Genomic DNA, 55,316 nt, shown 5'->3' on the forward strand with positions numbered 1-55,316 from the left:
GACGCCAAACGACTGGGCGGTGGTTCGTCATTTGGCAAGCAGTCGTCCAACGTGACCAAGCGTGAGGCGGCGCCTGGTGGCGCCAATCCCGCCAAACCGGCGGCCCCTGCGGCAACGCCGGCGCCTGTTGCGCCCAAAAAGCCCTGGGGCGCCATGCTGGGCGGCCTGGCCGCAGGTCTGGGCCTGGCCTGGCTGGCTTCATCGCTGGGCCTGGGCGGCGCCTTCGGCCAGATCATCATGTTTGCCTTGCTGGCGCTGGTGGTCATGCTGGTGATCGGCTTCATCATGCGCAAATTCAAGGGCGGAGCGGCTGGTGCGCAAGGCTCTGCGGCCGGGCAGGCGCCTTTTGCCTTCCAGGGTGCGGGCAACGCCACCACCCCCAAGAACTACAGCCCTGAGAACGTCGGCAACGATGCATCCGCGCGCCCCTGGGAACGCAGCAGCATGGCTTTTGATGCCAACAAATACGATGCGGCAGCGCCCGCAGGCGGTTCCATGATCGGCTCGGCCTTGCTGGGTGCGCAGTCCTGGGGCGTTCCGGCCGGTTTTGACGCCGAAGGCTTCCTCAAGGCCAGCAAGGCCAACTTCGTCACGCTGCAGGATGCCTGGGATCGCTCCGACATCCAGAACCTGCGCGCCATGATGACGGACGACATGCTCGAGCAGATCAAGACCCAGCTCGCCGACCGCGAGTCACACACCGGCGGTGTGGTCAACAAGACCGAGGTCGTGATGCTGGATGCGCAATTGCTGGGCATCGAGGAACTGAGCGATGTCTACATGGCCAGCGTGGAGTTTTCCGGCATGATCCGCGAAGACGCCTCCGCAGGCGCCAGCCCCTTCCGCGAAGTCTGGAACATGACCAAGCCACGCAGCGGCGGTAGCGGCTGGCTGGTCGCCGGCGTGCAGGCTCTCCAATAACCCCCGTCCAGGCTCACTTCTTGTAGCCTGTTCCCCCCTTTCAGGGGGCGGCGCCTGCGGCCCGGCAAAGCCGGTTCCGCGGCCCCCGCTGGTGAAATACCTCCAGTGGTAGTGCCCAAAGAATTCTTCAAGCCAGCATGAGCCGCGGGACTGACTTCACCGGACCGCAGGCGGGCGGCCCCCTCGGGGGGCAGGGAGCTACACGAAGTGAGCGACCGTGGGGGCCACATTGCTGTCAAAATCGGGAACGTATGAATACCACGACGTCCCCATTTTCTTTTCTGGAATCCATTGCCACCCGCTTTCAGCCGCCCGCCTGGGTGGTGGATGAGGGGCAGCAACGGCTGGTGCTCTTCCTGAACCATGTCCTGATGCAGGAAAAGCAGGCGCAGGACCGTCTGCTGCGGCAAAAGGGGCGCGTGGTGCATCTGCGCTGGGGCCTGTTTGCGATTGACCTGGTGGTGACACCCGCGGGCCTGGTGGACCGGGCCCAGCCCGCTGCCAAGCCGGACCTGTTGCTGGCTGTGGCTACTGAATCGCCGCTGACCGTGATGCAGTCTGTGCTGGCCGGCAAGCCGCCGCCGGTGAAAATTGAGGGTGATGTGCAGCTGGCCGCCGAACTGGGCTGGCTGGCTGAAAACCTGCGCTGGGATGCCGAAGAGGACCTTTCCCGGCTGATCGGTGATGCTCCTGCGCATGCAGTGGCCGATGCCGGGCGGCGAATCTTTGCCGGGCTCAAGCAATTTTTGGCAAGTACACCTCTTGCGTCGGTTCCTCCTTCGTCCGCGGCAGCAACCTCCGGCGCCCAACCTTCTGAAACGGCGCCCAAGGCGGGTCCTTCTGCGGCAGGCGGCGATGCCGAGCCAGTGAAAGCACCTGCTGCATGAGTCGCCTCTTCAGAGGTGTTTTTATTGTCTGGACCGTGCTCCGGTTTGGCCTGGATGAGCTGGTGCTCTCCAGTTTCGAACGTCCCTGGATCCGTTTGCTGACCCGCATCGTCTCGCTGGGCCGCAACCTGAAGGCGCCGCGTGGCGAGCGCCTGCGCGAAGCGCTTGAAAGCCTGGGCCCCATCTTTGTCAAGTTCGGCCAGGTCATGTCTACCCGGCGCGACCTGCTTCCGCCCGACATCGCCGACGAGCTTGCGCGCCTGCAGGACCGGGTGCCGCCTTTTGAGTCCGCCGTCGCCGTCGCCATCATCGAAAAAGCCTTTGGCCGGCCGCTGGACCGCATCTTTGCCAGCTTCGAACAAATTCCCGTAGCCAGCGCCTCGATTGCCCAGGTGCATTTCGCCACCTTGCCAAATGGCCGCGAAGTGGCCGTCAAGGTGCTGCGGCCCAACATGCTGCCTGCCATTGAGAAAGACCTGGCGCTGATGCACATGATGGCCGGCTGGGTGGAAGGCGCGTCTGCTGATGGTAAACGCCTCAAGCCCCGCGAGGTGGTGGCCGAGTTCGATAAATACCTGCACGACGAGCTGGACCTGCTGCGTGAGGCGGCCAATGCGGCCCAGCTGCGCCGCAACATGCAAAACCTCGACCTGGTGATGATCCCTGAAATGGTCTGGGACTTCTGCATGCCCGACGTCATGGTGATGGAGCGCATGAAAGGCGTTCCGATCAGCCAGGCCCAGCGCCTGCGCGATGCCGGTGTCGACATGAAAAAACTGGCGCGCGACGGCGTCACCATTTTTTTCACCCAGGTGTTCCGCGACGGCTTCTTCCATGCCGACATGCACCCCGGCAATATCCAGGTCAGCCTGGCGCCGGAAACATTCGGTCGCTACATCTCGCTGGATTTCGGCATCGTGGGCACCCTGACCGAGGTCGACAAGGAATACCTCGCACAGAATTTCAGCGCGTTTTTCCAGCGCGACTACAAACGGGTGGCCGAGTTGCACCTGGAATCCGGCTGGGTTCCGCCCGAGACTCGGGTGGACGAGCTGGAAGCCGCCATCCGCGCGTGCTGCGAACCCTACTTCGACCGGCCGCTCAGGGAAATTTCGCTGGGCCTGGTGCTGATGCGGCTGTTTCAGACTTCGCGCCGTTTCCATGTCGAAATCCAGCCCCAGCTGGTGCTGCTGCAAAAGACCCTGTTGAACATCGAGGGCCTGGGCCGCGAGCTGGATCCTGACCTGGACCTTTGGAGCACCGCCAAGCCCTTTCTCGAAAAATGGATGCTCGAACAGGTGGGTCCGGAAAAATTGCTGGCGCAGCTCAAGGCGGAGGCGCCTGCTTATGCCAAGCTGCTCCCCGGTTTGCCGCGCCTGCTGTCCCAGTACCTGAAATCGCCCCCCGGAATCAACCGACGAGAGCTTGAGGAACTGCTGTATGAGCAAAAGCGTACCAACAAGCTGCTGCAAAGCCTGATTTATGGCGGTTTGGGCTTTGTGTTGGGGCTGATTGCCATGCAGGTTGTCCTGCGGGTACGGGTGTTTTAGGGCCGGCCGGGGAAGGTCTCAACGGCCTATAATTGAGGGCTTTGCATCTGGGAGCCTTTTCCAGGCAAATTCCCCGGGATATTCCCGGGAATACCCCGGGGACAGCCCCTCAAAGCCTTAAGCACTATGCCAATCTACGCCTATAAATGCGAGTCCTGTGGGCATGCCAAGGACGTTCTGCAAAAAATCTCCGATGCGCCCCTCTCGGTGTGTCCGCAATGCGGCGAACCCGCGTTCAAAAAGCAGGTCACGGCGGCGGGTTTCCAGCTCAAGGGCTCGGGCTGGTACGTGACGGACTTCCGCGGCGGCAACAGCACGGGTGTGCTAGCACCCAAGACCGACGGCGGCGAAGCCGGCACTGCCAGCGGCAACGGTTCGGACAGCAAGCCGGCCGATTCCGGTGCAGCCGCGCCGGCAAGCACCGCAGCAGCCCCCGCTCCCGCGCCGGCCGCGCCCGCCAAGACTTCGGCCAGCGACTCCTCTTCCAAGACTTCCTCGTGATGGCTTCGATCCGCCGATGGCTTCTGGCCGGACTGTTGGTGCTGGTGCCCCTGGCCATCACGCTGTGGGTGCTCGACTGGATCGTCGGCACGCTGGACCAGACGCTGCTGATTCTTCCCGGCGCCTGGCATCCCGACAAGCTGCTGGGTTTCCATATCCCCGGTTTCGGCGTGTTGCTGACGCTGCTGATCGTGCTGCTGATGGGCGCGGTTGCCAGCAATTTCTTCGGCAAGAAACTGGTCCGCTGGGGCAACTCGTTCCTGAGCCGCATTCCCATCGTCCGATCCATCTATTCCAGCGTAAAGCAGGTCTCCGATACGGTGTTTTCGGAAAACGGCAATGCCTTTCGCAAGGCCTTGCTGGTTCAGTGGCCGCGTGAAGGTGTCTGGACCATCGGCTTTCTGACGGGACTGCCCGGCGGCGATGTGGTCAATCACCTGCAGGGCGATTACCTGAGTGTTTATGTACCCACCACGCCCAATCCCACCGGTGGCTATTTTGTGATGCTGAAAAGAAGCGACTGCATTGAGCTCCAGATGAGCGTCGATGAGGCTTTGACCTACGTGATTTCCATGGGCGTCGTGGTGCCCTCCAAACCTGTACCGCGGCCGCTGACTCCTCCCCTGTAAACCGCGAAAATTGCAACATTGCGCGCGAGGCGCTGAAAGTCCGAGATTTTTTATGGCTATCGTTTCCCAAATGCGTTCGAACTATTGCGGTCTGGTGACCGAGGCCTTGCTGGGCCAAACCGTGAGCCTGTGCGGCTGGGTCAATCGCCGCCGCGACCATGGCGGGGTGATTTTCATCGACCTGCGCGACCGCGAAGGCTATGTCCAGGTGGTCTGCGACCCGGACCGCGCCGACATGTTTAAAACTGCTGAAGGCGTGCGCAACGAATTCTGCGTGCAGGTCAAAGGCGTGGTGCGGGCCCGCCCTGAAGGCACGACCAACGACAACCTCAAAAGCGGCAAGGTCGAGGTGCTGTGCCACGAACTGATCGTGCTGAACCCGAGCGTGACGCCGCCGTTCCAGCTTGACGACGACAACCTGTCGGAGACGACGCGCCTCACGCACCGTGTGCTGGATTTGCGCCGCCCCTACATGCAGAACAACCTGATGCTGCGCTACCGCGTGGCCATGGAAACGCGCAAGTTCCTTGATGCCAACGGCTTCATCGACATCGAAACCCCGATGCTGACCAAGAGCACGCCTGAAGGCGCGCGCGATTACCTGGTGCCCAGCCGTGTCAACGAAGGCATGTTCTTCGCGCTGCCGCAAAGCCCGCAGCTGTTCAAGCAGCTGCTCATGGTGGCGGGCTTTGACCGCTACTACCAGATCACCAAGTGCTTCCGTGACGAAGACCTGCGTGCCGACCGCCAGCCCGAATTCACGCAGATCGATATCGAGACGTCCTTCATGGGCGAGCAGGACATCCGTGACCTGTTTCAGGGCATGATCAGCAACATTTTCAAGACCGTGCTCAACACCGACTTGGGCGAATTCCCGGTGATGGCCTACAGCGAAGCCATGCACCGCTTCGGTTCCGACAAACCTGATTTGCGCGTGAACCTGGAGTTCACGGAACTCACCGAAGTCATGGCGACGGTGGACTTCAAGGTTTTCAGCACGCCTGCCACCACTGCCGGCGGCCGTGTGGTTGCCCTGCGCGTTCCCGGCGGGTCCGAAATGAGCCGCGGCGAGATCGACGGCTACACCGAGTTCGTCAAGATCTACGGTGCCAAGGGCCTGGCCTGGATCAAGGTCAATGACATCACCAAGGGCCGTGACGGCCTGCAAAGCCCCATCGTCAAGAACATCCATGACGCGGCGATTGCGGAAATTCTCAAGCGCACCGGGGCCCAGAATGGCGACATCCTTTTCTTCGGCGCCGACAAGGCCAAAGTCGTCAACGACAGCATTGGCGCGTTGCGCCTCAAAGTCGGTCACAGTGAGTTCGGCAAGAAAACCGGCCTCTTCACCAAAGGCTGGAAGCCGCTGTGGGTGGTTGATTTTCCGATGTTCGAATTTGACGAGGAAGGCCAGCGCTGGAGCGCGGTGCACCACCCGTTCACCGCACCCAAGGACGGACACGAAGACTGGATGGATACCGACCCGGGCCGCTGTATTGCCAAAGCGTATGACATGGTGCTCAATGGCTGGGAGTTGGGCGGCGGTTCGGTCCGTATCCACCAGGCGGACGTGCAGAGCAAGGTGTTCAATGCCCTGAAGATCGGCCCGGAGGAAGCGCAGCAGAAGTTCGGCTTCCTGCTGGACGCATTGCAGTACGGCGCACCGCCCCACGGCGGCCTGGCCTTCGGCCTGGATCGCATCGTCACCATGATGACGGGCGCCGACTCGATCCGCGACGTGATCGCATTTCCCAAAACCCAGCGCGCGCAGGATCTGCTCACGCACGCGCCCAGCCCCGTCGACGAGAAACAACTGCGCGAACTGCATATTCGCCTGCGCAACCCACAGCCAGTTTAATGTGGCCCCCACGGTCGCTCGCTGCGCGTAGCTTCCTGCCCCCCGAGGGGGCGCTCTTTTCCTTGGGGCGGCCCGGCGGAAAAGCCTGTCGCTCACAAGCAAGCGCACGCATCTGAGTGACGAGGGGATACCTTGAAAGCCTTCAAGATCCCCGAATCCGTGCTGGTCGTCATTCACACACCGCAGCTGGACGTGCTGCTGATCGAGCGCGCCGACAACCCGGGCTTCTGGCAGAGCATCACAGGCGCCAAAGATATGGCGGGCGAGCCCTTGCTGCAGACCGCGGTGCGCGAGGTGCTGGAAGAGACCGGCATCGCAGCCGCGCCCGGCCAGTTTCGCGACTGGGGCCTGTCCAACGTCTACGAGATTTATCCAGTCTGGCGCGCCAGGTATGCGCCCGGCATCACCCACAACACCGAACATGTCTTCAGCCTGTGCTTGCCCCAGGCCTGCGATGTAAGGCTCAGCCCCAGGGAGCACACTGCCTGGCAATGGCTGCCGCACTACGCCGCTGCCGACCTGTGTTTTTCCCCTTCGAATGCGGAAGCGGTGCTCCTCCTGCCGAAATTCATGGCTTGAGCCGCGCAGCGCGCAGGCGCAACACTTTGTGAGTTTGGCGTTTCACTGGATTGGCAAACATCGGCCAGTCGGTTCAAATGGAATGGACCTTCCCGCCAACTCTCCACACTTCCAGGGAAAAAGCCGCTGGCCATGTTTCCACTCCACAAGTCCGGTGCGTTGCAGTTGTTGCAGGGCGGCCGGGATTTTTTCCCCGCACTCGTCAAGGCCCTGGACGCGGCGCAGACCTGGATCCAGCTGGAAACCTATATTTTTGATTTCAACGGTGCTGGTGCGGATGTCGCCGAAGCACTGGTTCGCGCGGCCCGGCGCGGCGTAACGGTGCAGGTGCTGGTCGACGGCATAGGCACCGGCCCCCTTCCGGCCGAGTGGCGCGAAAAATTCGCGGCGTCGAAAGTCGACTGGTGCGTGTACTCGCCCCTGGGGACGGGCCTGAGCCGCCTGGGTCTGCTCCTGCCGGAGCGCTGGCGCCGGCTGCACCGCAAGCTCTGCGTGGTCGACCAGCACACGGTGTTTTGCGGCGGCATCAATGTGCTCGATGATTTCTACGATCCCAACCACGGGGAGCTCCAGACTCCGCGCGTCGATTTCGCGGTGGCTGCCACCGGGCCGCTGGCAGAGGAGGCCGCTGATGCCATGGCGCTGCTGTGGTGGCGTGTGCAGGCTGGCTACAGTGCGCGGCAGCGTCACATGGCCGCCGCATGGGAGAACTTCAGGGCAGCGGGCTATGGCGGGCGTACCGGCACCACATCGCTCGCGGCGGGTAACGGGTCTGGCGTTGCCGGCCCCAAGGCAGCGCTGATCCTGCGCGACAACCTGCGTAATCGCAGCAGCATCGAGCGCGCCTACCGCAGGGCCATCGGCAAGGCGCACCGGGAGATCATCATTGCCAACGCCTATTTTCTGCCGGGCGGCAAGCTGCGGCGCGCCCTCATCGGGGCGGCCAAACGCGGCGTGCGTGTCACCTTGCTGCTGCAGGGGCGCTACGAGTACTTCATGCAATACCATGCGGCCCGGCCCGTCTACGGTGCCCTGCTGGAAGCCGGCGTGGAAATCCATGAATACGAGGCCGGTTTCCTGCATGCCAAGGTGGCCGTGGTGGACGGGCATTGGGCCACCGTGGGTTCGTCCAACCTGGATCCCCTGAGCCTGCTGCTGGCCCGCGAGGCCAATGTGGTGGTCGAGGACAAGGCCTTTGCCGAAAGCCTGGCGGGTATTGTGCGCGAGGCCATGGCGAAACAGGGGCGGCGCATGGAGCCGGCCGACCACAGCCATCGCCCCTTTGGCCAGCGGCTGCGAGGCTGGATAGCCTATGCCCTGGTGCGGCTGGCGCTGCTGGTGGCAGGCCAGCGTTATTGATGCGTCTTGTGCCAGCCCGGCCGTCATGCCGTTAGCTATGAATTTGATAGCTGCTTGCGCTCATGAGGAAAGGGCTGGAGGCCAAAAACCTTATCAAATTCCGGACAAGACGGTTTAGGGGCAGGCTGGTAATATCTGGCATGCTTATGAAATCCGATACGCCCCCCCAGGACGCGACCGACGAGGGCACGCCCGTCTCCGTCAAGATCCGCGAACGCCTGGCCCAGGCCCGCAAGCGCTTTCACGCCAACGACAACATCGCCAAGTTCATTGAACCGGGCGAACTCGAAAAGCTGCTGGACGAAGTGACCGGCAAGATGCAGGGCGTGCTCGACAGCCTGGTGATCGACACTGACGGCGACCACAACACCAACAACACTGCGCGCCGCGTGGCCAAGATGTACCTCAACGAGGTGTTCAAGGGCCGCTACGTGCATGCGCCCACCATCACCGAGTTTCCCAACGCCGAGCACCTCAACGAGCTGATGATCGTCGGCCCCATCACCGTGCGCAGCGCCTGCTCCCACCATTTCTGCCCGGTGATCGGCAAGATCTGGATCGGCGTGCTGCCCAATGAGCACACCAATGTGATCGGCCTCTCCAAATACGCGCGCCTGGCCGAATGGGTTATGGGCCGCCCGCAGATCCAGGAAGAAGCGGTGGTGCAGCTGGCCGACCTCATCATGGAAAAAACCCAGCCCGACGGCCTGGCCATCGTGATGGAGGCGAGCCACTACTGCATGGCCTGGCGCGGCGTCAAAGACATGGACAGCAAGATGATCAACTCGGTGATGCGCGGCGTCTTCCTGAAAGACTCGACCTTGCGCCGTGAATTCCTCGCTTTGATCCCGCAGAAAGGCTAACCATGCTCGTCCGTTTACTTTATGCAAGCCGCGCGGTCGATACCAGCCCCGAAGCCATCGAAGGCATCCTCTCGCAATCGCGCCAGCACAACCCCTCGTCGGGCATCACCGGCATTCTTTGTTATGGCGGCGGCATCTTCCTGCAGGCGATTGAAGGCGGCCGCATGGCGGTCAGCGAACTGTTCGGCCACATCCAGCAGGACGCCCGCCACAAGGACGTGATCCTCCTGCACTTCGAGGAAATTTCCGAGCGCCGTTTTGGCGGCTGGACCATGGGCCAGGTCAACCTGTCCAAGCTCAACCATTCCATCCTGCTCAAATACTCCGAAAAAGCCGAACTCGATCCGTACTCGGTCTCCGGCAAAGTCTCGTTCGCACTGCTCGAAGACCTGATGGCGACCGCCTCCATCTGCGGCAGGGTTTGAGGCCTGCGTACCGTCAGGCCTGACGCGTGTCTCCAGGCGCCCTGGCCCTCGTACTCCTCGCCGGACTGATTCACGCCAGCTGGAACATCGCCGCCAAGAAGGCCGGCGGTGATGCCCGCTTTGCCGCTTTTACCGGCCTGGTGCTGCTGGTGGCGTGGGCGCCGCTGGGCATCTGGTTCGGTATTGCCGAGCTGCCGCGCTGGGGTTGGGCGCAATGGCTGCTGCTGTGTGCCAGCGCCGTGCTGCACACCATCTATTACATTGTCCTGTTGCGCGGCTACCGCAAGGCGGACCTCACCGTGGTCTATCCGCTGGCGCGGGGCTCAGGGCCGCTGCTGTCGTCGCTGGCCGCCATCTTGCTGCTGGGCGAGCAGATTTCCGCGCTGGGTCTGGCCGGTATCGCGGGTGTCGTGGGCGGCGTATTTCTGGTCGCCGGCGGGCCGGGCTTGTGGCGCGCCTCGCACGACCCGGCGCAGCGCCAGCGGGTGCGCAAGGGCATGGTCTATGGCTTGTTGAGCGGCGCCTTTATCGCCAGCTACACCGTCGTCGATGGCTATGCGGTCAAGATCCTGCTGATGTCGCCGATCCTGGTGGATTACATGGGCTGCCTGCTGCGCATGCTGGTGCTGGCGCCCGCTTTGCTGCGCGACCCCGCTGCGGCCAGGGTGTTGTGGAAGCAGCAATGGAAGTACGCGGTGTTTGTCGGCGTCGTGAGCCCCGTGTCTTATGTGCTGGTGCTGTACGCCATGCAGACCGCGCCGCTGTCGCATGTGGCGCCTGCGCGCGAGGTGTCCATGTTGTTTGCCGCGCTGATAGGCGGCCACCTGCTGGGCGAGGGCGACCGTGCTTTACGTCTGATCGGCGCCGCCTGCATTGCGGCGGGTGTGATGGCGCTGGCGCTGGGTTGAGACCGTGATTGAGGCCGCGATGACAGTGCCCTTGCTGCTTGGCTGCGATTTCTCCAGCAGCCCGACCAAGAAAAAACCCATTGTTTTAGCCCTTGGGTCCATGTCTCATGGGCGCTGCGTACTATCAAAAATAGAGCGACTGGAGTCCCTGGCGGCATTCGGGCACTGGCTGCAACAGCCCCAGCCCTGGCTGGGCGCGTTTGATTTTCCATTTGGCCTGCCGCGTGAACTGGTGGCGCATCTGGGCTGGCCGCTGCAGTGGGAAGCCTGCATGCGCCACTATGCGGCCCTGAGCCGCGAAGACATCCGGAGCACCTTTGCCGCCTTCTGCAACGCGCGGCCAGTGGGCGGCAAGTTTGCCCATCGTGCCGCCGACGGCCCGGCCGGCTCCAGCCCCTCGATGAAATGGGTCAACCCACCCGTGGCCTACATGCTGCACGCCGGTGTGCCGCGTTTGCTCGCGGCGGGCGTGCACCTGCCCGGCCTGCATGACGGCGACACCCAACGTGTGGCGCTCGAAGCTTACCCGGGCCTGCTCGCGCGCGAGGTGCTGGGCAGCCGTTCTTACAAAAGCGACGACAAAGCCAGGCAGACGCCCGAGCGGCTGATCGCACGCAAAGACCTGATCACCGCGCTGGAGAACGGCCAAACGCGTCTGGGGCTGCGCCTCAAGGTCAGCCACGCGCAACGCGACCTGCTCGCCGACGACGCCAGCGGCGACAGCCTGGACGCCGTGCTGTGCCTGATGCAGGCGGCCTGGGCGGCGCAGCAGGGTGCTCCCCGCTACGGCTTGCCGGTGGAAATGGACACGCTGGAAGGATGGATCGTTACAGCGTGATCAGGGCGGGAACGAGGCTGTTTATTCGTACAGTATATTCAGGGCTTCCCCGCTTCTCTTTTGTTCTCTGAAAACTCATGCTCCTCCGGTCTCTGCGCACATCCCGGCCTTGATGGCTTTAATGCGCGCTGGCGACGACAGCACGGAAACGAAGCAGCCGGATCTTCAATGTTCATCAAGATTTCTGCCTCCAGGTCAATACTGGCGGGCGCAAACAGCTATCAATTTGGTAGCAAACTAATGTGACGAAAATTTCCGTAGTCAAGGCCGTGGGCGTGTTCTTTCTTGTGGCGCTCATGCATGGGGGCGTGTCGGCGCGCACGGCCTCGCCTCCCGTCGCGGCCTGGTCCGGAATCGTCACCTATGTGGTTGATGGCGACACCGTCCGGGTGCGCCCGGTAGCGGGGGGTAAACCGGTCAGCATTCGCATTCAGGGTATTGACGCGCCGGAAATCTGCCAGCCGGGCGGAGCCCTCGCGCGCGATGCGCTGATGCGCCGGCTTCTGGGCAAGCGTGTGGCGGTGCATGGCCAATACCACGACGACTACGGCCGCCTCCTGGCCAGGGTGGTGTTCAGCGGGGAAGATGCCGGCAAATGGATGGTCGCAAACGGTATGGCCTGGTCCTACCGCAGCCGCGGCAATGCAGGTCCCTATGCCCGGGCGGAAAAACGTGCCCAGGCCGCAAAGCTGGGACTGTTTGCATCGACAAAAGGCGCGCCGCCTGTGTATCCGGCGCTGTTCCGCAAGCAGCATGGAAGTTGCCACTGAAAAGACCCGGGCCTGGGGGTCTGCAAAAACTGCAGGATCCAGGCGCTGCGGTGGCCGCATCGCCGCCCGGTCACAACGAAAAAAGCAGGCACAGATTATCTGTAGCCTGCTTTTTTTAGCCACCTGCGCGGTGGCCCGGCCTGTTCAGCCGCTTACGCTCAAGGACGAACGACGATGTCGTTGCGCACACCCTTGACGTTCTTCACATTGCGGGCAATGTTTTCGGCCTGGGCTTTTTCAGCGCTGGACTTGGCAAAGCCGGACAGCTGAACCGTGCCATTGAGCGTTTCCACCTTGATGGAGGACGCTGCAACGGTTTTGTCCTCGATGAACTTGGCCTTGACGGACGTGGTGATGGCAGCGTCATCAACATAGGCGCCAGCAGTCTCCTGTCCACGCCCAACGGCGCAGCCGCTGCCGATGATGGTGATGCCTGCCAGTGCGGCGAATGCAATTGCGCGAGCGTATTTCATATTGTTTTCCTCTAAGTTGGTTTAATCGTCTGGTGCATGGTTAAAAAGGCCTGTCGACTGGCGGCACCACGCCGGCCGACCTGCGGTAATCGTTATTTCTCCAGCCAGTCCTTGAGCTCGTCGGCATGCTCTTCCTCATCGGCAAGAACATCTTCGAGGAGGCGGCGTGTCGTGGGGTCCTTGTCACCGATCAGTGCAATCATCTGGCGATAGGTTTCAACCGCGATGCGTTCGGCGATCAGGTTGACCCGCACCATGGTTTTGAGGTCACTGGATTCGTCGTAATCCGCATGGCTGCGCTGCAGCAGTGTGGCCGGCGAAAAGTCCGGCTCGCCGCCCAGCTGCACAATGCGCCGGGCAATGCGGTCCGCATGTCCGGATTCTTCATTGGCGTGGACCAGGAACTCGTCGGCAATGGGCGGCGACGACACACCGCTGGCCATGAAGTAGTGCCGCTTGTAACGCAATACGCAAACCAGTTCTGTTGCCAGTGCGTCATTCAGCAGCTTGACGATCGCGTCGCGGTGCGGCCCGTAGGCCGGCGTGATTGCGCCGTCGTTGAGGCTGCTCCGGGCTGCGTTCAGCCCTGTTTCATCGAGCACCAGCTCGTCGGGGGCGGTGCGGGAAAGCGTGGAGGTGTTCATCGTGTGTAGGGTGTTTTTTCAGGCTTGTGCGGCGCGCCAGACAGCATGGACAGCAAGGTGCCCGGGAGTTCGGACGTCTTGAGGGCGGCCAGCAGCAAGCCGCCAAGTGATACCAGGCGCCAGGGCCGCAGTACGACCGCTGCAGCGCCTGCCGCGGCTGCAATACCCAATAGCTGCAACGGCTTTTCTTCGGCGTACCTGTCAATCATCGGCCGGGCAATGTCAACTGCCACGCTCACGGGGTGATGTCGCCACCAGCTCCCCAAGGCATGTTTGAGAACGCCCCAGGTTCCGCGGTCGAGAAAGTGCGCCGGATCATTCTCCGGGCCGGTCTCTGCATTGCCCGGGTTTTCTTCATGGTCCAGCTTTTCCCGGCTCATGTGCCGGACAATGGCCTTGCGGCTGCTGGCCAGCCTTTCCTGCGGCGTTGGGGCGGTGAGGGTGGACATCGGTTCAGGCGGCCATGCGCAATGCGCGCGCGTCGCTGTCAATCTGGGCTTTCAACTCGGGAAAGCGTTCATTCGCGAAAGGTTTTTTCGCGCGCAATGCTGCCCCGATGGCGATGGCCAGTGCAATGCCCGGAACCACCACCAGTGCCCAGTGAAACTGGTTTTGAAGCGCCCCCAGCATGACGGCCGTTCCTGCGAGTCCCAAAAATACGGCGGCCGCCAGTACCGCAATCACCCACGCCACAGCCCGTGCAACCAGCTCGGCACCCGCATCGGAAGCCTCTTCATGAAAGAGCGCCGCGTAAGCAGAGACATGGTCCATGACGAGGTCAGGCCGCTGCACGATGGTGGAGAACAGGGGGTGAAGCATTGGTGGGGCGAATCTGCGTGCTGTGGTCGTACCGGAAAAGGGGCGGGCGCGAGCCTGGCGATCAGTAACGGTTTTGGTTGCGATGGCGTGCAGACGACACCAGCAGCGCAATGCCGGCACCGACGGCAGCGGCAATCAGCACCGAACGCAGGGGTTGCTCAGCAACATAACGGGTGGTTGCACCTGCGGCATTGGACAGCGACTGCTGCGCGCGATGCTTGGCTTCAGAGGCGATATCGAGGCTCTGACGGGCAAGGTGCTGGGCCTTGGATGCCAACATGTCCACGACGGGATCCACACTGCCGCGCAGTTCGCGCACTTTGGTTTCTGCCTTGTCGAATGCCTCGTTGGCATAGCTGCGGGTGGAGTCAACTGCTTTTTCTGCGTTCTGCAGCAACTCATCCGAGCTTTGGCGGGCGGTCTTGGTGGCGGTTTGGGTGTTCATGTCAGGTCCTTGGTGAGTTGAGTGAATGACGACGGAGATGCAAGGAGAGCGCGCGCCGCTCGCTCATAAAAAGCGTTCGGCACTCTCGGAATGGCTGGATCAATTCTTTCGGAGCAAGCTGATGACAAAGCTCACGATGGCCATGACGGCGAAGATGAAAAAGAGGATCTTGGCGATCTCGACGGCACCTGCGGCGATGCCACCAAAACCGAACACGGCAGCGATCAGCGCGATGATCAGGAAAACGACGGAGTAGTGCAGCATCTCGGGCTCCTTGCTTGGCTAAAAGGGGGTGGTGCTTCTTTTGAAACGCCTTCAGCAAGGTTAATGAGTGCCTTCAGTTTTCTTCATCGGCTGTCAGCGTGTGCCCCTGTCAGTTCGAGCGGCCATGCCCTGTAGGAGGTGACCGACATTTTGTTACGCTGGCAGCGCAGTGCATGCCTCGAAAAGCTGAGAGATGTTGAGCACTTTGGCGGGCAGGGCGCAGCAGCAGGTGACCTGCCCCGCGCCGCGTTCAGAGACCGGTCACAGTGTTTTGGGCAGCACTGCTGAAATGCGCGTGCCATCGCCTTCGGTGCTGGACACCGTCAGCCGTCCGCCTGCGGCTTCGACGCGATGGCGCATGCCGGCAAGGCCATGGCTTCCCGGGCCCACGCTCTCAAGCTTGAAGCCTTTGCCGTTGTCTTTGACTTCTACCGTGATGTAGCTGTCGAAGTTGTGAAGGCTGATCTCGGCTTGCCTGGCTTCTGCGTATTTGCCGATGTTTGTCAGTGACTCCTGCACCAGCCGGTAGATGGTCAGCTGCGCTGAGCCGCCGAGTTCCACAGGCTCCAGATCGGTGGTGATGGAGAGTCCGGAGCGTTCTTCAAACTCGCGTGCGAGGATCTCGAGAGAGGCGACCAGGCCGAGGTGCGACAGTGAGGACGGCCGCAGGTCTTCCACAATGCGGCGTTTCAGCGCAATGCCGCTGTTAAGCGTGTTGGTCAGGTGCGTGAGCCGCTCAGCCGCTTCCGGCAGATTGCCTGCCAGGCGGGATTTCAATCGGGCCACATCCAGTTTCGCGGCGGTCAAAAGTGCGCCCAGTTCGTCATGCAGTTCGCGCGCCAGGTGGCCCCGTTCGTCCTCGCGCACATTTTGGAGGTGGGTAGCCAGCTCGGCCAGGTTGGCGGTTCTTTCACGTACCTGTATTTCGAGGAAGTCGCGCTCGCGTTGCAGGGATTCCTGCTCGCGCCGGCCGGAAGCAAGCAGCGCCTTGGTCTGAAGGAGGTACATATAGAAAGCCAGCAGGCCCGCCAAAGCCATTGCCGCAATGCCGATGCGGGAGAGCTCCAGCGCCTTTTTGATCTGAACCTGCCCCTGTTCCATTTTGCTGACGCTGTTGGAGGCCAGTTTCGCGGACTGCGCGCGAATCGCCTCCATATGCTCCTTCCCGACGTCCGTGGTCAGGACAAATTTCCAGGCGTCCTCGTTGCCTTCCTTGCGCATGCGCACGCTCAGGTCCATTTCGGCCAGCTTGCGCGAAACATGCCTGGACATGACGCCGAACTCTGCAAGTTGATCCTGGTAAGGGGTGAACAGCCGGCGCAAGGCATCCAGGTTCTGGTCGATATCGGCCAGGGCGGAGTTGTAGGGCTCGAGATATCGAACGTCGCCGGTCAGCAGGTAGCCACGCTGCCCGGTTTCCGCGTCCAGCATGTGCTGCATCAACCGGTTGATGGCGCCGCGGGTTTGCTGGGCCTCCTCAATACTGGCCGCCGCCTCCGTGGATTTCTGGAAGCTTGCCTCGTTTATGAAGATAAGAATGGCGGCAGCCAGCACCGCCAGGGGCAGGCTGATGGCCATTTTTGGGATCGCAAATCGTTTCACGGCAAACTCCGTTCAGTCATTCGGTGAGAATTTCGTCAATAATGAACACTGAAAATCAATGCGGATGTCCTGCAGGCCATCTTTTTCATTGCGTTGCCCGCTTGCGCAGACCTTATAGAAAGACAGCGACATGATCAAAATTGGAATTGTGGACGACCATGCCATTGTGCGTTCTGGACTCAAACAGTTTTTTTCCGACCAGGTGGACCTGCGTGTCGTGGGAGAAGCCGGCAGTGGCCGCGAGGCAATTGATCTGGTGCGTAACGTTGAGCTGGATATTCTGGTCATGGACTTGTCCATGCCTGGGCAAAGCGGCATCGATGCGCTGGCCATGATTCGCGCCAAAGCGCCTGATGTCGGCATCCTCATTCTGAGCGGCTATCCTGAAGAGCACTATGCGGTCAACCTGATTCGCCAGGGCGCCAGCGGCTACCTGAACAAGGAATGCGATCCATCCGAGATTGTGGATGCGATCCGCGTGATTTCTCTTGGAAAACGCTACATAACCCCGGCGGTGGCAGAGCTCCTTGCGCAGCAGCTGAACCGGCCCAACGACGTGGCCTCTCACGAACAATTGTCCGAGCGGGAGTTCCAGGTTTTTCTCAAGCTGGCCAAGGGTGAAACCGCTGGCGACATTGCCAAGGCGCTTTCGCTGAGCGTGAAAACCGTGAGTACCTACAGGACGCGTGTCATGGAAAAAATGAGCCTGTCCTCCAACAGCGACCTGACCTACTACGCGCTCAAGAACAAGCTGATCGATTGAGTTCAATCTGAAATGGTGCTCTGCTGGATGCAATAGTCCACCAGGGCATCGATTTCGTTGGACTTGTCAAAAACGGCATCAACACCGAGCTGGGCACATCTCTGGCGGATGTCTGCAGTGGCGTAATTGCTGAGGACCACGACTTTTTGCGTGGAGGGGCGATCGCGGCAGGCAGCCAGCACACCCAAACCGCTTCCCTGTTTCAGAAACAGGTCAACAATCGCCAAATCCCAATCGCCGCTGTTCTCGACCAGCCAGGCCTTGCCTTCGTTTTCAGTTTCGGCGGTGCCTACCGCGTCAATGCCTGCCAATTCCTCAAGCGTCCCGATCAGATTCTCTCGAATGGTGGGATTGTCTTCTACGATGTACGTTTTCAGTCTCACTGCTCGGGTCCAGGTGGGAAGGCTACGTGCTTCTCGGAAATATTACAAAAGGCTCAAGAACGCGGTGTCCTTGTTTCCTAATGTATCTTTTTATTGTGGCCCATTCTGCCAGTGACCAAGGGCAGTGCCTGTAGGAGGTTTCCTACGACTCGCTCGAAAAAACTGTAGGCACATGCCCACAGCGTCTTATGGCGCTTGCCGACTGCCCTGTGGGGTGAGCTGACGCACATTGGATTAACTGTAGTTCAACGCGCTTGTAAGGGTGATGGACATTGTGGGCAGCCGCGCATTGTTGGCCATTACAGACTGCCCTTGCAATGGTTTGAACGATTCCTCCCCAGCACATGAACAACGTCTTGTCCTCATCGCCTCTTCTGCGTAGAACACTCATCGGCATTGCCGTATTGGCGGCGGGTCTGGTGCTGGTTGCGGTGTTTTTCCCCTGGGACATGCTTCGTGGCCCGATCAATCGTCATGTATCCGAGCAACTCGGAAGGCGATTTGAAATTACCCGGCACCTGTCGGTGCAGCTCGGACGCACTGCTACGGTCAAGGCCGATGGGGTGGAAATCGCGAACCCCGAATGGGCCAGCAAACCCTATCTGGTGACGGCAACTGCCGCAGAATTTGATATCCGGTTGTTGCCGCTTCTCTTTGGCCGGGTAGAGTTGCCCCGGATTGTGCTGACCGAGCCGCAGATTGGGCTTCAAATAGAGCCCGATGGCCGCCGGACCTGGGCCTTGTCACGGGATACGTCGGACGAAGGATCCGTTCCACGGATCGACGCGCTGGTCATCGACCGCGGCACGGTTGACTACCAGGCTGCAGCGCAAGGCGCCAATATCCATGTTCAGTTCTCACTGGCACAAGAAGCAAATGAGCAGTTGCCCCTGAGCTACAAGGCCACCGGCAAATGGAAAAACGAGTCCTTCAATGCGACTGGCCGCACCAGCGGCGTACTCCAGCTGAGTAAAGACCTCGAAGCGCCGTTTCAGGTAGAAGTGAACGCCGTAGCCGGCAAGACCAGCCTCAAGGCCAAAGGCTCGGTCTCCAATCTCGCGGAGCTGGCCGGCATCGACGCGACCTTCGACCTGCAGGGACGCAACCTGGAAGAACTCTACAAGCTCGTGGGCGTTGTGCTGCCTTCAACACCGCCCTACAAAGTCCGGGGCAAGCTGGCCAGGCATGGCAAGGTGTGGGCGGCCACCCAGATGCAGGGCGTTCTTGGAGGTTCGGATATCAATGGGGCGCTCAGTTTTGACCAGTCCGCCGCCGTGCCGCTTCTGACCGGCAAGGTCCAGTCAAGGCTGCTTGATTTTGCCGACCTCGCGCCCGTGATCGGTCTGGCCCCATCAGGGAAGGCCACGCCTGCCAGTGCCGACACACCCGTCGCCAGGACTGACAGCGATTCGGTGGCGGCGCCAGGCAGAAAAACGGTGCCCGCTGCACGCAAGGTTCTGCCTGTCGCAGCGCTTGATGTGACGCGGCTGCAGGCGATGAACGCCGACGTGATTTATTCCGCGGCTGATATACGGCATGTGAAAGTGCTGCCGCTAGACAAGGGCAGCGTTCATGTCCAGCTGAAAGCCGGCGTTTTGCAACTCGAACCGATCTCGCTGGGCATTGCAGGCGGTACGGTGGCAGGGAGTATCCGCATCGACTCCAACCCTGTGCCCGCGGTTTTCACGACGCGGTTGGACCTGCGGGCCGTGCAGCTCAACCAGCTCTTTCCTGCCGTTGAAACGACCAGGAGCAGCCTGGGCAAGGTCAGCGGCCAGCTGGACCTGAAAGGGCGTGGAAATTCACTGGCGCAAATGCTGGGAACCGCATCCGGCGACGTCGCCGTGTTGATGGGCAAGGGCGAGATCAGCAATATCCTGCTCGAGTTCATGGGCCTGGACGGCGGAGAGGTGATCAAGTTCCTGGTTCGTGGTGACCGCAATGTGCAGTTGCGTTGCGCTGCTGCGGCTTTTGAAGTGAACAAAGGCCTGATGACCACCAAAACGATTGTGCTGGATACGGCAGATACGGTCATTAACGGTCGCGGCACGATCAACCTTGCCGATGAGACATTGGACCTTGTCCTGGATCCGGCGCCCAAAGACCGCAGCATACTGAGCTTGCGGTCCCCCCTGAAGATTGGCGGTACCTTCGCCTCCCCATCGGCTGGCCCTGACAAGGGAGCCCTCGCGGGACGTGCAGCCGTTGCTATCGGACTGGGTGTGATCAATCCCTTGCTGGCATTGGCCGCTACCATTGAAACCGGACCGGGCCAGGACGAAAACTGTGCAGCGATTCTTGCGAAGGCCGCAGCGTCTGCTGCCGGTTCGCGGATGCCGGCATCGGCCACCAGATAAGGTTTCCCCGCGGCCTTTCGGCCGGATTCTTTCAGCGAATTTTTTTGGCCCCGCCGCCGCAGACTGCGCATGCCGCATGGGGCGCCATTTTCATCTCGCTCCATTCCATGTGTTTGCCGTCCAGCATCAACAGCCGTCCGGTCAACGACCCGCTGATGCCGCAGATCAGCTTCAGGGCCTCGGCCGCCTGCGTGCTGCCTATGATGCCGACCATAGGCGCAAAAACGCCCATCGTCGCGCAGAGGGCTTCCTCCAGCTGGTCTGATTCGGGAAACACGCAGGCATAGCACGGCGAATCCTCGCGTCGCGAATCGTAGACGGCGATCTGGCCGTCAAAGCGGATGGCTGCACCCGATACCAATGGCTTGCGGTGTTTGACGCAAGCACGGTTGATGGCATGGCGCGTGGAGAAGTTGTCCGTGCAGTCCAGCACAACATCGGCGTCCCGGACCAGTTGATCGAGCAGCGCGCCCTCTGCGCGCCGGGTAACCGGGGTGACCACGACGTCAGGGTTGATGGCCGCGATGGACTGGGCAACGGATTCTGCCTTGAACGTCCCGATGCGAGACAGGTTGTGGGCGATTTGTCGTTGCAGGTTGGTGGCATCCACCCGGTCATGGTCAGCGATGGTGATGCGGCCGACACCGGCGCTGCCCAAATAAAGCGCGACGGGCGAACCCAGCCCCCCCGCACCGACGATCAGCACATGCGACTGGAGGATTTTTTCCTGGCCTTCGATACCGATCTCGTCGAGCAGGATATGCCGCGAGTAACGAAGCAACTGTTCGTCGTTCATGAGGGGAAACCGTTCAGGCTGCAGGACTGGCTGGCCCGGAAGGGGCAGGGCGGGATCCGGCGCAAGCCGGCTCCGCTCCCCGTCTCGGCCTAGTTGTCTTTTTTCTCGTTTTTCGGTTCGACCACGGCGGTCTTGCTGACCAGCACGGGACGTCCCTTGAGCTTGTTGATCGCCTGAGCCAGCTGGAAGTCCTTGTCGCTGCCCAGTTCAGGCGGGCGACGCTGCTCAGGTGTCTTCTTGGCTTCTTCTTCAAGGCGCTTCAGGGCCTCTTCGCGAGCCTTCTCGCGGCCGGCGTCTTTCACTTCGGCGCCCTGGCCGCTGTTGAGGTGTTTCTCAAGGTCGGCTTCGCGGGTGCGCAATGCGGCAAAAGGACTGCCTTCAGCGGTTTCGTCGACCATGACATCGGGCACGATGCCGCGCGCCTGGATGGATTTCCCGCTGGGCGTGAAGTAACGCGCAGTGGTGAGCTTCAGGCCCGTATCCGGCCCCAGGGGGCGGACGGTTTGCACCGATCCCTTGCCGAAAGTCTGGTTGCCCATGATGGTGGCACGCTTGTGGTCCTGCAAAGCACCCGCGACGATTTCGCTGGCAGAGGCCGAGCCTTCGTTGACCAGCACCACCAGTGGCACGTTCTTGAGGGCCGTCGGCAGGCGCTTGAGCGGGTCGGCGCCGTTGCGTCGCTGGTAAAACTCCGGCGCAGCCTTGTAGGTGAATTTGCTTTCAGCCAGCTGGCCGTTGGTGGATACCACGGTGACGTTTTCAGGCAGGAAAGCCGACGAGACAGCGACTGCCGCATCCAGCAGGCCGCCCGGGTCATTGCGCAGGTCCAGCACAAGGCCCTTGAGGTTGGGCTCCTGCTTGTAAATCTGCTCAAGCTTGGTCACGAAGTCGTCGACCGTGCGTTCCTGGAACTGGCTCAGGCGAATCCAGGCATAGCCGGGCTCCACCACTTTGCTGCGAACCGACTGGGTGCGGATTTCTTCGCGCGTGATGGTGACCGGGAAGGTGCGGTTTTCGTCCTTGCGGAAGATCGTCAGCAGCACCTTGGTCTTGGGTTCGCCGCGCATTTTCTTGACCGCGTCGTTGAGGCTCAGGCCCTTGACCGCCGTGTCATCGATACGTGTGATCAGGTCGTTCGGTTTGAGGCCGGCACGGTCCGCAGGGGAGCCCTCGATGGGAGACACCACCTTGACAAGGCCGTCTTCCTGGCTGATTTCGATGCCGACACCGACAAAACGGCCTGTGGTGCCTTCCCGGAATTCCTTGAACGACTTCTTGTCGAAGTAAACCGAGTGAGGATCAAGACTGGCCACCATGCCGGAAATGGCGTCGGTGATGAGTTTTTTCTCGTCCACCGGTTCGACATAGTCCGTCTTGACCATGCCAAAGACGGCTGCAAGCTGCTGCAGTTCTTCCAGGGGAAGAGGTGCCAGACCGGCACGGGCCACGGCTTGCAGCTGCACGGTGGTGAGGGCTCCGGCCACGGCACCAATTGAAATCCAGCCTGCTATCTTGAGCTTCTGACCCATAGAAAATACCTTCGTAAACCTGTTGAAGAGCCCCTGCTCCCCCTATGTGAAGCAATATACACCTTGGAGAAAGGCCGGTCGCCACAGTTCCGTCATTCACGCGGCCTGGCGCCGCAAAAGAGCCAAAACAGCCAGCTTTTACAGGACTTTTACAAGAACGGCTCCCTCGGGACTGCCCGGAGCCATTGAATTGCCCCTCAAGCCTTGCCTTGCGCACCCACGGCCGCTGCCGCCTTGGCCGCGGCCTCACTGTCACCGAGGTAGTAATGGCGCAAGGGCCGCAGCTCGGCATCCAGCTCATAGACCAGCGGGATGCCGTTGGGAATGTTGAGTCCCACGATGTCGCTGTCGGAGATGTTGTCCAGATACTTCACCAGGGCGCGGATGGAATTGCCATGGGCGGCCACCACAATGCGCTTGCCTGCCTTGATGGCCGGCGCCATGGACTCATTCCAGAATGGCAGGACGCGGTTCACCGTGTCTTTGAGGCATTCAGTCAGCGGCACCTGGCCGGGCTGCAGCCTGGCGTAGCGCGGGTCGTTGCGTTCGCAGCGCTCGTCGGCGGCATCAAGCGCCGGGGGCGGCGTGTCATAGCTGCGGCGCCAGATCAACACCTGCTCGTCGCCGAACTTTTTCGCTGTTTCGGCCTTGTTCAACCCCTGCAGGGCACCGTAATGCCGTTCGTTGAGACGCCAGCTGTGCACCACGGGCAACCATGTGCGGTCCATTTCGTCCAGCGTGTGCCAGAGCGTGCGGGTCGCGCGCTTGAGCACGCTGGTATAGGCCACGTCAAAGTCATAACCTTCGGTTTTGAGCAGTTTGCCGGCGTTTTTGGCCTGTTCGATGCCGGTTTCTGTGAGGTCAACGTCGGCCCAGCCGGTGAAGCGGTTTTCAAGGTTCCAGGTCGATTCGCCGTGGCGGATAAGCACGAGTTTGTACATGATGGGAAGGATGGGGAGTGGGAAAAAGGGGAATAAGGAGGACGGCCGGCAGGGCGTTTTCTCCCTCTATTTTAAGAGCCTGTCTACGATCTAAAAGGGCCGCGCAAGCATCTTCTCGGGATGGGATGCAAGGCGCGGTGTGCTGCCCATAGCTTAGCTATGGGTTAGCGCCGCAACGCCGCAGACCGCCCGAGAAGGTGCTTGCCCTCCGGGTTGGGGTGAAATCGGGCGATTGAGCCCCCCAGCCCCTTGCATGGGCATTAGCCCATGCGGCGTGCCCGGTCGGCTCACTCATCCCGATTGCACCCCAACGCGACCCGTTTAGATCGTAGACAGGCTCTAAAATCATGGGTTCGCTGAAAAAGCGCTCCAAGACACACAAAGGGTACAACGTGAAATTTTTGATCGATAACTGGATGCTGATTTCGATAGCGGTCGCCTCGGGCGGCATGCTGGTTTGGCCCATGATTGCCAGCGGCATGAACGCCGGCGCGCTCACGGCCAGTGGCGCCGTACAGCTGATCAACCGCGAAAAAGCGGTGGTGGTAGACGTCAGCGAGGCCGATGAATTCGCTGCCGGCCACGTCACGGGCGCCAAAAACGTGCCTTTCAGCGAGCTGGAAGGAAAACTTCCCGCCACCGTCAAAAACAAGGCTTTGCCGCTGATTCTGGTGTGCGCCAGTGGTGCACGCGCCGGCCGCGCCGTCGCGGTCGCCAAAAAGCTCGGCTACGAGCAGGCCCAATCATTGGGCGGTGGGCTGAAAGCGTGGAAAGAAGCTAACCTGCCACTTGAGAAGGCCTGATCAGTTCGGCTCTGACCCGTTTCCTGATCCGGTTTTTGGCAGGCACGAAAGCTGCAATGCCATGGTTACCGGGCGTTGGCCCGGCTTTCACCCTGGCTATCCATTTTTCCTGCGCTGCGCGTAGACCAGCTCCTCCGGAGGAACCATGCAAACCGTCAAAATTTACACCACGGGTACCTGCCCTTATTGCATCCAGGCCAAGCAGATATTGAAGCAGCGCGGCGTCACCGAGCTTGACGAAATTCGTGTGGACATGGTGCCCGGTGAACGCCAGAAAATGATGGACATCACCGGCCGGCGCACCGTGCCGCAGATTTTTATCGGCGACACCCATGTTGGTGGCTGCGACGACCTGATGGCCCTCGACAGCCGCGGCGGCCTGATGCCTCTATTGAATCCCGCCGCCTGATCTCTCTTCGCCAGCATGAGCCCCGGAACCGGCTTTGCCGGGCCGGAGGGCGGGCGGCCCCCTCGGGGGGCAGGGAGCTACACGAAGTGAGCGACCGTGGGGCCACATCCACGGGTCCATATAATCATTCGCTGGTCGCCGGCTTGCCGCGCATCTGAACCCCAACTTTCCCCCGTACCCGAAAGAGCACCATGGCTGAAGCCAATCTTGACCCTGTATTCCAGATCCAGCGCGTTTACCTCAAGGACGTGTCGCTGGAGCAGCCCAATTCGCCCGAAATCCTGCTGAGCCCGGAGCAGCCTGCGGTTGACATCCAGCTGGGCGTGGGCGCCACCCCTGTGGCAGACGGCCTTTTTGAGGTTTCCGTGACGGCCACCGTGCAGACGAAAATCGGCGACAAAACCGTGTTTCTGGTGGAAGCCAAGCAGGCCGGCATCTTTGAAATCCGCAATGTGCCTGATGACCAGATGGGTGCCATCCTGGGCATTGCCTGCCCGCAAATTGTCTATCCTTACTTGCGCGGCAATGTCGCTGACGTGATCCAGCGCGGTGGCTTCCCGCCTGTGCACATGGCTGAAATCAACTTCCAGGCCATGTACGAACAGCAGCAGGCCCAGGCCGCTGCCGAATCGGCCGCTCCGCAGATCATCGTTTGACGGCTTGCCGGGGTTTCCCGGTGGCTGCCTTCCTGCCCATCTACGCATGAAAATCCTGGTCATCGGTGCCGGCGCCTGGGGCACGGCTGTAGCCGTGAGCAGCGCCGCCCGGCACGATGTCACCCTGTGGGCGCGCGATGCTGCGCAGGCCAAAGACTTGCAGGCCTGCCGCACCAATGCCCGCTACCTGCCTGGCGTTCCCCTGCCTGCCAGCCTGCGGCTGCAAGGCGGCGATGTACCCCTGGCAGAGGCGATTCAAGGGCAGGACCTCATCATCCTGGCAACACCCGTCTCAGCGGCGCGCAGCATGCTGCAGTCCCTGCAGCACGCCAGCGTTCCAGTGGCCTGGCTGAGCAAAGGTTTTGAGGCACCGCTCGACTCTGCCCCGTTTTCCGCATCGTTTGGCCTGATGGTCCATGAAATACGGGTGCAGGCCGCTATCAATTTAAGAGCGGGCGTGCTCAGCGGGCCCAGCTTCGCCCTCGAAGTCGCCCGCGGCCAGCCGACCGCGCTGGTGGCCGCCAGTGAGCATGCCGAAGTACGTGAAGCGCTGGTGGCCGCCTTTCACAGCGCCACCCTGCGCGTTTACGCCAATGACGATGTTGTGGGGGTAGAGGTGGGCGGCGCCGTCAAGAACGTGCTGGCCATCGCTACGGGGCTTTGTGACGGGTTGCAGCTGGGGCTGAACGCCCGCGCTGCGCTGATCACCCGCGGCCTGGCCGAAATGACCCGGCTGGGCGTGGCGCTGGGCGCGCGGGCAGAAACCTTCACAGGCCTTTCGGGCCTGGGCGATCTGGTATTGACTGCCACCGGCGACTTGAGCCGCAACCGCAAGGTGGGCCTGTTGCTGGCCGAGGGCAAGACGCTGGCGCAAGCGGTGGACTCGCTCGGGCACGTGGCCGAGGGCGTGTATTGCGCCCGCACCGTGGTGCAGCGAGCGGCCGGTTTGGGCATCGAGATGCCGATTGCACAAAGCGTGGTGGCCTTGCTGGACGGCAAGCTCAGGCCGGCTGAGGCTGTGGCGGCGCTGATGGGGCGCGATCCGACTGCCGAACTGGCCTGACCACGCGATCGATTTTTCCGGTTCCCGTTTTTGCTATCGAATTAATAGCTGCTTGCGCTGGTCCCTATTGGTCTAAATCCCTAAAGCATCATTAATCCGCGAAGCAGGGGCCGACCCTACTTTCGCAAATGCAGCGTCACCAGCAGCGATGCATCCTGCACGGCAGTCAGGCCGTGTTCCACGCCGCCCGCAAGCCACAGCAGCTGGCCTGCCTTCATGCGCTGGGTTTGCCCCTCTGCCGTGAAGGCCACTTCACCTTCCAGGCATTGCACGGTGATTTCGCCCTTGACCCGGTGCGAGGGCACCAGCTTGCCGGCCGGCAGGATGAGGCGCATGACTTCCAGCTCATCGCTTTTGAACAGCGCGACGGTTCGGGCCTCCAGGAGCTTGCCCGCAAGCGGCTGGACGTCGATGAGTTGCCCGGAGGCGGCGTGGGGAATGGCCATGGTGAAACTCCTGCAAAGGTGGCGGCATATGCCTGAACCCACTGAAAGCGTTATACCCCAAGGCCCGCCCGGGCTGAAGCTGTGCTCGCGGCGGCTAAACCACCTTGTTGTACGCCAGGAAGATGTCGTCGCGAACCCAACCCAGGGACTCATACAGCGCCTGCGCGGTGTGGTTGGTCCTGGCGGTGGTGAGGTCCAGCCGCGCAAAGCCGTGCTGTTTTGCGTGCACGTGGGCGGCCTGCATCAGCGCGCGGCCGGCGCCGCTCTTGCGTGATGCGGGCGCTACATACAGGTCATACAGCGTGTAGATGGGCTGGGCGATCACCGAGCAGAAACCGGGATACAGCTGGCAGAAGCCAGCGAGCGCGCCGGTGCCGGGCGCACCTTCCGGCTCGGCCACCAGGATGACCGATTCGCGGTTTCGCATCCGGTTGCCGATGAAGTCCAGCGCCAGCGCGGCATCGGCGGGCTGTTCGTAAAACTGGCGGTAGGCGTCAAACAGCGCGGCCACGGCAGGCTGGTCGTCCAAAGTGGCAAGGCGTACGGAAGGGGTGTTCATGTTGAGCTGTTAAAAAAGACAAAAAATCCGCCATCAGGTGGCGAACCGGTTTGTTAGAGAAAAATGGCTGCAGCCCAGGCAGGACGAGCGCAAGCAGCTATCAAAAATGGAGCAACGTGGCGGCCCGCCGGGTTGCCTCCGGCGGTGGCCGGGGTTGGCCGGGGTTTGGCCCGTGCCTAGATTTCCAGGTTGTCAATCAACCGGGTGCTGCCCAGCTTGGCCGCACCCAGCACCACCAGCGGTACATCGGCCAACGGGCCCTGGGGCGCCAGCAGGTCGGCGCGGCGGCGCACGGTCAGGTAGTCGGGCTTCCAGCCGCGCCGGGCCAGCGCCTGCATGGCCTGCGCTTCCAGGGCTGGCAGGTCGGGCGTGCCGCTGGCGCGGGCGGCCTCGCCCAATGCGCGTATCGCTTTGGACAGCTCCACCGCTTCGGCGCGCTGGGTGGCGTTCAGGTAGCCGTTGCGTGACGACAGCGCCAGGCCGTCTTCGGCGCGCTGTGTTTCACCGGCCAGGATCTCGATCGGCAACGCGAACTGCTGCACCATGCGGCGCACCACCATCACCTGCTGGTAATCCTTCTTGCCGAAAGCCGCCACGCCCGTGGGCATGCCGGCAAACACGCAGGAAAACAGCTTGAGCACCACGGTGCTCACACCGATGAAAAAACCGGGCCTGAAGTGGCCTTCGAGGATGTCGCTCAAGTCGGTGGCCGGATGCACCTTGTAGCTTTGCGGCTCGGGGTAAAGGTGTTTTTCCAGCGGGGCAAACAGCACGTTGCAGCCGGCCTCTTTCAGGCGCTCGGCATCGGCGTCCAGCGTGCGCGGGTAGCTGTCGAAGTCTTCATGCGGCGCAAACTGCAGGCGGTTCACGAAGATGCTGGAGACGCTCACGTCGCCCAGCGGCTTGGCCTGCCTGACGAGCGCGATGTGGCCGTCGTGCAGGTTGCCCATGGTGGGCACGAAGGAAGGGCGTTTAAACGGGCTGAGGGCCTCGCGCAGCTCCGGGATGGTGTGGACGATCTGCATCTTGTCTCCTGAAAGGGGCGCGTGGGGCTACCAGGCGTGGGTGGCGTTCACCGGAAAGCTGCCGTCTTTCACGGCGCGCACATAGGCTTCCATGGCGCCGCGCACACTGGCGGTCTTGTTGTCCGGGCCTTCCATGAAGTTGCGCACAAACTTCGGCATCTTGCCCAGGTTCATGCCCAGCATGTCGTGCAGCACCAGCACCTGGCCGGCAGTGCCGTTGCCCGCACCAATGCCGATGGTGGCGCAATGGGTGAGTTCTTGTGTGAGCGTGGCCGACAGGGCCGCAGGCACCATCTCCAGCACCATCATGGCGGCGCCTGCGTCCTGCAGCTCGCGCGCGTGGCGCGTCATCGTGGCAGCGGCTTCGTCGCCCTTGCCCTGCACGCGGTAGCCGCCCAGCGCGTGCACGGTTTGCGGTGTCAGCCCCAAGTGGGCGCAGACCGGGATGCCGCGCTCGACCAGGAAGCGCGTCGTCTCGGCCGTCCAGCCGCCGCCTTCAAGTTTGACCATGTGGGCACCGGCCTGCATCAGCACCGCGGCACTGCGCAGCGCCTGCTCTTTGGACTCGTGGTAACTGCCAAACGGCAAATCGCCGATCAGCCAGGCCGTGGCCTGCGAACGGCGCAGGCCGTTGGCCACGCATTCGGTGTGGTGGCGCATGGTCTCCAGCGTCACGCCGACGGTGCTGGTCAGGCCCTGGCAGACCATGCCCAGCGAGTCGCCCACCAGGATGCATTCCACGCCGGCAGCGTCGGCCACGGCGGCAAAGGTGGCGTCGTAGGCGGTCAGCATGGTGATCTTTTCGCCATGCGCCTGCATTTCACGCAGACGCGGCAGGCTGACCGGCTTGCGCGCAGGCGGCGTGGCAGGCGTAGACGAAGGCGGCAGCGTGCCGTAGGGCGTGACGGAAGTATTGGGAGGTGTCGTCATGGGGCAGGTCCGGAATTTAGCGAGAGTCTAACCAGCTTCAGCGTGCTTTTTTGTGTTCGATTTAGAGAGTCCAGACAAGCCGTGCGTCTTAGCGCGCTTCAGGCGCGGACCGGCTCATGCCCAGGCGCTCGAGCAGCTTCACATCGGCCTCGGTGTCGGGGTTGCCGGTGGTCAGCAGCTTGTCGCCGTAAAAAATCGAATTGGCACCGGCCAGGAAACACAGCGCCTGCACGCCGTCGCCCATTTGCTGGCGGCCCGCCGACAGGCGCACGCGTGCCGTCGGCATGGTGATGCGGGCCACGGCAATCGTGCGCACGAATTCAAAGGGGTCCAGATCGGCCTGGTTGGCCAGCGGCGTGCCTTCAATTTTCACCAGGTTGTTGATGGGCACTGACTCGGGGTAGGGCGTGAGGTTGGCGAGCTCGGCCACGAGGCCGGCGCGCTGGCGGCGCGTCTCACCCATGCCGACGATGCCGCCGCAGCAGACCTTGACGCCGGCGCTGCGCACGCGCGCCAGTGTGTCCAGGCGGTCCTGGTAGTCGCGCGTGGTGATGATGTCGCCGTAAAAATCAGGCGCGCTGTCGAGGTTGTGGTTGTAGTAGTCCAGGCCCGCGCTTTGCAATGTTTGCGCGTGGCCGTCTTCCAGCATGCCCAGCGTGGCGCAGGTCTCCAGGCCTAGCGCCTTCACCGTGCGCACCAGCTCGGCGACTTTTTCAATGTCGCGGTCTTTGGGCGAGCGCCACGCGGCGCCCATGCAAAAACGTGTGGCGCCCGCGGCCTGCGCACGCTGGGCGGCGGCCAGCACTTCGGCCGGCTCCATCAGCTTGCTGGCCTCCACGCCGGTGTCGTAGCGCGCGGCCTGCGGGCAGTAGCCGCAGTCTTCGGCGCAGCCACCGGTCTTGACGGACAGCAGCGTGGCGAACTCGATGTGCGTGGGGTCGAAGTTTTCGCGGTGCACCGTTTGGGCGCGGTGCATCAGTTCCGGAAAAGGCAGATTGAACAGCGCTTCGATGGCGTCTACGCTCCAGCGTTCGGTGCCGGCCTTTTCAGCTGGCGATGGCTGAGGGCGCGGGCGGTGGAGCGTGATGGTTTGTTCTGCAACGTGGGACATGGTTCTCTTTCCTTTCGGGGAATGGTTTTTGAGTCTATCTGATGCGTTTTTCTGAAGCCTGCTTCAGCCTGACAGCGGATGCTTTGCCAGGGCCGTCAGGGCTTCGACCAGCAGGTCGATATCGGCTTCGGTGTGCGCGGCCGACAGCGCAATGCGAAGGCGCGCCGTGCCTTCGGGCACAGTGGGCGGGCGAATCGCCGGCACCCAGATGCCGCGTGTGCGCAGGCCTTCCATCACGGCCAGGGCTTCGTCGTTGCGTCCGATCAGCAGCGGCTGGATGGCTGTCTGCGAGGGTGGCAGTTGCCAGTGGCTGCCTTTCAGGCCCGCCAGCAAGCCGCTGCGCAACCGCGCAATGAGTTGCTGCAAATGCGTGCGGCGCCAGTCATCCTGTTCAATCAGTGCAAGGCTGGCGCGCAGCGCGCTGGCCAGCAGCGCCGGTGCGGCCGTGGCAAAAATATAACTGCGGGTTTTTTGCAGCAGCCATTCAACCAGGGCCTCGTCGCCCGCTACAAACGCACCGGCCACGCCTGCCGCCTTGCCCAGCGTGGCCATGTAGAGCACGCGGCGTGAGGCCTTGGCGCCATACAACCCCGCGGCGGCCAGGCTGCCGCGCCCTTGCGGGCCCAGCACGCCGAAGCCATGTGCATCGTCCAGCAGCAGCAGGGCGTCATGGCGCTCGCACAGCGCCAGCAGGGCGGGAATGTCGGCGCTGTCGCCGTCCATGCTGAACACCGCGTCGCTGATCACCAGCTTGCGCGGCGCGTCGCTTTGCGCGAGCTCCCGCGCCAGCGCGTCCAGGTCGGTGTGTGCGTAGCGGTGGATTTTTGCGCGCGACAGCCTTGCGCCGTCAATCAGGCAGGCGTGATTCAGTGCATCCGAAAAGATCGCGTCGCCGGCACCCACCAGCGCCGGCACGATGCCGATGTTGGTGGCGTAGCCCGCGTAAAAATACAACGCGCGCGGCAGGCCGACGAAGGCCGCGAGTTCGCGTTCCAGCGCCCCGTTGGCGGCGCTGTGGCCACTGACCAGTGGCGATGCACCCGACCCGACACCGTAGGCTTGTGCGCCGGTGCAGGCTGCCTGCACCAGGGCCGGGTGCGTGGCCAGGCCGAGGTAGTCATTGCTGCAAAAGGCCAGCATGCTGTGCCCGTCAACCGAGAGACGTGCGCCGCTTTCAGGCATGACCACGCGGCGCTGGCGGCGCAGGTGCGTGCGGTCCAGTTCGGAAACGCGTGCCGGAAATTCGTCGAGCCAGGAGGAGGTGATGTTCATTGCCATTCAGTGGGGAGGTTGATGGTGACCTTGCGTGCGTCAATGTTGGGTTGCCAGGGAACAGTGGCCAGCAATGGCGCCTGCAACTGCTTTTGTAGAAAGGCGATGTTGTCCCCCTGCGCCAGCATGTTTGGGTCAATGTGGTTGGCCACCCAGCCGGCCAGCGTGAGACCGCGCGCGCGGATGGCTTCGGCGGTGAGCAGGGCGTGGTTCAGGCAGCCCAGCCGCAGGCCCACCACCAGCACTACGGGCAGGCCCAGCGCCTGGGCCAGATCGGCGCCGGTCTCCGTGGGCGAGAGCGGCACATGAAAGCCGCCCGCGCCTTCCACCACCACGGCATCGGCCTGCAGCGCGAGCTGGCGGTGGCAGGCTACCAGGTGGGCAATGTCAATGCGCGCACCGGCGCGGGCGGCTGCGATGTGTGGTGACACCGGGTCGGGCAGCAGCACCGGGTTGTCGAGTTCGGGTGGTACGCGGCAACTGGAAGCTGCGCGCAGGGCGAGCACGTCTTCGTTGGCATCGACACCGTCAATCGGCACCGTGCCTGCCGCCACCGGCTTCATGCCCACCACACGCAGGTGCCGGCGGGCCAGCGCATGCAATAGTGCAGCGCTGACCAGCGTCTTGCCCACGCCGGTGTCGGTGCCGGTGACAAACAGCGAAACCGTCTTGTGCGCCGCTTCAGCCATGTGCAGTAATTTCTTCGGCCAGGGTGGCGTCAAGCGCGGCCAGCGCGCCGCGCGCCAGGTGGCCAATCGCCTCTTCATCCATCACATAGGGAGGCATGGCGTAGACCGTGTGGCCGATTGGGCGCAGCAGCACGCCGTGGGCCATGGCGTGCTGCGTGTAGCGGCGTGCGAAGTGGGGCGCCGTCGTGGGCTCGATGTCCCAAGCCCAGATCATGCCCAGCCTGCGTGCGTTCCGTACAGCAGAGTGCTGAGTCAGCGGCGCGAAGGCCCGGTCCAGGGTGTTGGCCAGGACTGCGTTGTCTGCCAGCACATCGGTTTGCTCGAACAGCTCCAGCGTGGCCAGCGCGGCGCGGCAGGCCAGCGGATTGCCGGTGTAGGAATGCGAATGCAAAAAGCCGCGCGCCACGTCGTCGTCATAAAACGCCTCGTATACCGCGTCGGTCGTCAGCACCGCCGACAGCGGCAGCGTGCCGCCCGTGAGTCCTTTCGAGAGACAGATGAAGTCAGGCCGTATGCCTGCCTGCTGGTGCGCGAACATGGTGCCGGTGCGGCCAAATCCGGTGGCGATTTCATCGGCAATCAAATGCACCTCATAGCGGTCGCACAGTGCGCGCGCTTCGCGCAGGTAGGCGGCATCGTGCATGGCCATGCCGGCCGCGCACTGCACCATGGGCTCCAGGATGAGCGCGGCGGTTTGCGCATGATGCTGCTCCAGCCAGCTTTGCAGGTCTGCGGCTGCGTGACGTGCTACGTCTGCAGCGCTTTCACTGGGCTGCGCGCCGCGTGCGTCGGGGCTGGGCACGGTGGCTGCCAGCCGCACCAGCGGCGCATAGGCTTCACGAAAAATGGCAATGTCCGTCACGGCCAGTGCGCCCACGGTCTCGCCGTGGTAACCGCCTGCGAGCCCGATGAAGCGGCACTTTTCAGGCTTTCCGGTGTTGCGCCAGTAATGCGCGCTCATCTTCAGCGCGATCTCTGTGGCGCTGGCGCCGTCGCTGCCGTAAAAAGCATGGCCCAGCCCGGTCAATGCGCCCAGCCGCTCAGACAGCTCCACCACCGGCTGGTGCGTGAAACCGGCCAGCATGACGTGGTCAAGCCGATCCAGCTGGTCGCGCAGCGCCGCCTTGATGTGCGGATGGCCGTGGCCGAACAGGTTGACCCACCACGAGCTGATGCCGTCCAGGTAACGCCGGCCTTCAAAGTCGTACAGCCAGACCCCTTCGGCCCTGGCGATGGGTACCGGGGGGTGCGCCTCGTGCAGCTTCATCTGCGTGCAGGGGTGCCACACATGGCGCAGGCTGCGCTGGATCATTGAGAGGTTGTCCATGGAGGCCCGTGGTGAGGAGTGGAGGGCGAAAGCTCAGGCGTGCGCTGCAAGCCGGAGCTAAAGCACGAGTCGGGCGCGGGTCAGGGCTTCTGCACCGGAATGGTCGAGCGCTCTTCCTTGATGCGGTTGTCCGGATTGACGAACACCAGCTTGGGGCTGAAGCCCGCGACATGCTCTTCATGCACCTGCGCAAACGCCGCGATGATGACAAGGTCGCCCACGGCGGCGCGCCGCGCGGCGGAACCGTTGACCGAAATGATGCGGCTGCCGCGTTCGGCACGAATGGCGTAGGTGATGAAGCGTTCGCCGTTGTTGATGTTCCAGATGTGCACCTGCTCGTTCTCTGCCAGGTTGGCGGCATCCAGCAGGTCTTCGTCGATGGCGCAGGAGCCTTCGTAGTTGAGTTCGCAGTGGGTTACCGCAGCGCGGTGAATCTTGGACTTGAGCAGGGTTCTGAACATGATGTGTGTAGGGTGTACCCAGGCAAAAGGAAAACGCCGGGGTGGGCGAAGGGGGCCGGCGGCGGGCAGCGGCAGGGGCGCTGTAACATTCGCGGCAGTTTTGAGGTCTACTCAATAGTTTAGTGCAGGGTACTGCGCGGTTTCTTTCTTAGATTACTTATGAAAAAGTCATTTGATTTCACGACTGAAGCGCTGGGCGCCCTGGTCCGGGCGGATGCGGCACGCGCGCTGGCCGAGGACATTGGCAGCGGCGACCTGACCGCCGCACTGATTGACCCGGCCCGCCAGGCACGGGCGCAGGTGGTGGCGCGTGAAAGCGCTGTGGTGTGTGGCAGCGCCTGGGTCGAGGCCACGATGCGGCAGCTGGATCCGGATGCCCAACTGGTCTGGCATGTGCTGGATGGCGAGCGTTGCGAAGCCGGCCAGGTAGTGTTTGAAGTGCGCGGGCTTGCCCGTGCCCTGCTGTCGGCTGAACGCACGGCCCTCAATTTTTTACAGCTGTTAAGCGCCGTTGCGAGTAAAACGGCCGTTTATGTTGACATCGTGAAAGGTACGCGGGCTGCTATTGTGGACACACGCAAGACCCTTCCCGGCCTGCGGCTGGCGCAAAAATACGCGGTCGCCGCGGGCGGCGGAACCAACCACCGGGTGGGTTTGTATGACGCCGTGCTCATCAAGGAAAACCACATCGCGGCCGCAGGGGGAATCGCGCAGGTGCTGGCACGCGCTGCGGACGTCGCCGCGCAGGCTGATTTTGTGGAAATCGAAGTCGAGAACCTGGACGAGCTGGCCCAGGCGCTGAACGCCGGTGCGCGCATGGTGCTGCTCGACAACATGAGCCTGCCCGACCTCAAAGAGGCTGTACGCATCAACAATGGGCGAGCCATCCTTGAAATTTCGGGCGGGGTCACCCTGGAGGGCCTGCGCACCCTGGCCGAAACCGGCGTGGACCGGATTTCCATCGGCACCCTGACCAAAGACGTGCGGGCGATTGATTTTTCCATGCGCTTCGACGCCGAGAGCACGGTGGCGGCATGAGCGTGGTTTTGCCCGTCATCCGTGTGGACTACGAGCAGCCCGAGGGCGCGGCTTGCAGCACGCACCAGGCTTGGGCCCGTGTGCCGGCCGAGCCCACGCAGGCCGAGCGCACCGTGCTGAAGGCCCGCATCCGCGAACTGCTCAAGGCCCGCAACGCCGTCATGGTGTCGCACTACTACGTGCATCCCGACCTGCAGGACCTGGCCGAAGAGACCGGCGGCCTGGTGTCGGACTCGCTGGAGATGGCGCGTTTTGGCCGCGACCATGCGGCACAGACGCTGGTGGTGTCGGGTGTGCGCTTTATGGGTGAGACGGCGAAGATTCTTTCACCTGAAAAACGCGTGCTGATGCCCGACCCTGATGCGACCTGTTCGCTTGATTTGGGCTGCCCGGTGGATGAATTCAGCGCGTTTTGCGACGCCCACCCGGACCGCGCGGTGGTGGTGTATGCCAACACCAGCGCCGCCGTGAAGGCGCGCGCCGACTGGGTGGTGACATCCAGCTGCGCGCTCGACATCGTGCGTGCGCTGAAAGACCAGGGCCAGAAAATCCTCTGGGCGCCCGACCGGCACCTGGGCAGTTACATCCAGCGCGAGACCGGTGCCGACATGGTGTTCTGGAATGGCGCCTGCATCGTGCACGACGAATTCAAGGCCTTTGAACTGCAGGCCCTGAAAAAAGAGCACCCTGGCGCCAAAGTGCTGGTGCACCCCGAGTCACCTGCGGACGTGGTGGCGCTGGCCGATGCCGTGGGCTCCACTTCGGGAATTTTGAAGGCGGCGCGCGAGATGGACGCGCGCGAATTCATTGTGGCGACCGACAACGGCATGCTGCACAAGCTGCGCACGCTCAACCCCGGTAAAGTGTTTATTGAAGCGCCCACCGCCGGCGACAGCGCCACCTGCAAAAGCTGCGCACACTGCCCGTGGATGGCCATGAACGGCCTGGCCGGTTTGGCCCATGTGCTGGAAACCGGTGCGCATGAAGTGAAGATAGACCCCGCACTGGGCCTGCGTGCCCGGCTGCCGATTGACCGCATGCTGGCTTTCACCGCCGCGCTGAAAAACGGCCAGCCTACTTCAGGGCTGGTGCCGCATATCGGTGCGGCCTGACATCGGTCCGGCCCTGGATATGCTCCTGTTTTGATAGCTGCTTGCGCTTGTCCTGTATGGACTGGAGGCCGATATGAGTCCTATAACGGCCTGTATTGACTTCTCGGATCCGCATGACAGTGCCGCGCCGCGCCTGCGCCGTGCTTTCAGCGCGCCGCGTGCGGTGCTGGTGGCACGCACGCTCGACGAGGTACGGCCGGTACTGGATGCCGTGCAGGCCGCTGCCGCACAGGGCGCCTGGTGTGTGGGCTACCTGCGCTATGAAGCCGCCCCGGCTTTTGATGCCGCGCTGGCTGTGCACGATGCGGATGGGCCGCTGGCCTGGTTTGCGGTGCATGATGAAGCCTTGCCCTGGCCGCGAACCGTACCAGGTGCCGATGTGCAGGTGCAGTGGCAGCCGGGGCTGGATCGCCTGGTTTTTGAGGAGGCTCTCGGCACGCTCCAACGGGCGATTGCCAACGGCGCGTACTACCAGGTCAATTTCACTGCGCAGATGGCCGGCTTGTTGGTCCCGGGGGCAGAGGCCGCGCCGGCCCATGCCTTGTTTGGCGCCCTGCAGCGCGCGCAGCCCGGCGGTTATGCAGCTTTCCTGGATACCGGTGATGAGCAGATCTTGTCGGTGTCGCCCGAGTTGTTTTTTGACTGGCGCGCCGGCCAGCTTCTGACACGGCCGATGAAAGGCACAGCACCGCGCGGCACGACGCCCGAAAGCGATGCGGCCCAGGCCGAAACGCTGCGCACGTCAGTCAAGGAGCGTGCCGAGAACGTGATGATCGTGGACCTGCTGCGCAATGACCTGTCGCGCATCGCCGAGCCCTTCAGTGTGCGCGTGCCGCGCCTGTTTCACACCGAGGCGCTGCCCGCGGTCTGGCAGATGACGTCGGACGTCGAGGCGCGCACGCGGCCCGGCTGTAGCCTGGCCGAGGTGTTTGCCGCGCTGTTCCCCTGCGGTTCGATCACCGGCGCACCCAAGGTGCACGCCATGCAGGCTATTCGTGAACTGGAAGCCGGGCCGCGCGGTGTGTATTGCGGGGCCATCGGTGTGGTGCAACCCGGCGGCATGGCGACTTTCAATGTGCCGATCCGCACCGTCAGCCTGCGCGGCGCCCAGGCCCGCTGCGGCATCGGCAGCGGCATCACCTCGGGTTCTGTGGCCGAAGGGGAATGGCAGGAGTGGCGCCACAAGCAGGCCTTTCTGGAGCGAGCCAGCATGCCCTTCGAGATTCTGGAAACCCTGGCGCTGGAAGCGGGCCAGTTGCGCCATAGGAAAGACCACCTGGCGCGCATGGCGGTTTCTGCCGCCCACTTTGGCCACCGATGGGATGCCGTGCAGGCCCATGCGTGCCTGCAGGCATTGGCGCAGGCGCACCCGCAGGGCCTCTGGCGCGTGCGCCTGCTGCTCAGCGCCAGCGGAAAATTCGCCGCCCAGGCTTATGCCATGGAACCGTCGCTGCCCCAGGTGCGCCTGCAACTGGCCGACCGCCCGCTGGACGCGGCGCACGGCGAATTTGTGCGCTTCAAAACGACGCGCCGCGCGCATTACGACGCCTTCACGCCGACCGAACCTGGCGTGTTTGACAGCGTGCTGTGGAATGCTGAGGGTGAGATCACCGAATGCACGCGTGGCAACATCGCGATGCGCGTGGATGGCCGCTGGGTCACGCCGCCGCTGGCCTGCGGGCTGCTGCCGGGTGTGGGCCGCGCGCTGGCGTTGCAGGCGGGCCGGTTGACCGAACGCGTCGTGCGGGTGGACGCATTGTCAACGGTTGAGGGCTGGGCGTTTGTGAACAGCCTGAGGGGCTGGATAGACGCGAGCCTTGTCCGAACCGACTAAAAACTGCTTAGAGTTTTTCCTTGACGTAGGACGCGCGGTCCATGTCGACCATCTCCACGCTCAGCTGCACCATCACGCCCGCTGGCCGCGGGGTCAGGCGGCGCAGCACGTCAGCGATGCGCGCACCCAGGTCCTTCTTGGCGTCCGGCGTGCGGCCCGACAGCAATCGCAGCTGGGCATGCACAAAAGCGCGTGAGGCCGGCGCAGTGCCAATTTCAAAATCGTCCAGGGCGACGAGCCGGGTTTTCAGGTCGGATTCATCCTGTATTTCAGGGCTGGCGGCGACGGCCTGGTTCAGCGCCTGGAGCACTTCGGCTTTGGGAAAGCCGGCCAGGTTGCTGGAGTATTCAACGATCAGGTGAGGCATGTGGGTTCTGAATAAAAAGTGGCAAGAAACGGATAAAGGGGATTCGGGAAAGATTAACTTCCGGGCGGTACCAGCACGGTAGGAATGGCCTGTTCAGCGGTACCAGGGAAGTCGCGGCTGAAATGCAGGCCGCGGCTTTCGTGCCGGCCGTGCGCCGAGCGCACGATCAGATCCGCCACCTGCACCAGGTTGCGCAGCTCCAGCAAGTCGCGTGTGACACGGAAGTTGGCATAGAACTCCTGGATCTCCGCGTTGAGCAAGGCAATGCGGTGCGCCGCGCGTTCAAGCCGCTTGGTGGTGCGCACAATGCCTACGTAGTTCCACATGAAGCGGCGCAGCTCGTCCCAGTTGTGCGAGATCACCACGGCTTCGTCGGCATCGGTGACCTGGCTTTCGTCCCAGGCGGGCAGGGCGGGGACTTCGGCCGGCGCCAGGGCATCAATCGCGTGGGCCGTGGCGCGTGCGAGCACCACGCATTCCACCAGCGAGTTGCTCGCCAGGCGGTTGGCGCCGTGCAGGCCGGTGCAGGCGGTTTCGCCAACGGCATAAAGGCCCGCCACATCGGTGCGTCCGGCCAGGTCGGTCACTACGCCACCGCAGGTGTAGTGCGCGGCCGGCACCACCGGGATGGGCTGGCGTGTGATGTCGATACCGAGCTCGAGGCAGCGCTTGAGGATGTTGGGGAAGTGCTCCTGCAGAAAAGCCGGGCTCTGGTGCGAGATGTCCAGGTAGACACAGTCGAGGCCGTGCTTTTTCATCTCAAAGTCGATGGCGCGGGCCACCACGTCGCGCGGCGCGAGTTCGGCCCGCGCGTCGTGCGCCGGCATGAAGCGCCCGCCGCCGGCCGAGGGCGGCAGCAGCAGCTTGCCGCCTTCGCCGCGCACGGCTTCCGTGATCAAAAACGATTTCGCGTCCGGGTGGTAGAGGCAGGTGGGGTGGAACTGGATGAACTCCATGTTGCCCACGCGGCAGCCGGCCCGCCAGGCGGCGGCAATGCCGTCGCCGGTAGCGGTGTCGGGATTGGTGGAATAGAGATACACCTTGCCCGCGCCGCCGGTGGCCAGGATCGTGTGGCCGGCGCTGAAGGTCAGCACCTCGCCGCTGGCGGTGTCGAGCACATAGGCACCATAGCAGCGGTTACCGGGTTGTTTGAGATGCCGGTCGGTGATGACGTCGATCAGCATGTGGTGCTCATAGAGCGTGATGCCGGGCGTCTGGCGGACCTGCTCCATCAGCGTGCGTTGCACGGCGGCGCCGGTGGCGTCGGCCGCGTGCACGATGCGGCGCTGGCTGTGGCCGCCCTCGCGCGTCAGGTGCAGTTCGCCGGGATGGCCGGCGTCTTCGGAAAAAGCCACGCCCAGTGCACGCAACCAGGCAATGGCTTCGGGCGCACCTTCGACGACGGCGCGCGTGGCAGGCAGGTCGCAGAGGCCCGCACCTGCGACCAGCGTATCGCTCACATGCTGCTCCAGCGAGTCGCCCTCGGCCAGCACGGCAGCCATGCCGCCCTGCGCCCAGCCGCTGGCCCCGTCGCCAAGCGCACGTTTGGTCACCACCGCCACACGCCGGCCAGGTGCCAGCAGCAGCGCGGCAGACAGGCCCGCCAGGCCGCTGCCGATGATGAGGACGTCGAAGTAGTGTGAACCCAGGCTGTCGGAGGTCATTGATAAGTCACTCACCGTTGAGATGGAAACCAGGTTTGTTCACGATGCGCAGAATGCTCTTATGCAAGCAGGGGCCGCGGGACTGGCTTCGCCAGACCGCAGGCGCAGCGGCCCCCTCGGGGGGCAGCGCATTACACGAAGTGAAAAGCGTGGGGGCAATATTTAGGCGGGCGTGTAAGCCAGCCGCACATAGATGGGCGCGAAAGCCTCGGCCTGCGTCACTTCCAGCAGGCCTTCTTTTGACAGCTCGAGCAGCGCGATGAAGGTCACCACCAGCACCGGCATGCCGCGCGTGGCGTCGAACAGGTCTTCAAACTCCAGGAACTTGCGGCCCTGCAGCTTGCGCAGCACGATGCTCATGTGCTCGCGCACCGAGAGTTCTTCGCGGCTGATGACGTGGTGCTGTACCAGGCGGGCGCGTTTGACAATGTCGCGCCAGGCGTCCTGCAGGTCCACGATGTGCACATCGGGAAAGCGCGGCTGCAGCGATTGCTCGACATACACCTGCGCGCGCAGGAAATCGCGGCCGAATTGCGGCACTTCGTTGAGTTTGTGGGCGGCCAGCTTGATCTGCTCGTACTCGAGCAGGCGGCGAACGAGTTCGGCGCGCGGATCTTCGGGCTCCTGGCCTTCCGCCACCTTCTTGGGCGGCAGCAGCATGCGCGACTTGATTTCAATCAGCATGGCCGCCATCAGCAGGTATTCGGCCGCCAGTTCCAGGTTGGTGGAGCGGATTTCGTCGACGTAGGTGAGGTACTGGCGCGTGACCGCCGCCATCGGGATGTCGAGGATGTTGAAGTTCTGCTTGCGGATCAGGTACAGCAGCAAGTCCAGCGGTCCCTCAAACGCCTCCAGGAAGACCTGCAGCGCATCCGGCGGGATGTACAGGTCGTGCGGCATGGCAAACAGCGGCTCGCCGTACAGGCGGGCCAGCGCCACCTGGTCGATCACGGCGGGCATGTCCGGGCTCAGGGCTGCGGACAGCTCCTGCCCGGCGGCCGGCGGCAGTTCCTGGGGGGATGGTGAAAAAGGGGTTTGGGACATGAAAGAGGCCGAAGCGGTGAGTGCGCTAAAGATTTGCTATGAAAAAGATAGCTGATTGCGCAAGTCCTGCAAGGGCTAGAGGCCTATTTGGCTCTTATTTTCCGTTCGGGTGGCTGCTCGTGCCGTACACGTAAGGCTGCTGGGGAACCTTGGCCTCACCGTATTCCGCCTGTTCGGTGCGGTTCAGGTTCTTGTCCCACAACAGCGCGCGCCCGGCGCGTTGCTCGGCTTCCAGGGTGGGCTTGTTGGCCTTCAGCTGGTCGATGAACTGCGTGGTGTCGGAGGTGTAGTCGGAGCGGCGGAAGAAGTTGAGGAGGGACATGGGTCTAAACTGCCTGAATCGTATAGTTGGCTGATTTTACCGGGGTCTGCCTTGCGCCCATTGTTACCACCTTCCCCACCCTCCTTTGCACCGGCCCGAACGGGCTTTTCAGCACTTTTTTCCGTCAGGACGTTCATCTGTATGGGTCTGCTCTCATTTGTGCTTGGCCTGGTGGCATGTGACGCGCAGCGCATTGCCGAACTGGAAGAAGGTGTGGCCACGGAGGCCGATGTACGTGCCCGCTTTGGTGAGCCCGAGAAGGTGTGGGAAGCGGCCGACATGGCCGAAACGCCGCAGCCCGGCGCTGCGGCGGCGCCCGGCGCCCGCACCTTCGAATACAACCGCCAGCCGGAAGGCAAGGTCAACTACATGATCACGATAGGTGCGGACGGCAGGATGAGTGCGCTGCGGCAGGTGCTGACACCGCAAAATTTTGCCAGGGTGCAGCCCGGCATGCGCATGGAACAGGTGCGAAAAATGCTGGGCAAGCCGATGAAGGTCACGCCTTACGCGCTGAAGCAGGAAACTCATTACGACTGGCGTTACATGGAGCCACCGTCGGCGGCACGCATCTTTACCGTGGTGTTTGACGGGGACCTGAAAGTGGTCAGCACGGGCTCGGTGGACGATGAAAGCGCGAGCGCTTCAGGTGGCAATCGCTGATGTGCCTGGGTTTATAAAGAAAAATGAGCTGCAGCCCAATAGGGACAGGCGCAAGCAGCTCCTGTTTTTATAGCGTTTCAATTTTCTCCAGGAAGCCCGAGCGCTGCATCACGGCCCGCGGCTGGGCATTGAGCCCTGCCATGACCAGCCGGCCGCCGCGCAGCACGATGGCCTTGTGCAGCTGCTCCAGCACATCGAGCCCGGAGGTGTCCAGCGACTGCAGCGATTGCACGTCCAGCCGCACCACCAGGCCTTTGGGCGCGCTTTCCACCACGTTCAGGATGGGGTCGAGCTTGGCGACTGCGCCAAAGAACAGCGAGCCATACAGCTGGAAACTGGCGCCATCGGCGCTGCGTGAGACCTCCACCACCTGGAACAGGGTGCTCATGCGCCGCACAAACAGCACGCAGGCCAGGATCAGGCCGACCTGCAGGGCGACCGTCAGGTCAAAAACCACGGTCAGCAAAAACGTTCCCAGCATGATGAGACGGTAGTGGCTGCTGGCCTGGCGCAGGTGGGCGAATTCGCGCCATTCCCCCATGTTCCAGGCCACATACAGCAGAATGCCGGCCAGCACCGCCAGCGGCACATGCACGGCCAGCGGGGCGGCTACCAGCACGACGACCACCAGCGTGAGGGCATGCACCACGCCCGAGACGGGAGAGGTGGCGCCCGAGCGCACATTGGTCACCGTGCGGGCAATGGTGCCGGTGGCGGGCATGCCGCCAAAGAACGGCACCACAAAGTTGGCCACGCCCTGGGCCATCAGTTCCTGGTTGGGGTCATGGCGCGGCAGGCCGGAAATCTGGTCGGATACGCGTGCGCAGAGCAGCGACTCCACCGCACCCAGCAGTGCAATGGTGATGGTGGGTGCCACCAACAGCCGCACGGTTTCCCAGGAGAAATCGGGCAGGGCAAATGAAGGCAGCGCACGCGGGATGCCGCCGAAGCGGCTGCCGATGGTTTCCACGGGCAGGCTCAGCAGGTAGGCAAACGCGGTAAGCGTCACCAGCGCCACAATCGGCCCCGGCATGCGCGATGCCATGCGCGTGGCCCGCTTGAGCTGCACGCCTTCGACGGCCTGCATCAGCCTGATCAGCCGCGTGGTGAAACCGCCGGCGCTTCGCGTGTGCGCGGCAAACAGCTTGGGCCACACAAAGAGGCCGAGCAGGCAGGCCAGCCCCAGCCCCAGCGCGTAAGGGTTGAAGCTGTCCAGGTGTTCGCCGATCACACGCAGCTGCGAGAAAAAATCGGCCGGCATCTTGGGAACGACCAGCCCCAGCAGGTCCCTGACCTGCGACAGTACGATCAGCACTGCGATGCCGTTGGTAAAACCCACCACGATGCTCACCGGCACGTAGCGCACCAGTGTGCCCATTCTGAAAAAACCCAGCAGAAAGAGCAGCACGCCGGCGCAGGCGGTGGAGATCAGCAGGTTGGCCAGGCCGTAGCGTTCCAGAATGCCGTAGACGATGACGATGAAGGCCCCGGCAGGGCCGCCTATCTGCACCGCCGAGCCGCCCAGCGCAGAGATCAATGCGCCTGCGATGATCGCCGTCCAGATGCCTGCCTCGGGCTTGAGGCCGGAGGCGATGGCAAAAGCCATGGCCAGCGGCAAAGCCACAATACCCACCGTGACGCCGGCCCCGGCATCCTTGAAAAACCGTTCGCGGTTGTAGCCGGCAAGCGCTGAAAACAGGCGAGGGCGGAACGGGGCGAGATAGGCCGGTAAATGCATCATGCGGCGGGCGTGGGGCGTGGGAGTTGTGTGACCGGTGGTGCGGATGATGGCCCGGACGACAGCGCAGATAACAGCGCAGGCGAGAATGCGGAGATTGCGCGTCCCGTATGACTTTTTTCCATTGTTCGAAGCCTCAACATTCGGTACATTAGAAGGTTTTGTTAGGTAGAAATAGTTACTTTTCGTGTGATTTCAGGGCCGAATCATCAGTGTCGTCCTGTTTTGATCATCTGCGTATGGTTTTTTGGGGAAGTGATTGTTTGGCCTTTTAAGTTTTTTGTCTGCAATGCCGCCGCGCCTTTCTGCCTGCCTGGCGGCCTTGCTGTTGGCCCACGCTGCGGCTGTTGCACAGGAAACGGCCGTCCCGCCTTCCCCCGTCGCGGCTGTTGTTGCACAAAGCGTGCCGTCCGCGGGCTACGACGTGGTCGGCCAGGGGCTGGTACTGGTCGACAGTACCGGTTCGCTGACGTTTGAGCAGGTTCACAGCCGTTTTGAAGCCGGTGAAGGCGAGCCGGCCAGGCCGGAACAGATCATGCCGACCGGCGACGGGCGTGCCTTGTGGTACCGGTTGACGCTGCCTGCGGTGAGCCAGCCCACCCGGGTCATGCTCACGACACCGCACCCCAACATGGACAGTGTCTCGCTGTACCGCCCCTCGCAAGACCCCCTCGCTGCGGGGCAATGGCAAATCAGGCGCTCAGGTGATTCCATCCCCGTAGCCGAGTGGCCGGTGCGCCACCTGACACCGGCGTTCGAGATGCTGCTGCGCCCCGGTGAGATGCGGCCCACTTACCTTCGGGTCACCCACAACTATCCGATCAGCATGCACTGGGTCCTGTCCGACCCAGGCAGTTTTCACGAACAGTCCAAGCAATGGCACCTCCTGCTGGGGGTTTACATCGGCCTGGTGCTGCTGATGGCGCTGATGAGCGCTTTCCACGCGGTCTCGTGGCGCGATTCCATCCACCTGTTGTACGCCGGTTATGTGCTGGTCGTGGCGCTTGGCCAGTTGTCGCTGACCGGCCTGGCGGGAGAGTTTTTCTGGCCCCGCAATGCCTGGTGGAACGACTGCGCGCCCGTGGGGCTGTCGCTGGCCACTGCCGCATTGCTGCATCTTGTGCTGCGCCAGATGGTGGTTGACCGCGACGTGCCCTGGCTTTCCCGCGGGCTGCTGGCCATGACCATTCTGGGCTTTGTGATCGTGCTGGCCTTCCTGGCTCTGGGGAACAAGTCGTCTTTCAACCTGGCCACGCCTTACTACATCGGAAGCATCGCCGTTTACCTTTTTGTTTCCGCCTGGTACACCTGGCGCCGTCCGGCCGTGGGTATCTGGATCATGGCCGCGATGGTGTGCCTCACCGTGGGCTCCATCTTCCCCATCCTGCGCACGCAGGGCATGATGCCCCTGGGCACGGCCACGCAATTCGGCGCGCAAATCGGTGCCGCCCTGGAAATCCTTTTCCTGCTGATGGCCCTGTACCTGCGCAGCCGGGAAAAGCGCGACAACCAGGCGCGCGTCGGTGCGCTGACACGCGTGGACCCGTTGACCGGCCTGGGCAACCACCGCGTGCTGCTGCAGCGGCTGGACGCGCTGCTGATTCGCCAGCAGCGCGACCCCGGTGCGGGCGCGGTGGTGCGCATCCGGCTGGGCAACGCCGTGGATATCCGGCAGGACTACGGCATGGAGGCGGCGCAAAGCGCGGTGGTCCAGGCCGGCGCCTGTGTCACAAGTGTCGCGCAAGAGGGCGATACGGTTGCCCGTCATCGCGACGGAGACTTTGTGCTGATCCTGCAGGGGCACCTGACGCGCGGGGCGCTTACCGATATCGGCCAGCGGCTGATCGCCCGCGGACTGGCCGACAGTCCCAGCCTGCCGCCCAATACCGTGCTGCAGTTCAAGGTGGCGGTGGCCGAAGCGCCCTTCAGGGAAGGCGATGCAACGCAATTGCTGCACTCGTTGGGCCTCGTGCTTGGCGAGCTTTCCAGCCGTTCGGGGACCGGCCTCCGCTTTGCGGCCGGGGCGGATGCCAGGAATTCGGCACCGGCCTGACGCAGGCGGCGTTGCGCAGCAAACTCAGTGAATGCGCATGCCCTGTGTTGCGCCCGGCAAGGGTTCCAGCACATAAATGCCGGGTTGGGCTTTTTCATCCGCGTGGCTGGCGGCCAGCACCATGCCTTCGCTGATGCCGAACTTCATTTTCCGCGGCGCCAGATTGGCCACCAGCACCGTGAGTTTGCCGACCAGGTCTTCGGGCTTGTAGACCGAGGCAATACCGCTGAACACATTGCGCATGCGGCCTTCGCCGGCATCCAGCGTCAGGCGCAGCAGCTTGGTCGAGCCTTCCACGGGTTCGCAGTTGACGATCTTTGCGATGCGCAAATCGACCTTGGCGAAGTCGTCGATGGTGATGACGGGGGCAATCGCCTCGCCGCCTGGCACAGTTGCTTCTGCTATCAAATCAGTAGCTGCTTGCGCTGGTTCTGTCTGGGCTGGAGGCTCAAAGAGTGCTTCAAGTTGCTTGATGTCGACGCGTTGCATGAGGTGCTTGTAGTCGCCGATCAGGTGGCCGTTACCGAGGCTGGAGACGGCATCCGCAAACGTCAACGGCTTGACTTTCAGGAATTCCTCGACCTGCGCCGCCAGCGCAGGCAACACTGGTTTCAGGTATATCGTGAGTAGGCGGAAGGCCTCGATGCATACCGTGCAGACATCCTGCAGACGCGAGTCCATACCCTGCTGCTTGGCCAGCTCCCACGGTTTGTTCTGGTCCACATACGCGTTCACGCGGTCCGTCAGCAGCATGGTTTCGCGCAGGGCCTTGGCAAATTCCCGGCTTTCATACAGCGGCTCGATCGTTTCCTTTGCGGCGCGCAGCGCGCCCAGCAGCGCTGCGCCATCGGCCGACACCTCGCCCAGCTTGCCCGCAAAGCGCTTGGCGACAAAGCCCGCGGCGCGGCTGGCGATGTTGATGTACTTGCCCACCAGGTCGCTGTTGACGCGCGCCATGAAGTCGTCGGCATTGAAGTCGATGTCTTCGTTCTTCGCATTGAGCTTGGCGGCCAGGTAATAGCGCAGCCATTCGGGGTTCATGCCCAGGCTCAGGTACTTGAGCGGGTCCAGGCCGGTACCGCGGCTTTTGCTCATCTTCTCGCCGTTGTTCACCGTGAGGAAACCGTGCACAAACACGTTGTCAGGCGTCTTGCGGCCGCTGAAATGCAGCATGGCCGGCCAGAACAGCGTGTGGAAGGTGACGATGTCCTTGCCGATGAAGTGGTACTGCTCCAGCCCCGGCGTGGCCATGTAGGCGTCGTAGTTTTCGCCGCGTTTTTCCAGCAGGTTTTTCAGCGACGCGAGGTAGCCGACCGGCGCGTCCAGCCAGACATAAAAATACTTCCCCGGCGCGTCCGGAATTTCAATGCCGAAGTAGGGCGCGTCACGGCTGATGTCCCAGTCGCCCAGGCCTTCGCTTTGGGTGCCGTCGGGGTTGGTGCGAACGCTGAACCATTCTTTGACCTTGTTGGCCACTTCGGGCTGGAGCTTGCCGTCTTGCGTCCACTTTTCCAGAAAGTCCACACAGCGCTGGTCGGACAGCTTGAAGAAAAAGTGATCAGAGCTTTTGAGTACGGGCGTTGCGCCCGACAAAGCTGAATACGGGTTGATCAAATCCGTAGGGGCATACACCGCGCCACAGTTTTCGCAGTTGTCGCCGTACTGGTCTTTGGTGCCGCACTTGGGGCAGGTGCCCTTGATGTAGCGGTCCGGCAGGAACATGTTCTTTTCAGGGTCAAAGAACTGCTCGATCGTTTTGGTCTCAATCAGCCCGGCTTTTTTGAGGTCCAGGTAGATCTGCTGCGCCAGCTGGTGGTTTTCCGGCCCGTCGGTGGAGTGCCAGTTGTCAAAGCTGATGTGAAAACCGTCCAGGTAGGGTTTGCGGCCCGCGGCGATGTCGGCCACAAACTGCTGCGGCGTTTTGCCGGCTTTTTCAGCCGCGATCATGATGGGCGCGCCGTGGGCGTCGTCCGCGCCCACAAAGTTCACCGCATGGCCCTGCATGCGCTGAAACCGCACCCAGATGTCGGCCTGGATGTATTCCATGATGTGGCCGATATGGAAATTGCCATTGGCATAGGGCAGGGCGGTGGTGACAAACAGGCGGCGCTGGGACATAAGGGGCTTTATGGCTAGGGGAGAGGTAACCCGCGATTTTAAGTCGCCCGGCCTTGGGGTTGCCCCGGCAAGCCCCCATGACCCCAGGGCCCGGGTCACGGCGTTAGACTTCAGGCCAACACCCCCGCCGGCTTGCCGCCCTCAAAGCGCCCGGTCTGCCCAGTCAGATTTAACGAGATTCAACGGAGTATTTCCCCATGTCCCTGGACCAACAGGCCGTCTTGAACGCCGTGCAAACCGTGCTGGACCCCAACACCGGCAAAGATTTCGTCACCACCAAGGCCCTGAAAAACCTGCAGCTCAGCGGCGACGACGTGTCGTTTGATGTTGAACTTGGCTACCCGGCCAAAAGCCAGATCGCCGGCCTGCGCAAAAGCCTGATCGCCGCCGTCAAGGCCGTGCCAGGGGTGGGCAATGTCTCCGTCAATGTCACGTTCAAGATCGCCAGCCACAGCGTGCAGCGCGGCGTGCAGCTGTTGCCCAACGTCAAGAACATCATCGCCGTGGCCTCCGGCAAGGGCGGTGTTGGCAAAAGCACCACCGCTGTCAATCTGGCCCTGGCGCTGGCGGCTGAAGGCGCCAGCGTCGGCCTGCTCGACGCCGACATCTACGGCCCCAGCCAGCCCATGATGATGGGCATCGAAGGCCGGCCCGAAAGCGTGGACGGCAAGAACATGGAGCCCATGGAGAACTACGGCATCCAGGTCATGTCCATCGGTTTTCTGGTTGCGCAGGACGAAGCCATGATCTGGCGCGGCCCCATGGCCACCCAGGCGCTGGAGCAGCTGCTGCGCCAGACCAACTGGAAAGACCTGGACTACCTCATCGTCGATATGCCGCCCGGCACCGGTGATATCCAGCTCACGCTGTCGCAGCGGGTGCCCATGACAGGTGCCGTCATCGTCACCACGCCGCAAGACATTGCGCTGCTGGACGCCAAGAAGGGCATCAAGATGTTTGAGAAAGTCGGCGTACCCATTCTGGGCATCGTCGAAAACATGGCGGTGCACATCTGCAGTAGCTGCGGCCATGCCGAGCACATTTTCGGCGAAGGCGGCGGCAAAAAAATGGCGGCCGACTACAAGATGGACTACCTGGGCGCCTTGCCGCTGGACATCCAGATCCGCCTGCAGGCCGACAACGGCCGTCCCACCGTGGTGGCCGATCCCGACGGCGAAGTCGCCGGCATCTACAAGGCCGTGGCGCGCAAGATGGCCGTCACCGTGGCCGCGAAAGCCAAAGATTTCTCTGCCAAGTTTCCGACCATCACGATCTCCAAAAATACCTGAAGACACCTGAAAACCACCTGAGGTTGTCACGCCATGAACCTGCTGGCCTCCCTGCGTTACCTGGCCGCGCTTGACGAGCACAAGCACTTCGGCCGCGCGGCGCAGGCCTGCAACATCACGCAGCCCGCCTTGTCCAACGCCCTGCGCGCGCTGGAAGACGAGTTCGGCGCCGCTATCGTGGTTCGCGGGCGTGCATTCGTCGGGTTTACGGAAGAGGGCGAACGCGTGCTCGCCAGCGCCAGGCGCATGCTGCATGAGCGCGAAATCCTCAAGCAGCAACTCGACAGTTCCGTAGACAGCCCGCGCGGGCATTTGACGATTGGCGTCGTTCCCACGGCGGTCTCCATCGCCGCGCGTTTTGCCGCCATGCTGCACGCCCGGCACCCAGGTATTACGCCCGTGGTGCTGTCGCTGAATTCGCATGACATCGAAACCCGGCTCGAAAACCTGTCGCTGGACATGGCGCTGGGCTACACCGAGCGCCTGAGCGCGCGCAACACACGGCTGACCACCTTGCCGCAATACACCGAGCGTTATTTCCTGGTGCGCCGCGCAGCCAGGCCCAGCCCCGATGTGTTGCGTTTTGGCCCACCCATGACCTGGGCCGACGCCGCCAAGCTGCCGCTGTGCCTGTTGACACCCGATATGCACAGCCGCACGCGGGTGGATAGCGCTTTTGCCGCCGCCGGCGTCACGGTCAAGCCTGTGATGGAAACCAACTCCATGCTGACGCTGGCCCTGACCGTCGTCGTCGGTGAGGTCTGCAGCGTGCTGGCAGGCGCGCTGGTGTGCGCGGTGCAGGGTTACCGCGAACTCGAGGCCTTGCCGCTGACACCGGATGTGGAAACACCAGTCGGCTTCATGATGCAAGCCAGCGACCGGCCCTCCCGCACGCTGCAAGCCGCCATGGCGCTGGCTGCCGAGCCYGCCTGGTTGCGCCATGCGGCCGACTACAGCGCTCACCCAGCGAGTATGGGAGCCAAGTCAACCTAGGCAAAGGTTTGCATACATTCAATCCGTGAATGGGGCAGTGTCCCGATTCAATTGGACGTGACCCTATCGCTTGCACATACTTTGTGCATAGACAGAGATAGGGGTCCACACGATGAATGAAGTTGCAAGCCAGGCCGTCGAACGCGTCATTGCGTCGACCAGGCACATGCCCGGCGCCTTGATGCCGATCCTGCACGGCATTCAGGACGCGCTGGGTTATATCCCGTCCGAGGCTGTACCGCCCATCGCCGAAGCCCTGAACCTTTCCAGGGCGGAAGTGCATGGCGTGGTGACGTATTACCACTACTTCCGCTCCGAGCCGCCAGGCCGGCATGTGGTGCAGATCTGCCGCGCCGAGAGCTGCAAGGCCATGGGCTCCGACGCCCTGTGGTCACATGCCTGCTCTCACCTGGGCAGCGACGGCCACGGCCCCACCAAAGACGGCGCGTTCACGGTCGAGCCGGTGTACTGCCTGGGCCTGTGCGCACAGTCCCCCGCGATGACGCTGGACGACAAGGTCCATGCCCGCGTCGGGATCGAAAAATTCGACCGCCTGGTGGCGCAAGCCGGGAGCGCCGCATGAGCATCAAGATTTACGTGCCCCGTGACTCCGCTGCGCTGGCGGCGGGCGCTGACGAGGTCGCAGCAGCCATCACCGCCGAGGCTTCAAAGCGTGGTATCGGCATTGAGCTGGTGCGCAATGGCTCCCGTGGCCTGTTCTGGCTGGAGCCCATGGTCGAAGTGCAGACCGGCGCAGGCCGCATCGCCTACGGGCCGGTGGAAGTTGAAGACGTGGCCGGCCTTTTTGATGCCGGTTTTCAGGTGGGCGGTGTCCACGTGTTGCAACTGGGCCTCACCGAAGAGATTCCGTATCTGAAAAGGCAGGAGCGCCTGACCTTTGCCCGCATGGGCATAACGGACCCGCTGTCGCTGGCAGACTACGAAACGCATGAAGGCTATGCCGGCTTGCGCCGTGCGCTGGAGATTCCCGCCACAGAGATCGTGCAGCAGGTGCTCGACGCCGGCCTGCGCGGGCGCGGCGGCGCGGCGTTTCCCGCGGGCATCAAATGGAAAACCGTGGCGGGCCTCAAAGCCACGCAAAAGTATGTGGTCTGCAATGCGGACGAGGGCGACTCGGGCACTTACTCCGACCGCATGACCATGGAGGGTGACCCCTTCATGTTGATCGAAGGGATGACGATTGCCGCGATTGCCACCGGCGCCACGCAGGGCTATGTCTACATCCGTTCCGAATACTCGCACGCGGTGGCGACCATGCGCGAGGCCATCACGGTGGCTGAAGCGGCTGGTTTTTTGGGCGCCAACATCCTCGGCTCGGGCCACAGCTTTCACCTGCATGTACGCAAGGCGGCTGGCGCGTACGTCTGCGGCGAAGAGACCGCCATGCTGGAAAGCATCGAAGGCAAACGCGGCATCGTGCGCGCCAAGCCACCGATTCCCGCCATCCAGGGCCTGTTCGGCAAGCCGAGCGTGATCAACAACGTCATCACCTTTGCCTCCGTGCCCATCATCCTGTCGCGCGGCGCAACCTTTTACAAAGACTACGGCGTAGGCCGCTCCAGGGGCACCTTGCCCATCCAGCTGGCCGGCAACATCAGGTTTGGCGGCCTGGTCGAAAAAGCCTTCGGCGTGACTTTGCGCGAGCTGATGTACGACTACGGCGGCGGTTCGGCCTCGGGCCGGCCTATCAAGGCGGTGCAGGTCGGCGGCCCGCTGGGCGCCTATGTGCCTGAATCGCAGTGGGACACGCCGCTCGACTATGAGGCCTATGCGGCCGTGGGCGCGGTGGTGGGCCACGGCGGCATCGTGGTGCATGACGACACGGCCGACATGGCCAGCCTGGCGCGCTACGCCATGGAGTTTTGCGCGATTGAGTCCTGCGGCAAATGCACGCCGTGCCGCATTGGCTCCACACGCGGCGTGGAAGTGATTGACCGCATCGCCAACGGCCCAGGGGAGCAGCGCCCGCAGCAGATCAAGCTGCTGCGCGACCTGTGCGACACCATGGTTCACGGCTCGCTGTGCGCCATGGGCGGCATGACGCCTTTCCCGGTGCTTTCGGCACTGGACCATTACCCGCAGGACTTTGGCATGACTGTGCCGGACCGCAAAGCAGCCTGAATCGACAGAAACGGCAGCACCCCCACAAGACGGACAGGAGACTTTCATGCTCGAACACCTCAAAGAAACCGACTACGGCACCCCCAAACGCGAGTCCATGCAGGAAGTCACGCTCGAGATCGACGGCGAAAGCGTCACGGTTCCCGCGGGCACCTCGCTCATGCGAGCGGCGGTCGACGCAGGCATCCAGGTGCCCAAGCTCTGCGCCACCGACAGCCTGGAGCCGTTTGGCTCCTGCCGCCTGTGCATGGTGGAAATTGACGGGCGCAAGGGTTTTCCGGCCTCTTGCACCACACCGGCAGAAGCCGGCATGAAAGTGCGCACGCAGTCGCCCCGCCTGCAGGAGCTGCGCAAGGGCGTGATGGAGCTGTATATCTCCGACCACCCGCTGGACTGCCTGACCTGTTCGGCCAACGGCAACTGTGAGCTGCAGGACATGGCCGGCGTGACCGGGTTGCGCGAAGTGCGTTACGGCATGGAAGGCGCCAACCACTTCCGCAACGAGAGCAAACCGGCAATCGACAACTCCAACCCTTATTTCAGCTACGACGCTTCCAAATGCATTGTGTGCAACCGCTGCGTGCGCGCCTGCGAAGAAACCCAGGGTACGTTTGCACTGACCATCAGCGGCCGCGGCTTTGAGTCGCGCGTGTCGCCGGGACAAGACCAGCCCTTCATGGAATCCGAATGCGTGAGCTGCGGCGCCTGCGTCGAGGCCTGCCCCACTGCCACACTGCAGGAAAAAACCGTGATCATGCTGGGCCAGCCCGAGCACAACAAGATCACCACCTGCGCCTACTGCGGCGTGGGCTGCGCCTTCAAGGCCGAGATGAAGGGCAATGAAGTGGTGCGCATGGTGCCGTGGAAAGACGGCAAGGCCAACGAAGGTCACGCCTGCGTGAAGGGCCGCTTTGCCTGGGGCTACGCCACCCACAAGGACCGCATCACCAAGCCGATGATCCGCAAGAACATCAGCGACCCGTGGCAGGAAGTGAGCTGGGACGAAGCCATCAACTACGCCGCCAGCGAGTTCCGCCGCATCCAGGCCAAACATGGCAAGGATTCGATTGGCGGCATCACCTCGTCGCGCTGCACCAATGAAGAAACCTACCTGGTGCAAAAGCTGGTGCGCGCCGCTTTCGGCAACAACAACGTCGACACCTGCGCCCGCGTCTGCCATTCGCCCACCGGTTACGGACTGAGCCAGACCTACGGCACCTCCGCCGGCACACAGACCTTCAAGTCGGTTGAAAAGGCCGACGTGATCCTGATCATCGGCGCTAACCCGACCGATGGCCACCCGGTGTTTGCCTCGCGCATGAAAAAGCGCCTGCGAGAAGGCGCACGGCTGATCGTGGTGGATCCGCGCCAGATCGACATCGTGCGTTCCCCGCACGTGGAGGCTGAGTTTCACCTGCAGTTGCGACCCGGCACCAACGTGGCCATGATCTCGTCGCTGGCCCATGTGGTGGTGACGGAAGGCCTGCTGGCCGACGACTATATTGCCGAGCGCTGCGACGAAAAGTCATTCCGCGAATGGCGCGAGTTTGTGGCCCGCCCCGACAATTCTCCTGAAGCCATGGAAGCCGTCACCGGCGTGCCCGCGGCAGACGTTCGCGCAGCCGCCCGCCTCTACGCCACAGGCGGCAATGCTGCCATTTACTACGGCCTGGGCGTGACGGAGCACGCACAGGGATCGACCATGGTCATGGGCATTGCCAACCTGGCCATGGCCACCGGCAATGTGGGCCGCGAAGGTGTGGGTGTGAACCCGCTGCGCGGCCAGAACAATGTGCAGGGCGCCTGTGACATGGGTTCCTTCCCGCATGAACTGCCGGGCTACCGCCACGTGTCCGACAGCACGGTGCGCGCCGAATTCGAAACGGCCTGGGGCGTGACGCTCAATGAAGAGCCCGGCCTGCGCATCCCGAACATGTTTGATGCGGCCGTGGCCGGCAGCTTCCTGGGCCTGTATTGCCAGGGCGAAGACATCGTGCAGTCCGACCCCGACACACAGCACGTGGCCAAGGCGCTTACGTCGATGGAGTGCATCGTCGTGCAGGACATCTTCCTGAACGAAACCGCCAAGTACGCCCACGTGTTCCTGCCGGGCTCTTCTTTCCTGGAAAAAGACGGCACTTTCACCAATGCCGAGCGGCGCATCTCGCGCGTGCGCAAGGTCATGCCACCCAAGGCAGGCCTGGCCGACTGGGAAGTCACCGTCAAGCTCTCCAATGCGCTGGGCTATCCGATGAAGTACGTGCATCCGCGCGACATCATGGCCGAGATCGCGGCGCTGACGCCGACTTTCCGCGGCGTGACCTTTGCCAAGATCGAAAAGCACGGCAGCGTGCAGTGGCCTTGCAACGAAGACACGGCAGAGCTCGGCACCGAGTTCATGCATAAGGACAAGTTTGTGCGCGGCAAAGGCCGCTTCATCATCACGCAGTACGTCGCCACGGATGAAAAGGTCACGCGCAAATTCCCGCTGCTGCTCACCACCGGCCGCATCTTGTCGCAGTACAACGTGGGCGCCCAGACGCGCCGCACCGACAACAACCAGTGGCACAGCGAAGATCGGCTGGAGATCCATCCGCACGACGCGGAAGACCGGGGCATCAAGCCTGACGACTGGGTGGGCATTGAAAGCCGCGCCGGCCAGACCGTGCTGCGCGCGGTGGTCACCGAACGCATGCAGCCGGGCGTGGTCTACACCACCTTCCACTTCCCCGAATCGGGCGCCAACGTCATCACCACCGACAGCTCCGACTGGGCCACCAACTGCCCGGAATACAAGGTCACTGCGGTGCAGGTTATGCCGGTGGCGCAGCCGTCGGAATGGCAAAAATCCTACTCGCGCTTCAACAAGCAGCAACTGCAGTTGCTGGATGCGGCGTCACAACCGGCGGGCGGTCCGCTTGCCGGTGCAGCGGAGGCAGCTCATGCAGGTGGTTGAAGGTTGCCGTGAAGCCCCTGTGACGGGGGTGCGGGCACATCGCCCGTTTGACCGGTCGGACTGGGTAGCCGAAGAGGTGCCTGTGGCGCTGGAGTACAACGGCATCTCGCACGCCGTGATGCTGGCCA

56 protein-coding genes (2 of these 56 cut by a window edge) are annotated in these 55,316 nt (G+C 62.8%); 30 read left to right on the top strand and 26 right to left on the bottom strand.

Annotated features, from left to right (window positions below):
- From AC1DY9_RS06475 to AC1DY9_RS06535, 13 genes are all read left to right on the top strand, one after another.
- On the top strand, positions 1-921 hold the 3' portion of the coding sequence (locus AC1DY9_RS06475) for a Tim44 domain-containing protein (RefSeq protein WP_477666075.1). The gene continues 69 nt to the left of window position 1, outside the view; 921 of the gene's 990 nt are visible here — the last part of the coding sequence; its start codon lies off the left edge, out of view; its stop codon occupies positions 919-921.
- A 251-nt stretch (positions 922-1,172) separates the two neighbouring features.
- On the top strand, positions 1,173-1,808 hold the full coding sequence (locus AC1DY9_RS06480; RefSeq protein WP_477666076.1) for a hypothetical protein: 636 nt from the start codon (positions 1,173-1,175) through the stop codon (positions 1,806-1,808).
- Complete coding sequence (gene ubiB, locus AC1DY9_RS06485) at positions 1,805-3,358, top strand: ubiquinone biosynthesis regulatory protein kinase UbiB (RefSeq protein WP_457279655.1); 1,554 nt, start codon at positions 1,805-1,807, stop codon at positions 3,356-3,358. The genes AC1DY9_RS06480 and ubiB overlap by 4 nt, the downstream gene beginning before the upstream one ends.
- A 126-nt stretch (positions 3,359-3,484) precedes the next feature.
- On the top strand, positions 3,485-3,859 hold the full coding sequence (locus AC1DY9_RS06490; RefSeq protein ID WP_477666077.1) for an FmdB family zinc ribbon protein: 375 nt from the start codon (positions 3,485-3,487) through the stop codon (positions 3,857-3,859).
- Complete coding sequence (locus AC1DY9_RS06495) at positions 3,859-4,488, top strand: DUF502 domain-containing protein (RefSeq protein WP_457279653.1); 630 nt, start codon at positions 3,859-3,861, stop codon at positions 4,486-4,488. Before AC1DY9_RS06490 ends, AC1DY9_RS06495 begins: the two co-directional genes overlap by 1 nt.
- A gap of 52 nt (positions 4,489-4,540) precedes the next feature.
- Positions 4,541-6,346, top strand: coding sequence for an aspartate--tRNA ligase (aspS, locus tag AC1DY9_RS06500; protein ID WP_457279652.1), 1,806 nt, complete (start codon positions 4,541-4,543; stop codon positions 6,344-6,346).
- 132 nt (positions 6,347-6,478) lie between these two features.
- A complete protein-coding gene (gene nudB / locus AC1DY9_RS06505; protein ID WP_477666078.1) occupies positions 6,479-6,925 on the top strand; it encodes a dihydroneopterin triphosphate diphosphatase in 447 nt (148 codons plus the stop codon).
- Positions 6,926-7,057: 132 nt separating this feature from the next.
- Positions 7,058-8,284: a cardiolipin synthase ClsB gene (clsB, locus tag AC1DY9_RS06510; RefSeq protein ID WP_477666079.1), complete on the top strand. Its 1,227-nt coding sequence runs from the start codon at positions 7,058-7,060 to the stop codon at positions 8,282-8,284.
- 140 nt (positions 8,285-8,424) lie between these two features.
- The gene (gene folE / locus AC1DY9_RS06515) at positions 8,425-9,147 is read left to right on the top strand and encodes a GTP cyclohydrolase I (protein WP_457279649.1); all 723 of its coding nucleotides are present in this window, start codon (positions 8,425-8,427) and stop codon (positions 9,145-9,147) included.
- Positions 9,148-9,149: 2 nt separating this feature from the next.
- A complete protein-coding gene (locus AC1DY9_RS06520; protein WP_348045618.1) occupies positions 9,150-9,572 on the top strand; it encodes a BLUF domain-containing protein in 423 nt (140 codons plus the stop codon).
- Between the two features lie 26 nt (positions 9,573-9,598).
- Positions 9,599-10,480, top strand: coding sequence for an EamA family transporter (locus AC1DY9_RS06525; RefSeq protein ID WP_457279647.1), 882 nt, complete (start codon positions 9,599-9,601; stop codon positions 10,478-10,480).
- A 19-nt stretch (positions 10,481-10,499) separates the two neighbouring features.
- Positions 10,500-11,318 carry a DUF429 domain-containing protein gene (locus tag AC1DY9_RS06530; RefSeq protein ID WP_477666080.1) on the top strand — a complete coding sequence of 273 codons (819 nt, stop codon included), beginning with the start codon at positions 10,500-10,502 and terminating at the stop codon, positions 11,316-11,318.
- A gap of 242 nt (positions 11,319-11,560) precedes the next feature.
- The gene (locus tag AC1DY9_RS06535) at positions 11,561-12,088 is read left to right on the top strand and encodes a thermonuclease family protein (RefSeq protein ID WP_477666081.1); all 528 of its coding nucleotides are present in this window, start codon (positions 11,561-11,563) and stop codon (positions 12,086-12,088) included.
- Between the two features lie 158 nt (positions 12,089-12,246).
- On the opposite strand, the gene AC1DY9_RS06540 is transcribed toward AC1DY9_RS06535, so the two are convergent.
- The 7 genes from AC1DY9_RS06540 to AC1DY9_RS06570 form a co-directional block, all read right to left on the bottom strand.
- Positions 12,247-12,561 (bottom strand): BON domain-containing protein, encoded by a 315-nt coding sequence (locus AC1DY9_RS06540; protein WP_457279644.1) that lies wholly within the window; start codon positions 12,559-12,561, stop codon positions 12,247-12,249.
- Positions 12,562-12,653: 92 nt separating this feature from the next.
- Positions 12,654-13,205, bottom strand: a complete 552-nt coding sequence (locus AC1DY9_RS06545; protein ID WP_477666082.1) for a ferritin-like domain-containing protein — start codon at positions 13,203-13,205, stop codon at positions 12,654-12,656.
- On the bottom strand, positions 13,202-13,654 hold the full coding sequence (locus AC1DY9_RS06550) for a hypothetical protein (protein WP_457279642.1): 453 nt from the start codon (positions 13,652-13,654) through the stop codon (positions 13,202-13,204). Before AC1DY9_RS06550 ends, AC1DY9_RS06545 begins: the two co-directional genes overlap by 4 nt.
- A gap of 4 nt (positions 13,655-13,658) precedes the next feature.
- Complete coding sequence (locus AC1DY9_RS06555) at positions 13,659-14,024, bottom strand: hypothetical protein (protein ID WP_457279641.1); 366 nt, start codon at positions 14,022-14,024, stop codon at positions 13,659-13,661.
- 61 nt (positions 14,025-14,085) lie between these two features.
- Complete coding sequence (locus AC1DY9_RS06560) at positions 14,086-14,469, bottom strand: glycine zipper domain-containing protein (protein WP_457279640.1); 384 nt, start codon at positions 14,467-14,469, stop codon at positions 14,086-14,088.
- Positions 14,470-14,568: 99 nt separating this feature from the next.
- The gene (locus AC1DY9_RS06565) at positions 14,569-14,733 is read right to left on the bottom strand and encodes a DUF1328 domain-containing protein (protein ID WP_457279639.1); all 165 of its coding nucleotides are present in this window, start codon (positions 14,731-14,733) and stop codon (positions 14,569-14,571) included.
- A gap of 261 nt (positions 14,734-14,994) precedes the next feature.
- The gene (locus AC1DY9_RS06570; RefSeq protein WP_457279638.1) at positions 14,995-16,335 is read right to left on the bottom strand and encodes a sensor histidine kinase; all 1,341 of its coding nucleotides are present in this window, start codon (positions 16,333-16,335) and stop codon (positions 14,995-14,997) included.
- A gap of 130 nt (positions 16,336-16,465) precedes the next feature.
- On the opposite strand from AC1DY9_RS06570, the gene AC1DY9_RS06575 reads away from it, so the two are divergent.
- Positions 16,466-17,098, top strand: coding sequence for a response regulator (locus AC1DY9_RS06575; RefSeq protein WP_007867910.1), 633 nt, complete (start codon positions 16,466-16,468; stop codon positions 17,096-17,098).
- 2 nt (positions 17,099-17,100) lie between these two features.
- Here the strand turns inward: AC1DY9_RS06575 and AC1DY9_RS06580 are convergent, their stop codons facing one another.
- Positions 17,101-17,481, bottom strand: a complete 381-nt coding sequence (locus tag AC1DY9_RS06580; RefSeq protein WP_457279637.1) for a response regulator — start codon at positions 17,479-17,481, stop codon at positions 17,101-17,103.
- Between the two features lie 344 nt (positions 17,482-17,825).
- Here AC1DY9_RS06580 and AC1DY9_RS06585 point away from each other — a divergent pair, with 344 nt between their 5' ends.
- Entirely contained in the window at positions 17,826-19,838 is a 2,013-nt protein-coding gene (locus tag AC1DY9_RS06585) for an AsmA family protein (RefSeq protein ID WP_477666083.1), read from the top strand.
- Positions 19,839-19,869: 31 nt separating this feature from the next.
- On the opposite strand, the gene AC1DY9_RS06590 is transcribed toward AC1DY9_RS06585, so the two are convergent.
- The 3 genes from AC1DY9_RS06590 to gpmA form a co-directional block, all read right to left on the bottom strand.
- A complete protein-coding gene (locus AC1DY9_RS06590) occupies positions 19,870-20,634 on the bottom strand; it encodes a HesA/MoeB/ThiF family protein (RefSeq protein WP_477666084.1) in 765 nt (254 codons plus the stop codon).
- An 89-nt stretch (positions 20,635-20,723) separates the two neighbouring features.
- The gene (locus AC1DY9_RS06595) at positions 20,724-22,163 is read right to left on the bottom strand and encodes a S41 family peptidase (RefSeq protein WP_477666085.1); all 1,440 of its coding nucleotides are present in this window, start codon (positions 22,161-22,163) and stop codon (positions 20,724-20,726) included.
- A gap of 197 nt (positions 22,164-22,360) precedes the next feature.
- Positions 22,361-23,104 (bottom strand): 2,3-diphosphoglycerate-dependent phosphoglycerate mutase, encoded by a 744-nt coding sequence (gene gpmA / locus AC1DY9_RS06600; RefSeq protein ID WP_477666086.1) that lies wholly within the window; start codon positions 23,102-23,104, stop codon positions 22,361-22,363.
- Positions 23,105-23,496: 392 nt separating this feature from the next.
- Between gpmA and AC1DY9_RS06605 the strand changes: the two genes are divergently transcribed.
- From AC1DY9_RS06605 to AC1DY9_RS06620, 4 genes are all read left to right on the top strand, one after another.
- A complete protein-coding gene (locus AC1DY9_RS06605) occupies positions 23,497-23,907 on the top strand; it encodes a rhodanese-like domain-containing protein (protein WP_477666087.1) in 411 nt (136 codons plus the stop codon).
- A gap of 145 nt (positions 23,908-24,052) precedes the next feature.
- A complete protein-coding gene (gene grxC, locus AC1DY9_RS06610; protein ID WP_457279631.1) occupies positions 24,053-24,316 on the top strand; it encodes a glutaredoxin 3 in 264 nt (87 codons plus the stop codon).
- Positions 24,317-24,507: 191 nt separating this feature from the next.
- The gene (gene secB, locus AC1DY9_RS06615) at positions 24,508-24,972 is read left to right on the top strand and encodes a protein-export chaperone SecB (RefSeq protein ID WP_477666088.1); all 465 of its coding nucleotides are present in this window, start codon (positions 24,508-24,510) and stop codon (positions 24,970-24,972) included.
- A 46-nt stretch (positions 24,973-25,018) separates the two neighbouring features.
- Positions 25,019-26,035 (top strand): NAD(P)H-dependent glycerol-3-phosphate dehydrogenase, encoded by a 1,017-nt coding sequence (locus AC1DY9_RS06620; RefSeq protein ID WP_477666089.1) that lies wholly within the window; start codon positions 25,019-25,021, stop codon positions 26,033-26,035.
- A 116-nt stretch (positions 26,036-26,151) separates the two neighbouring features.
- Here the strand turns inward: AC1DY9_RS06620 and AC1DY9_RS06625 are convergent, their stop codons facing one another.
- From AC1DY9_RS06625 to panD, 9 genes are all read right to left on the bottom strand, one after another.
- On the bottom strand, positions 26,152-26,481 hold the full coding sequence (locus AC1DY9_RS06625; RefSeq protein WP_477666090.1) for a cupin domain-containing protein: 330 nt from the start codon (positions 26,479-26,481) through the stop codon (positions 26,152-26,154).
- A 94-nt stretch (positions 26,482-26,575) separates the two neighbouring features.
- Positions 26,576-27,040: an N-acetyltransferase family protein gene (locus AC1DY9_RS06630; RefSeq protein ID WP_477666091.1), complete on the bottom strand. Its 465-nt coding sequence runs from the start codon at positions 27,038-27,040 to the stop codon at positions 26,576-26,578.
- A gap of 176 nt (positions 27,041-27,216) precedes the next feature.
- The gene (panC, locus tag AC1DY9_RS06635; RefSeq protein WP_457279626.1) at positions 27,217-28,065 is read right to left on the bottom strand and encodes a pantoate--beta-alanine ligase; all 849 of its coding nucleotides are present in this window, start codon (positions 28,063-28,065) and stop codon (positions 27,217-27,219) included.
- A gap of 27 nt (positions 28,066-28,092) precedes the next feature.
- Positions 28,093-28,995, bottom strand: coding sequence for a 3-methyl-2-oxobutanoate hydroxymethyltransferase (panB, locus tag AC1DY9_RS06640; protein WP_457279625.1), 903 nt, complete (start codon positions 28,993-28,995; stop codon positions 28,093-28,095).
- A gap of 88 nt (positions 28,996-29,083) precedes the next feature.
- Entirely contained in the window at positions 29,084-30,106 is a 1,023-nt protein-coding gene (gene bioB / locus AC1DY9_RS06645) for a biotin synthase BioB (RefSeq protein ID WP_477666092.1), read from the bottom strand.
- 63 nt (positions 30,107-30,169) lie between these two features.
- Positions 30,170-31,378 carry an 8-amino-7-oxononanoate synthase gene (bioF, locus tag AC1DY9_RS06650; protein ID WP_477666093.1) on the bottom strand — a complete coding sequence of 403 codons (1,209 nt, stop codon included), beginning with the start codon at positions 31,376-31,378 and terminating at the stop codon, positions 30,170-30,172.
- Complete coding sequence (gene bioD / locus AC1DY9_RS06655) at positions 31,375-32,067, bottom strand: dethiobiotin synthase (RefSeq protein WP_477666094.1); 693 nt, start codon at positions 32,065-32,067, stop codon at positions 31,375-31,377. Before bioD ends, bioF begins: the two co-directional genes overlap by 4 nt.
- Positions 32,060-33,394: an adenosylmethionine--8-amino-7-oxononanoate transaminase gene (locus AC1DY9_RS06660; RefSeq protein WP_457279621.1), complete on the bottom strand. Its 1,335-nt coding sequence runs from the start codon at positions 33,392-33,394 to the stop codon at positions 32,060-32,062. Before AC1DY9_RS06660 ends, bioD begins: the two co-directional genes overlap by 8 nt.
- An 80-nt stretch (positions 33,395-33,474) precedes the next feature.
- Positions 33,475-33,855 (bottom strand): aspartate 1-decarboxylase, encoded by a 381-nt coding sequence (gene panD, locus AC1DY9_RS06665; protein WP_431095265.1) that lies wholly within the window; start codon positions 33,853-33,855, stop codon positions 33,475-33,477.
- 159 nt (positions 33,856-34,014) lie between these two features.
- Between panD and nadC the strand changes: the two genes are divergently transcribed.
- The 3 genes from nadC (at position 34,015) to AC1DY9_RS06680 (ending at position 37,839) form a co-directional block, all read left to right on the top strand.
- The gene (gene nadC / locus AC1DY9_RS06670; RefSeq protein WP_477666095.1) at positions 34,015-34,893 is read left to right on the top strand and encodes a carboxylating nicotinate-nucleotide diphosphorylase; all 879 of its coding nucleotides are present in this window, start codon (positions 34,015-34,017) and stop codon (positions 34,891-34,893) included.
- The gene (nadA, locus tag AC1DY9_RS06675; protein WP_477666096.1) at positions 34,890-36,005 is read left to right on the top strand and encodes a quinolinate synthase NadA; all 1,116 of its coding nucleotides are present in this window, start codon (positions 34,890-34,892) and stop codon (positions 36,003-36,005) included. The genes nadC and nadA overlap by 4 nt, the downstream gene beginning before the upstream one ends.
- A 73-nt stretch (positions 36,006-36,078) precedes the next feature.
- Positions 36,079-37,839, top strand: coding sequence for a chorismate-binding protein (locus tag AC1DY9_RS06680; RefSeq protein WP_477666097.1), 1,761 nt, complete (start codon positions 36,079-36,081; stop codon positions 37,837-37,839).
- A gap of 7 nt (positions 37,840-37,846) precedes the next feature.
- Here AC1DY9_RS06680 and AC1DY9_RS06685 read toward each other — a convergent pair whose 3' ends face one another.
- From AC1DY9_RS06685 to AC1DY9_RS06700, 4 genes are all read right to left on the bottom strand, one after another.
- Positions 37,847-38,206 (bottom strand): 5-carboxymethyl-2-hydroxymuconate Delta-isomerase, encoded by a 360-nt coding sequence (locus tag AC1DY9_RS06685; RefSeq protein ID WP_477666098.1) that lies wholly within the window; start codon positions 38,204-38,206, stop codon positions 37,847-37,849.
- A 53-nt stretch (positions 38,207-38,259) separates the two neighbouring features.
- A complete protein-coding gene (gene nadB / locus AC1DY9_RS06690; RefSeq protein ID WP_477666099.1) occupies positions 38,260-39,870 on the bottom strand; it encodes an L-aspartate oxidase in 1,611 nt (536 codons plus the stop codon).
- Positions 39,871-40,032: 162 nt separating this feature from the next.
- Positions 40,033-40,914 (bottom strand): segregation and condensation protein A, encoded by an 882-nt coding sequence (locus tag AC1DY9_RS06695; RefSeq protein WP_457279615.1) that lies wholly within the window; start codon positions 40,912-40,914, stop codon positions 40,033-40,035.
- Positions 40,915-41,008: 94 nt separating this feature from the next.
- Positions 41,009-41,236 (bottom strand): DUF3460 family protein, encoded by a 228-nt coding sequence (locus AC1DY9_RS06700; protein WP_457279614.1) that lies wholly within the window; start codon positions 41,234-41,236, stop codon positions 41,009-41,011.
- 141 nt (positions 41,237-41,377) lie between these two features.
- On the opposite strand from AC1DY9_RS06700, the gene bamE reads away from it, so the two are divergent.
- A complete protein-coding gene (gene bamE / locus AC1DY9_RS06705) occupies positions 41,378-41,899 on the top strand; it encodes an outer membrane protein assembly factor BamE domain-containing protein (RefSeq protein ID WP_457279613.1) in 522 nt (173 codons plus the stop codon).
- A 67-nt stretch (positions 41,900-41,966) separates the two neighbouring features.
- On the opposite strand, the gene AC1DY9_RS06710 is transcribed toward bamE, so the two are convergent.
- Positions 41,967-43,637, bottom strand: coding sequence for a SulP family inorganic anion transporter (locus tag AC1DY9_RS06710; RefSeq protein ID WP_457279810.1), 1,671 nt, complete (start codon positions 43,635-43,637; stop codon positions 41,967-41,969).
- A 289-nt stretch (positions 43,638-43,926) separates the two neighbouring features.
- Here AC1DY9_RS06710 and AC1DY9_RS06715 point away from each other — a divergent pair, with 289 nt between their 5' ends.
- Positions 43,927-45,690: a sensor domain-containing diguanylate cyclase gene (locus AC1DY9_RS06715; RefSeq protein ID WP_477666100.1), complete on the top strand. Its 1,764-nt coding sequence runs from the start codon at positions 43,927-43,929 to the stop codon at positions 45,688-45,690.
- A 24-nt stretch (positions 45,691-45,714) separates the two neighbouring features.
- Here the strand turns inward: AC1DY9_RS06715 and metG are convergent, their stop codons facing one another.
- Complete coding sequence (gene metG, locus AC1DY9_RS06720) at positions 45,715-47,808, bottom strand: methionine--tRNA ligase (RefSeq protein WP_477666101.1); 2,094 nt, start codon at positions 47,806-47,808, stop codon at positions 45,715-45,717.
- A 197-nt stretch (positions 47,809-48,005) separates the two neighbouring features.
- On the opposite strand from metG, the gene apbC reads away from it, so the two are divergent.
- The 6 genes from apbC to fdhD form a co-directional block, all read left to right on the top strand.
- Positions 48,006-49,097: an iron-sulfur cluster carrier protein ApbC gene (apbC, locus tag AC1DY9_RS06725; RefSeq protein ID WP_477666102.1), complete on the top strand. Its 1,092-nt coding sequence runs from the start codon at positions 48,006-48,008 to the stop codon at positions 49,095-49,097.
- Positions 49,098-49,130: 33 nt separating this feature from the next.
- Positions 49,131-50,090: a LysR substrate-binding domain-containing protein gene (locus tag AC1DY9_RS06730; RefSeq protein WP_477666103.1), complete on the top strand. Its 960-nt coding sequence runs from the start codon at positions 49,131-49,133 to the stop codon at positions 50,088-50,090.
- Positions 50,091-50,202: 112 nt separating this feature from the next.
- Positions 50,203-50,673 (top strand): formate dehydrogenase subunit gamma, encoded by a 471-nt coding sequence (locus tag AC1DY9_RS06735; protein WP_477666104.1) that lies wholly within the window; start codon positions 50,203-50,205, stop codon positions 50,671-50,673.
- The gene (locus AC1DY9_RS06740) at positions 50,670-52,232 is read left to right on the top strand and encodes a formate dehydrogenase beta subunit (RefSeq protein WP_477666105.1); all 1,563 of its coding nucleotides are present in this window, start codon (positions 50,670-50,672) and stop codon (positions 52,230-52,232) included. The genes AC1DY9_RS06735 and AC1DY9_RS06740 overlap by 4 nt, the downstream gene beginning before the upstream one ends.
- Positions 52,233-52,278: 46 nt before the next feature.
- On the top strand, positions 52,279-55,188 hold the full coding sequence (gene fdhF / locus AC1DY9_RS06745; protein ID WP_477666106.1) for a formate dehydrogenase subunit alpha: 2,910 nt from the start codon (positions 52,279-52,281) through the stop codon (positions 55,186-55,188).
- Positions 55,175-55,316 carry the beginning of a formate dehydrogenase accessory sulfurtransferase FdhD gene (gene fdhD, locus AC1DY9_RS06750; RefSeq protein ID WP_477666107.1) on the top strand. 674 nt of this gene lie beyond the right edge of the window, so the window shows 142 of its 816 coding nt (coding positions 1-142); its start codon is at positions 55,175-55,177; its stop codon lies off the right edge, out of view. The genes fdhF and fdhD overlap by 14 nt, the downstream gene beginning before the upstream one ends.

The organism is Polaromonas sp. P1_F6, assembly GCF_056405695.1.

Coding starts and splice junctions, on each gene's coding strand:
- AC1DY9_RS06480 (WP_477666076.1), top strand. CDS start 1,173: ATGAATACCACGACGTCCCCATTTTCTTTTCTGGAATCCATTGCCACC.
- ubiB (WP_457279655.1), top strand. CDS start 1,805: ATGAGTCGCCTCTTCAGAGGTGTTTTTATTGTCTGGACCGTGCTCCGG.
- AC1DY9_RS06490 (WP_477666077.1), top strand. CDS start 3,485: ATGCCAATCTACGCCTATAAATGCGAGTCCTGTGGGCATGCCAAGGAC.
- AC1DY9_RS06495 (WP_457279653.1), top strand. CDS start 3,859: ATGGCTTCGATCCGCCGATGGCTTCTGGCCGGACTGTTGGTGCTGGTG.
- aspS (WP_457279652.1), top strand. CDS start 4,541: ATGGCTATCGTTTCCCAAATGCGTTCGAACTATTGCGGTCTGGTGACC.
- clsB (WP_477666079.1), top strand. CDS start 7,058: ATGTTTCCACTCCACAAGTCCGGTGCGTTGCAGTTGTTGCAGGGCGGC.
- folE (WP_457279649.1), top strand. CDS start 8,425: ATGCTTATGAAATCCGATACGCCCCCCCAGGACGCGACCGACGAGGGC.
- AC1DY9_RS06520 (WP_348045618.1), top strand. CDS start 9,150: ATGCTCGTCCGTTTACTTTATGCAAGCCGCGCGGTCGATACCAGCCCC.
- AC1DY9_RS06530 (WP_477666080.1), top strand. CDS start 10,500: ATGACAGTGCCCTTGCTGCTTGGCTGCGATTTCTCCAGCAGCCCGACC.
- AC1DY9_RS06540 (WP_457279644.1), bottom strand. CDS start 12,561: ATGAAATACGCTCGCGCAATTGCATTCGCCGCACTGGCAGGCATCACC.
- AC1DY9_RS06545 (WP_477666082.1), bottom strand. CDS start 13,205: ATGAACACCTCCACGCTTTCCCGCACCGCCCCCGACGAGCTGGTGCTC.
- AC1DY9_RS06550 (WP_457279642.1), bottom strand. CDS start 13,654: ATGTCCACCCTCACCGCCCCAACGCCGCAGGAAAGGCTGGCCAGCAGC.
- AC1DY9_RS06555 (WP_457279641.1), bottom strand. CDS start 14,024: ATGCTTCACCCCCTGTTCTCCACCATCGTGCAGCGGCCTGACCTCGTC.
- AC1DY9_RS06560 (WP_457279640.1), bottom strand. CDS start 14,469: ATGAACACCCAAACCGCCACCAAGACCGCCCGCCAAAGCTCGGATGAG.
- AC1DY9_RS06565 (WP_457279639.1), bottom strand. CDS start 14,733: ATGCTGCACTACTCCGTCGTTTTCCTGATCATCGCGCTGATCGCTGCC.
- AC1DY9_RS06575 (WP_007867910.1), top strand. CDS start 16,466: ATGATCAAAATTGGAATTGTGGACGACCATGCCATTGTGCGTTCTGGA.
- AC1DY9_RS06585 (WP_477666083.1), top strand. CDS start 17,826: ATGAACAACGTCTTGTCCTCATCGCCTCTTCTGCGTAGAACACTCATC.
- AC1DY9_RS06590 (WP_477666084.1), bottom strand. CDS start 20,634: ATGAACGACGAACAGTTGCTTCGTTACTCGCGGCATATCCTGCTCGAC.
- AC1DY9_RS06595 (WP_477666085.1), bottom strand. CDS start 22,163: ATGGGTCAGAAGCTCAAGATAGCAGGCTGGATTTCAATTGGTGCCGTG.
- gpmA (WP_477666086.1), bottom strand. CDS start 23,104: ATGTACAAACTCGTGCTTATCCGCCACGGCGAATCGACCTGGAACCTT.
- grxC (WP_457279631.1), top strand. CDS start 24,053: ATGCAAACCGTCAAAATTTACACCACGGGTACCTGCCCTTATTGCATC.
- secB (WP_477666088.1), top strand. CDS start 24,508: ATGGCTGAAGCCAATCTTGACCCTGTATTCCAGATCCAGCGCGTTTAC.
- AC1DY9_RS06620 (WP_477666089.1), top strand. CDS start 25,019: ATGAAAATCCTGGTCATCGGTGCCGGCGCCTGGGGCACGGCTGTAGCC.
- AC1DY9_RS06625 (WP_477666090.1), bottom strand. CDS start 26,481: ATGGCCATTCCCCACGCCGCCTCCGGGCAACTCATCGACGTCCAGCCG.
- AC1DY9_RS06630 (WP_477666091.1), bottom strand. CDS start 27,040: ATGAACACCCCTTCCGTACGCCTTGCCACTTTGGACGACCAGCCTGCC.
- panC (WP_457279626.1), bottom strand. CDS start 28,065: ATGCAGATCGTCCACACCATCCCGGAGCTGCGCGAGGCCCTCAGCCCG.
- panB (WP_457279625.1), bottom strand. CDS start 28,995: ATGACGACACCTCCCAATACTTCCGTCACGCCCTACGGCACGCTGCCG.
- bioB (WP_477666092.1), bottom strand. CDS start 30,106: ATGTCCCACGTTGCAGAACAAACCATCACGCTCCACCGCCCGCGCCCT.
- bioF (WP_477666093.1), bottom strand. CDS start 31,378: ATGAACATCACCTCCTCCTGGCTCGACGAATTTCCGGCACGCGTTTCC.
- bioD (WP_477666094.1), bottom strand. CDS start 32,067: ATGGCTGAAGCGGCGCACAAGACGGTTTCGCTGTTTGTCACCGGCACC.
- AC1DY9_RS06660 (WP_457279621.1), bottom strand. CDS start 33,394: ATGGACAACCTCTCAATGATCCAGCGCAGCCTGCGCCATGTGTGGCAC.
- panD (WP_431095265.1), bottom strand. CDS start 33,855: ATGTTCAGAACCCTGCTCAAGTCCAAGATTCACCGCGCTGCGGTAACC.
- nadC (WP_477666095.1), top strand. CDS start 34,015: ATGAAAAAGTCATTTGATTTCACGACTGAAGCGCTGGGCGCCCTGGTC.
- nadA (WP_477666096.1), top strand. CDS start 34,890: ATGAGCGTGGTTTTGCCCGTCATCCGTGTGGACTACGAGCAGCCCGAG.
- AC1DY9_RS06680 (WP_477666097.1), top strand. CDS start 36,079: ATGAGTCCTATAACGGCCTGTATTGACTTCTCGGATCCGCATGACAGT.
- AC1DY9_RS06685 (WP_477666098.1), bottom strand. CDS start 38,206: ATGCCTCACCTGATCGTTGAATACTCCAGCAACCTGGCCGGCTTTCCC.
- nadB (WP_477666099.1), bottom strand. CDS start 39,870: ATGACCTCCGACAGCCTGGGTTCACACTACTTCGACGTCCTCATCATC.
- AC1DY9_RS06695 (WP_457279615.1), bottom strand. CDS start 40,914: ATGTCCCAAACCCCTTTTTCACCATCCCCCCAGGAACTGCCGCCGGCC.
- AC1DY9_RS06700 (WP_457279614.1), bottom strand. CDS start 41,236: ATGTCCCTCCTCAACTTCTTCCGCCGCTCCGACTACACCTCCGACACC.
- bamE (WP_457279613.1), top strand. CDS start 41,378: ATGGGTCTGCTCTCATTTGTGCTTGGCCTGGTGGCATGTGACGCGCAG.
- AC1DY9_RS06710 (WP_457279810.1), bottom strand. CDS start 43,637: ATGCATTTACCGGCCTATCTCGCCCCGTTCCGCCCTCGCCTGTTTTCA.
- AC1DY9_RS06715 (WP_477666100.1), top strand. CDS start 43,927: ATGCCGCCGCGCCTTTCTGCCTGCCTGGCGGCCTTGCTGTTGGCCCAC.
- metG (WP_477666101.1), bottom strand. CDS start 47,808: ATGTCCCAGCGCCGCCTGTTTGTCACCACCGCCCTGCCCTATGCCAAT.
- apbC (WP_477666102.1), top strand. CDS start 48,006: ATGTCCCTGGACCAACAGGCCGTCTTGAACGCCGTGCAAACCGTGCTG.
- AC1DY9_RS06735 (WP_477666104.1), top strand. CDS start 50,203: ATGAATGAAGTTGCAAGCCAGGCCGTCGAACGCGTCATTGCGTCGACC.
- AC1DY9_RS06740 (WP_477666105.1), top strand. CDS start 50,670: ATGAGCATCAAGATTTACGTGCCCCGTGACTCCGCTGCGCTGGCGGCG.
- fdhF (WP_477666106.1), top strand. CDS start 52,279: ATGCTCGAACACCTCAAAGAAACCGACTACGGCACCCCCAAACGCGAG.